This is a genomic window from Halorubrum laminariae, from assembly GCF_024494655.1.
Classification (GTDB): Archaea; Halobacteriota; Halobacteria; order Halobacteriales; family Haloferacaceae; genus Halorubrum; species Halorubrum laminariae.
Genome location: NZ_JANHDL010000005.1, coordinates 1 through 56452, shown reverse-complemented (window position 1 = coordinate 56452; position 56452 = coordinate 1). Strand labels below are relative to the sequence as shown.

General features: G+C 63.7%; 56 protein-coding genes, 2 tRNA genes and 3 pseudogenes (1 of these 61 cut by a window edge). 32 read left to right on the top strand and 29 right to left on the bottom strand.

Annotation, left to right across the window (positions count from 1 at the left end; genetic code table 11):
• Both NO887_RS10355 and NO887_RS10350 read right to left on the bottom strand, forming a co-directional pair.
• Positions 1 to 395 carry the 5' portion of a cytochrome c oxidase subunit II gene (locus NO887_RS10355; RefSeq protein ID WP_256418212.1) on the bottom strand. It extends 118 nt beyond the left edge of the window, so only the first 395 of its 513 coding nucleotides appear in the window; its start codon is at positions 393 to 395; its stop codon lies beyond the left edge, outside the window.
• Positions 396 to 402: 7 nt separating this feature from the next.
• Positions 403 to 576, bottom strand: a complete 174-nt coding sequence (locus NO887_RS10350) for a hypothetical protein (protein WP_256418211.1) — start codon at positions 574 to 576, stop codon at positions 403 to 405.
• Between the two features lie 98 nt (positions 577 to 674).
• Between NO887_RS10350 and NO887_RS10345 the strand changes: the two genes are divergently transcribed.
• On the top strand, positions 675 to 872 hold the full coding sequence (locus NO887_RS10345; RefSeq protein WP_256418210.1) for a DUF8131 family protein: 198 nt from the start codon (positions 675 to 677) through the stop codon (positions 870 to 872).
• A 151-nt stretch (positions 873 to 1023) separates the two neighbouring features.
• A complete protein-coding gene (locus NO887_RS10340) occupies positions 1024 to 3504 on the top strand; it encodes a heavy metal translocating P-type ATPase (RefSeq protein ID WP_256418209.1) in 2481 nt (826 codons plus the stop codon).
• Between the two features lie 81 nt (positions 3505 to 3585).
• On the opposite strand, the gene pdxS is transcribed toward NO887_RS10340, so the two are convergent.
• Positions 3586 to 4494: a pyridoxal 5'-phosphate synthase lyase subunit PdxS gene (gene pdxS, locus NO887_RS10335; protein ID WP_256418208.1), complete on the bottom strand. Its 909-nt coding sequence runs from the start codon at positions 4492 to 4494 to the stop codon at positions 3586 to 3588.
• A gap of 85 nt (positions 4495 to 4579) precedes the next feature.
• The gene (locus NO887_RS10330) at positions 4580 to 5131 is read right to left on the bottom strand and encodes a J domain-containing protein (RefSeq protein WP_256418207.1); all 552 of its coding nucleotides are present in this window, start codon (positions 5129 to 5131) and stop codon (positions 4580 to 4582) included.
• 116 nt (positions 5132 to 5247) lie between these two features.
• Between NO887_RS10330 and mutS the strand changes: the two genes are divergently transcribed.
• Together mutS and mutL are read left to right on the top strand one after the other, a co-directional pair.
• A complete protein-coding gene (gene mutS, locus NO887_RS10325) occupies positions 5248 to 8085 on the top strand; it encodes a DNA mismatch repair protein MutS (protein ID WP_256418206.1) in 2838 nt (945 codons plus the stop codon).
• A complete protein-coding gene (gene mutL, locus NO887_RS10320) occupies positions 8075 to 9847 on the top strand; it encodes a DNA mismatch repair endonuclease MutL (RefSeq protein WP_256418205.1) in 1773 nt (590 codons plus the stop codon). The genes mutS and mutL overlap by 11 nt, the downstream gene beginning before the upstream one ends.
• A gap of 10 nt (positions 9848 to 9857) precedes the next feature.
• Here mutL and NO887_RS10315 read toward each other — a convergent pair whose 3' ends face one another.
• Positions 9858 to 11465, bottom strand: a complete 1608-nt coding sequence (locus NO887_RS10315) for a PAS domain-containing protein (protein ID WP_379811735.1) — start codon at positions 11463 to 11465, stop codon at positions 9858 to 9860.
• Positions 11466 to 11689: 224 nt separating this feature from the next.
• Here NO887_RS10315 and NO887_RS10310 point away from each other — a divergent pair.
• The 10 genes from NO887_RS10310 to NO887_RS10265 all read left to right on the top strand — a co-directional run bounded on the left by NO887_RS10310 (position 11690) and on the right by NO887_RS10265 (position 19517).
• A tRNA-Arg gene (locus NO887_RS10310) sits at positions 11690 to 11762 on the top strand.
• Positions 11763 to 11935: 173 nt separating this feature from the next.
• Positions 11936 to 12115: a hypothetical protein gene (locus tag NO887_RS10305; protein ID WP_256418204.1), complete on the top strand. Its 180-nt coding sequence runs from the start codon at positions 11936 to 11938 to the stop codon at positions 12113 to 12115.
• 355 nt (positions 12116 to 12470) lie between these two features.
• A complete protein-coding gene (locus tag NO887_RS10300) occupies positions 12471 to 14381 on the top strand; it encodes a hypothetical protein (RefSeq protein ID WP_256418203.1) in 1911 nt (636 codons plus the stop codon).
• A gap of 101 nt (positions 14382 to 14482) precedes the next feature.
• A complete protein-coding gene (locus tag NO887_RS10295; RefSeq protein WP_256418202.1) occupies positions 14483 to 14830 on the top strand; it encodes a hypothetical protein in 348 nt (115 codons plus the stop codon).
• Positions 14830 to 15234 carry a DUF8023 family protein gene (locus NO887_RS10290; RefSeq protein WP_256418201.1) on the top strand — a complete coding sequence of 135 codons (405 nt, stop codon included), beginning with the start codon at positions 14830 to 14832 and terminating at the stop codon, positions 15232 to 15234. The genes NO887_RS10295 and NO887_RS10290 overlap by 1 nt, the downstream gene beginning before the upstream one ends.
• 144 nt (positions 15235 to 15378) lie before the next feature.
• Positions 15379 to 17055: an Env/VP5 family phage fusion protein gene (locus NO887_RS10285; RefSeq protein ID WP_256418200.1), complete on the top strand. Its 1677-nt coding sequence runs from the start codon at positions 15379 to 15381 to the stop codon at positions 17053 to 17055.
• Positions 17056 to 17059: 4 nt separating this feature from the next.
• Entirely contained in the window at positions 17060 to 17593 is a 534-nt protein-coding gene (locus tag NO887_RS10280; RefSeq protein WP_303652295.1) for a DUF8063 family protein, read from the top strand.
• On the top strand, positions 17590 to 18426 hold the full coding sequence (locus NO887_RS10275) for a DUF8125 domain-containing protein (protein WP_256418198.1): 837 nt from the start codon (positions 17590 to 17592) through the stop codon (positions 18424 to 18426). The genes NO887_RS10280 and NO887_RS10275 overlap by 4 nt, the downstream gene beginning before the upstream one ends.
• Positions 18419 to 18571, top strand: coding sequence for a hypothetical protein (locus NO887_RS10270; protein ID WP_256418197.1), 153 nt, complete (start codon positions 18419 to 18421; stop codon positions 18569 to 18571). Before NO887_RS10275 ends, NO887_RS10270 begins: the two co-directional genes overlap by 8 nt.
• Entirely contained in the window at positions 18558 to 19517 is a 960-nt protein-coding gene (locus NO887_RS10265) for a hypothetical protein (RefSeq protein ID WP_256418196.1), read from the top strand. Before NO887_RS10270 ends, NO887_RS10265 begins: the two co-directional genes overlap by 14 nt.
• Before the next feature lie 163 nt (positions 19518 to 19680).
• On the opposite strand, the gene NO887_RS10260 is transcribed toward NO887_RS10265, so the two are convergent.
• Together NO887_RS10260 and NO887_RS10255 are read right to left on the bottom strand one after the other, a co-directional pair.
• Positions 19681 to 20661: a hypothetical protein gene (locus tag NO887_RS10260; protein ID WP_256418195.1), complete on the bottom strand. Its 981-nt coding sequence runs from the start codon at positions 20659 to 20661 to the stop codon at positions 19681 to 19683.
• A 305-nt stretch (positions 20662 to 20966) separates the two neighbouring features.
• Positions 20967 to 21278 carry a hypothetical protein gene (locus tag NO887_RS10255; RefSeq protein WP_256418194.1) on the bottom strand — a complete coding sequence of 104 codons (312 nt, stop codon included), beginning with the start codon at positions 21276 to 21278 and terminating at the stop codon, positions 20967 to 20969.
• A 98-nt stretch (positions 21279 to 21376) separates the two neighbouring features.
• Between NO887_RS10255 and NO887_RS10250 the strand changes: the two genes are divergently transcribed.
• Positions 21377 to 21541: a hypothetical protein gene (locus NO887_RS10250; protein ID WP_256418193.1), complete on the top strand. Its 165-nt coding sequence runs from the start codon at positions 21377 to 21379 to the stop codon at positions 21539 to 21541.
• Positions 21538 to 22581: a tyrosine-type recombinase/integrase gene (locus NO887_RS10245; protein WP_256418192.1), complete on the top strand. Its 1044-nt coding sequence runs from the start codon at positions 21538 to 21540 to the stop codon at positions 22579 to 22581. The genes NO887_RS10250 and NO887_RS10245 overlap by 4 nt, the downstream gene beginning before the upstream one ends.
• A gap of 440 nt (positions 22582 to 23021) precedes the next feature.
• Here the strand turns inward: NO887_RS10245 and NO887_RS10240 are convergent, their stop codons facing one another.
• The gene (locus NO887_RS10240; protein ID WP_256418191.1) at positions 23022 to 23435 is read right to left on the bottom strand and encodes a hypothetical protein; all 414 of its coding nucleotides are present in this window, start codon (positions 23433 to 23435) and stop codon (positions 23022 to 23024) included.
• Positions 23436 to 23668: 233 nt separating this feature from the next.
• The gene (locus tag NO887_RS10235) at positions 23669 to 24007 is read right to left on the bottom strand and encodes a hypothetical protein (RefSeq protein ID WP_256418190.1); all 339 of its coding nucleotides are present in this window, start codon (positions 24005 to 24007) and stop codon (positions 23669 to 23671) included.
• 93 nt (positions 24008 to 24100) lie between these two features.
• Here NO887_RS10235 and NO887_RS10230 point away from each other — a divergent pair, with 93 nt between their 5' ends.
• Positions 24101 to 24415: a hypothetical protein gene (locus tag NO887_RS10230; protein ID WP_256418189.1), complete on the top strand. Its 315-nt coding sequence runs from the start codon at positions 24101 to 24103 to the stop codon at positions 24413 to 24415.
• 360 nt (positions 24416 to 24775) lie between these two features.
• Here the strand turns inward: NO887_RS10230 and NO887_RS10225 are convergent, their stop codons facing one another.
• The 9 genes and pseudogenes from NO887_RS10225 to NO887_RS18580 all read right to left on the bottom strand — a co-directional run.
• The gene (locus NO887_RS10225) at positions 24776 to 25057 is read right to left on the bottom strand and encodes a type II toxin-antitoxin system RelE family toxin (protein ID WP_256418188.1); all 282 of its coding nucleotides are present in this window, start codon (positions 25055 to 25057) and stop codon (positions 24776 to 24778) included.
• Positions 25054 to 25332: a ribbon-helix-helix domain-containing protein gene (locus tag NO887_RS10220; protein ID WP_256418187.1), complete on the bottom strand. Its 279-nt coding sequence runs from the start codon at positions 25330 to 25332 to the stop codon at positions 25054 to 25056. The genes NO887_RS10225 and NO887_RS10220 overlap by 4 nt, the downstream gene beginning before the upstream one ends.
• Before the next feature lie 42 nt (positions 25333 to 25374).
• Positions 25375 to 25749: pseudogene (locus NO887_RS18585) on the bottom strand (tyrosine-type recombinase/integrase); the annotation flags it as partial.
• A 45-nt stretch (positions 25750 to 25794) separates the two neighbouring features.
• Positions 25795 to 26144, bottom strand: a pseudogene (locus NO887_RS10215) (type II toxin-antitoxin system death-on-curing family toxin); the annotation flags it as partial.
• A 159-nt stretch (positions 26145 to 26303) separates the two neighbouring features.
• Positions 26304 to 27317, bottom strand: a complete 1014-nt coding sequence (locus tag NO887_RS10210) for an ABC transporter permease (RefSeq protein ID WP_256418186.1) — start codon at positions 27315 to 27317, stop codon at positions 26304 to 26306.
• Entirely contained in the window at positions 27314 to 28447 is a 1134-nt protein-coding gene (locus NO887_RS10205) for an ABC transporter permease (protein WP_256418185.1), read from the bottom strand. The genes NO887_RS10210 and NO887_RS10205 overlap by 4 nt, the downstream gene beginning before the upstream one ends.
• Positions 28444 to 30054 (bottom strand): ABC transporter ATP-binding protein, encoded by a 1611-nt coding sequence (locus NO887_RS10200; protein ID WP_256418184.1) that lies wholly within the window; start codon positions 30052 to 30054, stop codon positions 28444 to 28446. Before NO887_RS10200 ends, NO887_RS10205 begins: the two co-directional genes overlap by 4 nt.
• 47 nt (positions 30055 to 30101) lie before the next feature.
• Positions 30102 to 31217, bottom strand: coding sequence for a BMP family lipoprotein (locus tag NO887_RS10195; protein ID WP_256418183.1), 1116 nt, complete (start codon positions 31215 to 31217; stop codon positions 30102 to 30104).
• A gap of 99 nt (positions 31218 to 31316) precedes the next feature.
• Positions 31317 to 31493, bottom strand: a pseudogene (locus tag NO887_RS18580) (RNA-guided endonuclease TnpB family protein); the annotation flags it as partial.
• Positions 31494 to 31605: 112 nt separating this feature from the next.
• On the opposite strand from NO887_RS18580, the gene NO887_RS10185 reads away from it, so the two are divergent.
• Positions 31606 to 32052, top strand: a complete 447-nt coding sequence (locus NO887_RS10185; protein ID WP_256418384.1) for an FKBP-type peptidyl-prolyl cis-trans isomerase — start codon at positions 31606 to 31608, stop codon at positions 32050 to 32052.
• Positions 32053 to 32203: 151 nt separating this feature from the next.
• Here the strand turns inward: NO887_RS10185 and NO887_RS10180 are convergent, their stop codons facing one another.
• Together NO887_RS10180 and NO887_RS10175 are read right to left on the bottom strand one after the other, a co-directional pair.
• Positions 32204 to 33322, bottom strand: a complete 1119-nt coding sequence (locus NO887_RS10180; protein WP_256418182.1) for a Gfo/Idh/MocA family protein — start codon at positions 33320 to 33322, stop codon at positions 32204 to 32206.
• Between the two features lie 39 nt (positions 33323 to 33361).
• Complete coding sequence (locus NO887_RS10175; protein WP_256418181.1) at positions 33362 to 34330, bottom strand: sugar phosphate isomerase/epimerase family protein; 969 nt, start codon at positions 34328 to 34330, stop codon at positions 33362 to 33364.
• Between the two features lie 112 nt (positions 34331 to 34442).
• Between NO887_RS10175 and NO887_RS10170 the strand changes: the two genes are divergently transcribed.
• Complete coding sequence (locus NO887_RS10170; protein WP_256418180.1) at positions 34443 to 35138, top strand: DJ-1/PfpI family protein; 696 nt, start codon at positions 34443 to 34445, stop codon at positions 35136 to 35138.
• A 37-nt stretch (positions 35139 to 35175) separates the two neighbouring features.
• Here NO887_RS10170 and NO887_RS10165 read toward each other — a convergent pair whose 3' ends face one another.
• Positions 35176 to 35652 carry a universal stress protein gene (locus tag NO887_RS10165; RefSeq protein ID WP_256418179.1) on the bottom strand — a complete coding sequence of 159 codons (477 nt, stop codon included), beginning with the start codon at positions 35650 to 35652 and terminating at the stop codon, positions 35176 to 35178.
• 81 nt (positions 35653 to 35733) lie between these two features.
• Between NO887_RS10165 and NO887_RS10160 the strand changes: the two genes are divergently transcribed.
• From NO887_RS10160 to NO887_RS10145, 4 genes are all read left to right on the top strand, one after another.
• The gene (locus tag NO887_RS10160) at positions 35734 to 36243 is read left to right on the top strand and encodes an Lrp/AsnC family transcriptional regulator (RefSeq protein ID WP_256418178.1); all 510 of its coding nucleotides are present in this window, start codon (positions 35734 to 35736) and stop codon (positions 36241 to 36243) included.
• A gap of 324 nt (positions 36244 to 36567) precedes the next feature.
• Positions 36568 to 38052: a proton-conducting transporter transmembrane domain-containing protein gene (locus NO887_RS10155; RefSeq protein ID WP_256418383.1), complete on the top strand. Its 1485-nt coding sequence runs from the start codon at positions 36568 to 36570 to the stop codon at positions 38050 to 38052.
• Positions 38042 to 40495 (top strand): DUF2309 domain-containing protein, encoded by a 2454-nt coding sequence (locus tag NO887_RS10150; RefSeq protein WP_256418177.1) that lies wholly within the window; start codon positions 38042 to 38044, stop codon positions 40493 to 40495. The genes NO887_RS10155 and NO887_RS10150 overlap by 11 nt, the downstream gene beginning before the upstream one ends.
• Before the next feature lie 151 nt (positions 40496 to 40646).
• The gene (locus NO887_RS10145; RefSeq protein WP_256418176.1) at positions 40647 to 41033 is read left to right on the top strand and encodes a DUF7718 family protein; all 387 of its coding nucleotides are present in this window, start codon (positions 40647 to 40649) and stop codon (positions 41031 to 41033) included.
• 6 nt (positions 41034 to 41039) lie between these two features.
• Here the strand turns inward: NO887_RS10145 and NO887_RS10140 are convergent, their stop codons facing one another.
• Complete coding sequence (locus NO887_RS10140) at positions 41040 to 41174, bottom strand: hypothetical protein (RefSeq protein WP_256418175.1); 135 nt, start codon at positions 41172 to 41174, stop codon at positions 41040 to 41042.
• 208 nt (positions 41175 to 41382) lie between these two features.
• Positions 41383 to 41456, bottom strand: a tRNA-Tyr gene (locus NO887_RS10135).
• 174 nt (positions 41457 to 41630) lie between these two features.
• On the opposite strand from NO887_RS10135, the gene NO887_RS10130 reads away from it, so the two are divergent.
• On the top strand, positions 41631 to 42521 hold the full coding sequence (locus NO887_RS10130; protein WP_256418174.1) for a hypothetical protein: 891 nt from the start codon (positions 41631 to 41633) through the stop codon (positions 42519 to 42521).
• A gap of 39 nt (positions 42522 to 42560) precedes the next feature.
• Here the strand turns inward: NO887_RS10130 and NO887_RS10125 are convergent, their stop codons facing one another.
• Positions 42561 to 44372, bottom strand: a complete 1812-nt coding sequence (locus tag NO887_RS10125; RefSeq protein ID WP_256418173.1) for a S8 family serine peptidase — start codon at positions 44370 to 44372, stop codon at positions 42561 to 42563.
• A gap of 164 nt (positions 44373 to 44536) precedes the next feature.
• Here NO887_RS10125 and NO887_RS10120 point away from each other — a divergent pair, with 164 nt between their 5' ends.
• A complete protein-coding gene (locus NO887_RS10120; protein ID WP_256418172.1) occupies positions 44537 to 45121 on the top strand; it encodes an NAD(P)/FAD-dependent oxidoreductase in 585 nt (194 codons plus the stop codon).
• 22 nt (positions 45122 to 45143) lie between these two features.
• Here NO887_RS10120 and NO887_RS10115 read toward each other — a convergent pair whose 3' ends face one another.
• Positions 45144 to 46181, bottom strand: coding sequence for a succinylglutamate desuccinylase/aspartoacylase family protein (locus NO887_RS10115; RefSeq protein WP_256418171.1), 1038 nt, complete (start codon positions 46179 to 46181; stop codon positions 45144 to 45146).
• 107 nt (positions 46182 to 46288) lie between these two features.
• Between NO887_RS10115 and NO887_RS10110 the strand changes: the two genes are divergently transcribed.
• A complete protein-coding gene (locus tag NO887_RS10110) occupies positions 46289 to 47641 on the top strand; it encodes a putative ATP-dependent zinc protease (protein WP_256418170.1) in 1353 nt (450 codons plus the stop codon).
• A 46-nt stretch (positions 47642 to 47687) separates the two neighbouring features.
• On the opposite strand, the gene NO887_RS10105 is transcribed toward NO887_RS10110, so the two are convergent.
• Complete coding sequence (locus NO887_RS10105) at positions 47688 to 48122, bottom strand: Rieske (2Fe-2S) protein (protein WP_256418169.1); 435 nt, start codon at positions 48120 to 48122, stop codon at positions 47688 to 47690.
• Positions 48123 to 48219: 97 nt separating this feature from the next.
• Between NO887_RS10105 and NO887_RS10100 the strand changes: the two genes are divergently transcribed.
• Positions 48220 to 49224 (top strand): winged helix-turn-helix domain-containing protein, encoded by a 1005-nt coding sequence (locus NO887_RS10100; protein WP_256418168.1) that lies wholly within the window; start codon positions 48220 to 48222, stop codon positions 49222 to 49224.
• 25 nt (positions 49225 to 49249) lie between these two features.
• Here NO887_RS10100 and NO887_RS10095 read toward each other — a convergent pair whose 3' ends face one another.
• Positions 49250 to 49864, bottom strand: a complete 615-nt coding sequence (locus NO887_RS10095; protein WP_256418166.1) for a TetR/AcrR family transcriptional regulator — start codon at positions 49862 to 49864, stop codon at positions 49250 to 49252.
• A gap of 102 nt (positions 49865 to 49966) precedes the next feature.
• Here NO887_RS10095 and NO887_RS10090 point away from each other — a divergent pair, with 102 nt between their 5' ends.
• Together NO887_RS10090 and NO887_RS10085 are read left to right on the top strand one after the other, a co-directional pair.
• The gene (locus NO887_RS10090; RefSeq protein WP_256418165.1) at positions 49967 to 51322 is read left to right on the top strand and encodes an amidohydrolase family protein; all 1356 of its coding nucleotides are present in this window, start codon (positions 49967 to 49969) and stop codon (positions 51320 to 51322) included.
• A gap of 147 nt (positions 51323 to 51469) precedes the next feature.
• A complete protein-coding gene (locus tag NO887_RS10085; RefSeq protein WP_256418164.1) occupies positions 51470 to 52357 on the top strand; it encodes a fumarylacetoacetate hydrolase family protein in 888 nt (295 codons plus the stop codon).
• A 19-nt stretch (positions 52358 to 52376) separates the two neighbouring features.
• Here the strand turns inward: NO887_RS10085 and NO887_RS10080 are convergent, their stop codons facing one another.
• Positions 52377 to 53396 (bottom strand): TatD family hydrolase, encoded by a 1020-nt coding sequence (locus NO887_RS10080; protein ID WP_256418163.1) that lies wholly within the window; start codon positions 53394 to 53396, stop codon positions 52377 to 52379.
• Positions 53397 to 53478: 82 nt separating this feature from the next.
• On the opposite strand from NO887_RS10080, the gene NO887_RS10075 reads away from it, so the two are divergent.
• Positions 53479 to 54537, top strand: coding sequence for a WD40/YVTN/BNR-like repeat-containing protein (locus NO887_RS10075; protein WP_256418162.1), 1059 nt, complete (start codon positions 53479 to 53481; stop codon positions 54535 to 54537).
• On the top strand, positions 54538 to 54963 hold the full coding sequence (locus tag NO887_RS10070) for a DoxX family membrane protein (protein WP_256418160.1): 426 nt from the start codon (positions 54538 to 54540) through the stop codon (positions 54961 to 54963).
• A 66-nt stretch (positions 54964 to 55029) separates the two neighbouring features.
• Here NO887_RS10070 and NO887_RS10065 read toward each other — a convergent pair whose 3' ends face one another.
• On the bottom strand, positions 55030 to 55797 hold the full coding sequence (locus NO887_RS10065) for a pirin family protein (protein WP_256418159.1): 768 nt from the start codon (positions 55795 to 55797) through the stop codon (positions 55030 to 55032).
• 202 nt (positions 55798 to 55999) lie between these two features.
• On the opposite strand from NO887_RS10065, the gene sod reads away from it, so the two are divergent.
• The coding region (sod, locus tag NO887_RS10060) for a superoxide dismutase [Mn] (protein WP_256418158.1) at positions 56000 to 56452 on the top strand (453 nt) is incomplete at its 3' end.

The following is a 56452-nucleotide window of genomic DNA, read 5'->3' as shown; positions in this document are numbered from 1 at the left end:
TGCGGCTCGTCGGTCTCGACGGTGAGCGTCGAGATCTCGCCCGGAATCACCATCGTGTTGGCGTTGGTGCCGACGACCTCGAAGCCGTGGATCACATCTGCGGAGGTGACGTAGAACGTCACCGTGCTGTCGGCCGGAACGACGATGGGGTCGGGCTGGAAGCTGAACTGACGGGCAACAACGTACGCCGCGTACTCATTTTCACCGACCTGCTCGACGCCGGGGTCGGCGAACCGCTCGCTCTCGTCGAGGTTCTGTGCGTCGATCGGCTGCTCGCTGTCCGCCACCATCGCCACGCCCGGCCCGACCGCCCCGTACGTGACCGTGCCGATGAGAAACAGGATTAACAGGACGGAACACGCGAGCCAGAGCTTCTCGTACGCGTGAATATGCATACCGTGATCACCCCACGACGACGAGATCGCGTCCGAGGAACTCGATGTAGTAGATGTACACCCACGACAACACGAGGATCGCGAAGTAGATCCCGATGAGCGTGAGCGTGCCGATCGGATCGAACTCCGCGTCGTCACCGCCCACGTCGTCTGCGGCGTGTGCGGTCTCGTTTTGACCCATGGAGAGGGGTTACACGTACCCGGCCATATACGATCGACTCGTTCCCACGACGTGGGAACTTTGCCGTTACCTATGACGCAGGCCCCCCGCCTTCCCGTATGGACTTCTCGCTCCAACAGGCGCTGTTGCTGGTGTTGGGTGGACTCGTTCCCGCCGTGGTGTTCATCGCCGACCGCGCGGAATTCGTCGTGGCGATCACGCTCGTGAACGTGCTCCTCATCTGGGGAAGCCTTCGGGTCGCCACCGGGGGTAGCCTCGGTCCGTTCGGCGGAAGCGCGAGTACGGACGAGGCGTGACGCCCCGTAGAGGCGGGTAGCTCACGCGACATACGTAAACGGACACGCACACACGACACATAACGAACGTACCTGCGGACGAAACAACGAACGTACCTGCGGACGAAACCGCGGTCGCTCGGTCCAGCGATCTCCGAGAGCACGACACCGCATGACAAGTTGCACGCTCTGTGATCTGCCGACGGGAGCCGATCCCCACACCGCTCCCGATGTCGACGGCGAGTTCTGCTGTCGGGGGTGTCTCGCCGTCGCGCGTTCGCTCGACGACGCCGACGACCTCGACCTCGTCGAGGAGCGCCGCCCAGACGCGGAACCCGACGACGACTTCGACGGGGAGACGACGTTCCTCCACGTCGACGGGATGCACTGTGCCACCTGCGAGTCGTTCCTGGAGATGACGGCGGGCGAACAGCCGGGCGTCGCGGCCGCCGAGGCGAGCTACGCGACGGACACGATCCGGGTCGACTACGACCCAGACGCCGTGACCGCCGAGGAGCTTCCGGAGCGGCTGTCGGTCGCCGGCTACTCCGCGAGCGACCGGGCGGACCCGGACTCCGACAGCGACGGTGCCGCAGTCGTCCGGTTCCTCATCGGCGGCGGGTTCTTCGGGATGATGGCGATGGTGTGGTACGTCCTCTTTTTATACCCGACCTACTTCGGATTCGACCCACTCGTCGACATCGGCGGGGTCTCGGGCACCTACCTGTTCGCGCAGGTGTGGGTGTTTGCCTCCATCGTCCTGTTTTACACCGGATATCCAATACTCAGGGGCGCGTACGTCAGCCTCCGCGCGCGCCAGCCGAACATGGACCTGTTGGTGTCGCTTGCGGCGGTGAGTTCGTACGCGTACAGCACGCTCGCGATGTTTCTCGGTCGGACCGATCTCTACTTCGACGTGACGATCGCCGTCATTCTCGTCGTCACCGCGGGCACCCACTACGAGTCGCGGATCAAACGACGCGCGACGGGCGTCCTCAGCGAGTTGACGACCGCGAGGGACCGCGAGGTCCGGACCGAGGCCGGCGAGTCGGTCTCGGTGGATGCGGTCGATCCCGGCGACCGCCTGCTCGTTCGCCCCGGCGAGCGCGTGCCGCTCGACGGGACCGTCGTCGAGGGGACCGCCGCCGTCGACGAGGCGCTCGTCACGGGCGAGTCGCTGCCGGCGACGAAACGCGAGGGCGACGTCGTGCGCGGCGGGACGGTGGTGACGGACGCGCCGGTCGTCGTCGAGGTCGGCGACGACGCCACGAGCACGCTCGACACCCTCGTCCGCCTGTTGTGGGAGATCCAGAGCTCCCGCTCCGGGGTCCAGCGGCTTGTCGACAGGCTCGCGACCGTATTCGTCCCGCTCGTCGTCGTCGTCGCGGTTCTGGCGGCGGGGGCGACCGTCGCGCTCGGCGAATCGCCGACGAACGCCGCGCTCGTCGGACTCACGGTGCTCATCGTCTCGTGTCCGTGCGCGCTCGGCCTCGCGACGCCGCTCGCGGTCGCCGCGGGGATCCGCGACGCCGCGCGCCGCGGGATCGTGATCGTCTCCGACGCCGTCTTCGAGGACGCCGCGGATGTCGACACGGTCGTCCTCGATAAGACGGGGACGCTCACCGACGGCGAGATGCGGCTGCTCGATACGGTCACGCTCGACGATACCGACGCGGTGTCGGTCGATTCCGCCGCCGGCAACACGGCGGACGACACCGTCGCAGTCGATGCCGAGACCGTCCGCCGGCGCGCCGCCGCGGTAGAACGTGCCTCGTCGCACCCGATCGCGGAGGCGATAGTCGAGGGAGTGGCGGGGGACGGCGAGGCGGACGGATCGGACCGACCGGACGGGCGACCGGCGGTCGCAGACGGCGGGGCGGCGGCCGGGACCGACGACTCCGGTTCGGTGGCAGCGTCGGCCGCCACTGTCGAGGTGACCGATCGGGGGGTCTCGGGTCGCGTGGAGGGGTCAGATGTCGTCGTCGGGCATCGGTCGCTGTTCGCGGGCGAGTCGTGGCGCATCCCGGACGCGCTGGTGGCGGCCGGGACGGCCGCAGAGCGCGACGGCACCGTCCCGGTGTACGTCGGGTGGGACGGCGCGGTGCGGGGCGTCCTCGTCGTCGGCGACGAGGTCCGGGACGGATGGGAGGCGGTCGTCGACGACCTCGCGGCCGACGGTCGCCGCGTCGTCGTGCTCACCGGCGACGCCCCCGAGGCGGCCCGGCGGTTCGAGGCGCACGCGACCATCGACGAGGTGTTCACCGAGGTCCCGCCGGAGGGGAAAGCCGAGACAGTGCGGCGGCTCGCCGCGACGGAGCGCGTCGCAATGGTCGGCGACGGGAGCAACGACGCGCCGGCGCTCGCGGCCGCCGACGTCGGCGTCTCCATTGCGAGCGGGACCGACCTCGCGGCCGACGCCGCGGACGCCGTGCTGCTCGACGACCGTCTCTCGGCCGTTCCGGAGCTGTTCGCGGTCACACGCGGGACGAACCGACGGCTCAAACAGAATCTCGGCTGGGCGTTCTGTTACAACGCGGTCGCGATTCCGCTGGCCGTCGCGGGCGTTCTCAACCCCCTCCTCGCGGCGCTCGCGATGGCGACGAGCAGCGTTCTCGTGGTCACGAACTCCGCCCGCAGCGTAGTCTCGGAGTGAGTTGCCGTCGCGAGAGTCTAGGGCTGACGCCGCAAGAAGCCATCGCGCCGCCGATGGAGACGACGGCGACGACCGATCCAATCAGACGCCGCGTCCCTGCAGCTGCTCTTCCTCGGGGATGTCGGCGTTCGATTGCCCTTTCATCCCCTTGCCGATCCCGCTCGCGATGTCGGCGAGTTCGTCGGGGTCGTCCCAGTTGTTGACGGCTTCGACGATCGCGTTTCCCATCTCGACGGGGTCCTCCGCGCCGAAGATGCCGGAGCCGACGAAGATGCCGTCACAGCCGTGGTACATCATCAGCGCGGCGTCCGCCGGCGTCGCGATACCGCCTGCGGCGAAGTTGACGACGGGGAGGCGTCCGGCCTCAGCGGTCTCGTGGACTAGGTCGCGGGGCGCGCCGTGATCGCGGGCCCACGCCTCGCGCTCCTCGTAGTTCAGTCCGGTGAGCGTGCGGATCTGGTTTTTGATGGTGCGCTGATGGTGGACGGCTTGGTTCACATCGCCGGTGCCGGCCTCGCCCTTCGTCCGGATCATCGCCGCGCCCTCGCGGATTCGCCGGAGCGCTTCGGGGAGGCTGCGGGCACCGCAGACGAACGGGGACGCGAACTCCCGTTTGTCGATGTGGTACTCGTCGTCGGCGGGCGTGAGCACCTCCGACTCGTCGATCATGTCGACACCGAGCGACTCCAGGATCTCCGCCTCCTTGCGGTGGCCGATCCGCGACTTCCCCATCACCGGGATGGAGACCTCGTCGATGATCTCGGTGACGTTGCTGGGGTCGGGCATCCGGGCGACGCCGCCGCGCTTGCGAATGTCGGCGGGGACGGCCTCAAGCGCCATCACCGCGACCGCTCCGGCGTCCTCCGCTATCCGCGCCTGCTCGCGGGTGACGACGTCCATGATCACGCCGCCCTTCTGCATCTGCGCGAAGCCGCGCTTGACTAGGTCAGTCCCCCGCTTCAGATCCGCCAGATCCGTGGCCTCTGCCATGCCCTATCGGAGGGTCGCCGACCACTTAACGAGTGGCTTTCGGGCGTCAACGGTCCATACGCGGGCGGGCGGTAGCCGAGAAATCCTACTCTTTCAGCGCTTCATACGCCTCGTTCAGCTCCTTGAACGCCTCCTCGTTGCCGTCTTCTCCGTCCGGATGGAGCCGCTTCGCCCGCTCGCGGTAGGTCGACCGAACGGTCTCCTGATCCGCCGTCCGATCGAGCCCGAGCGTCTCGTAGGCCTCGCGTTCGGACATCTCACCCCGGGGCGCGCGGTCCCGCGGGTTGCTGCCGCTCGCACCCACCCCTCGCCGTGTTCCGGCGGCTTCGCGAGTGCGATCCGCCCCGAATCCCCCGTCGGTCGCGCCGCTCCGTCGGTGCGCCGCGCGCCGGTGTTCGGTGGCTCTGGCGCGCTGGCGAGCGCGCTCGCGCTCTCTCGGACCGACGCGGCCGGCCTCGCGGCGTACGCGGTCGCGGAGCCGGCCGCTCGCTTGGTACCAGAGGAAGTACGAGACGAGCCCGAACGGGAGAGAGACGGCCAGCAGGACGGGTGAGACGACGATCCCGGAGATGACCAGTAGGGCTGTCAGTCCGATGAACGTCGCGGCCATGCCGACCACGATCGAGCGGTTCTCCACACGTCCGATCGGAGGCGCACGCGTGTAAAACTCTCGGGGGAACGCACGACGCCGGGGGACCTAACGTCTCCGTCGCCTCCGCACGGTTTATGTCCGCGGGCGTCTCGGTTCGTGATATGCCAACGGCGGACCGAGAGACGGTGACGGGGCTCCCGCCGGGGATCGCCGCGGCCCGTGACGAACTGACGCCGATGCTCTCGCAGTACGCGGATCTGTGTGCCGCCCACGGGGACGCCCTCGTGTTGTTCCAAGTCGGCGACTTCTACGAGGCGTTCTGTGAGGCCGCCGAGACGGTCGCGCGGGTTTGTGAAGTGACGCTCACAGAGCGCTCCGACTCGACCGGCGACTACCCCATGGCCGGGATCCCGATCGACAACGCCGGCCCCTACCTCGAAACGCTGCTCGACGCCGGCTACCGCGTCGCGCTCGGCGACCAAGTGGAGGACGCGGAACAGGCCTCGGGACTCGTCGACCGCGCCGTCACCGAGGTGATAACGCCCGGCACCGTCGTCGAGGACGACCTCCTCGACGCGGGAACGACGAACTACGTCGCGGCGGTGGCGGGCGGCGACGGCCGCTCAGACGACAGAACGGCCGAAGACGCCGGATACGATGAATGGGCCGGCCCCGCCGGCTGCGACGCGTCGGTCGGTCTCGCCGCCGTCGATGTCTCGACCGGGGAGTGTCTCGTCACCGCCGGCGACCCCGAGACGGTCGCCGGGGAACTGGACCGGATCGCGCCGGCAGAGCTCATCGTCGGCCCGGACGCACCCGCGTTCGATCCCGCGGACGCCAACCGCGGCTGGACGACGCACGACCACGATCCCGGCGTCTTCGACCTCCGAGCCGCGACCGAGCGGCTGGAGCCGTACCTCCCGTCACCGGACCGACGCTTCGACGAGGACGCGGCGCTCCGCGCGGCGGGGGCAGTGCTCGCGTACGCCGAGTACACGCAGGGCGACGACGGACCACTCTCGTACGTCACCCGGATCCGACGGTACGACCCGCGAGACAGGCTCCGGCTCGACGCGGCCGCCCAGCGTAGCTTAGAGCTGTTCGAGAACCGCGGCCTCGGCGCGAGCGACACGCTGTTCGACGTGCTCGACCGGACGAACTGCGCGCTCGGTCGCCGGTGTCTGGAGCGCTGGCTCCGCCGACCGCTGGTCGACCCCGACGCGATCGCCGGCCGGCACGATGCGGTCGAGGAACTCGTAGACCGCACGCTGGTCCGCGAGGCGGTCGGCGACTCCCTCGCCGCAGCGTACGACCTCGAACGGCTCGTCGGTCGCGTTTCTCGGGGCCGCGCTGACGCCCGCGATCTCCGGTCGCTGCACGCGACGCTCGCAGTCGTCCCGGAGCTGAAGGCGGTGCTCTCGGGCGTCTCTGACGAGACGGACGCAACCACGGACGCCGGGGGTGCCGACACCGAGGATGCCGACGCGCTCCCTCAGTCCGACCACCTCCGCGACCTCCGCGGCCGGCTCGACGAGTTGGAGGAGATCAGAGCGCTGATCGACTCGGCGATCGCCGTCGATCCGCCACAGGAGATCACGGAGGGTGGCGTGATACGCGAGGGGTTCGACGCCGACCTCGACGACCTGCGGGCGACCGAACGCGAGGGGCGCGAGTGGATCGCGGACCTAGAGGCGCGCGAGCGCGAGCGGACCGGGATCGACTCGCTGTCGGTGGGCCACACGCAGGTCCACGGCTACTACATCGAGGTGACGGACGCCAACCGCGACCGAGTTCCGGACGACTACCGCCGGAGACAGACGCTCAAGAACAGCGAGCGGTACGTCACGCCGGAGTTGAAAGAGCGAGAGGACGCGATCGTCGGTGCCACGGAGCGGGCTGACGCCATGGAGTACGACCTGTTCGTCGACGTCCGCGAGCGCGTCGCCGACGAGACCGAGCGAATTCAGGCGCTCGCGGACGCGATCAGCGAGATCGACGCGCTCGCCTCGCTCGCGACCGTCGCCGTCGAGAGCGGGTACGTTCGCCCGGAGATCGTCGATGACCCCGACGCGGGGATCGAGATCGAGGGGGGACGGCATCCCGTCGTCGAGCGCTCCGAGGCGTCGTTTGTCCCGAACGACGCGACCCTCCCCCGAGGCTCCGTCACCCTGATCACCGGGCCAAACATGAGCGGGAAGTCCACGTACATGCGGTCCGTCGCGCTCGCGGTCGTGCTCGCACAGACCGGCTCGTTCGTCCCAGCGCAGGCGGCCGAGCTGCCCGTCTTCGACCGGCTGTTCACCCGCGTGGGTGCCTCCGACGACATCGCGGGGGGACAGTCGACGTTCATGCGCGAGATGAGCGAACTGACAGAGATTCTCCACGACGCCGGCCCCGACTCGCTCGTACTCTTGGACGAGGTGGGTCGCGGAACGGCCACGACCGACGGGCGCGCCATCGCCCGCGCCGCCGCCGAATTCGTCCACGACGAGCTTGGGGCGACGACGCTCTTCGCGACGCACTACCACGAACTCACCGACCTCGCGGACCGGCACGATCGCGTCCGCAATCTCCACTTCGCCGCCACCCGCGACGACGGTGACGTGACGTTCCTCCACCGGGTCGTTCCCGGCGTCTCCTCCTCGTCGTACGGCGTCGAAGTCGCCGAGCTCGCTGGCGTTCCCACGCCCGTCGTCGAGCGGGCCCGGTCGATCGTGGCGGGCGAGGGTCGGGGAGCTACTGACGACTCATCGAACACCGACGCCGACACACCGGACGCCGCCCTCGATGAGTTCATCGACGAGAACACCGAGAATGTCGGAACCGCCGGAGATATGTCCGGTGAATCGTCGGACCCCGGCGGTGAAGACACACGCGCCGCCGAGGATCCCCCTGATCTCATCGCCGACCTCCGCGATCTCGACATCGCGCGCATGACGCCGATAGAGGCGCTAAACACCTTACACGACCTCCAGTCACGGGCCGACGATGACGGGTGATAGCGTCGACGACGACTCGGACGCGTCGTCGGTCCGTCGGCTCGATCCCGCCACGGTCGACCGGATCGCGGCCGGCGAGGTCGTCACCCGACCGGCCCGCGTCGTCGCCGAACTGATCGACAACGCGCTCGACGCCGACGCCTCCCGCGTCGAGGTCGCGGTCGCGGGCGACGGGACCGACCGGATCCGCGTCGTAGACGACGGCCACGGCATGGGCCGCGAGGACGCACATCGGGCCGTCGAGCGGCACGCGACGAGCAAGTTGGCACCCGACGGCGACCCCGTCGGCGTCAACTCGCTCGGCTTCCGCGGCGAGGCGCTCGCGGCCATCACCGACGCCGCGCGGCTCGAACTCGTCACGAACGACGGCGGCGCGGTCGGTACCCGAGTCGTCCTCGACGGGACGGTCGCGGACGGAAGGGCGACGGACGAAATGGCGGACCGAAAAAAGATGCCCGAATCCGACCCGTGCCAGCCGACGGTCTCCGACGCCGGCCGCGCCCGCGGCACCACCGTCGTCGTCGAGGACCTGTTCACGACTCGGCCCGCGCGCCGCGAGTCGCTCGCGGGAGCGGCCGCCGAGTTCGCGCGGGTCTCTTCGCTCGTCGCGGACTACGCGCTCGCGAACCCCGGCGTCGCGTTCACGCTCGACCACGACGGGTCGCGGACGCTGTCGACGTCCGGCTCGGGGATCACGGACGCGCTATTGGGCGTGTACGACCGCGAGACTGCGAGCCGCTCGACCGAACTTGACGCGAGCGCTGCGGTCGATCCCAAACGTAGGGACGGACCCGACTCAATCGAGGTGACCGGCGTCCTCGTGTACCCCTCGATTACCCGCGCCTCGCGCGACCACGTCCGGATCTCGGTGAATGGACGACCGGTCCGCAACGACCGCCTCGCGGCCGCGGTCCGCGCCGGGTACGGGCGGCTCCTCCCGGACGGCAGAGAGCCCGTCGCCGCGGTCGATGTCTCGATTTCGGCGACCCGCGTGGATCCGAACGTCCACCCGGCGAAGCGAGAGGTGGGACTCCGCGACGCCGATGCGGTCGCCGACGCGATCGAGACGGCCGTCGCCGACGCCCTCACCGGTGCGGACCTCCGACGGAGAGAAGCGGTCGAAACCGGTCTCGACGCCGCGCTGGAGCCCGTCGGCGGCGAGGACGGAGAGCGTCCGGCGGCGTTCGCGGACGCGGAGCCGATCGGGACGTTCCGCGACCTCTACCTCCTCGTCGAATCCGGCGACGACCTGCTCGTCGTCGACGGCCACGCCGCCCACGAGCGGGTGAACTACGAGCGGCTCGCACGGGTGTTCGACGGCGACCCCGTCCCGACAGTGTCACTCGATCCGCCGGCGACCGTCTCGCTGTCGGCCGACGAGGCCGCGGCGGCGGCGGCGCACGCGGACGCCCTCGACGCGCTCGGATTCGAGACGGAACGGTTCGGCGGCGACACGGTCCGGCTCCGGTCCGTCCCCGCGCCGTTCGGACGGACACTCGACGGCGACGGGTTCCGCGAGGCGCTCGCCGGGCTCGATGCCGGGGAACGGCCGCGGGACGCTCGCGAGACGCTGCTCGCGGACCTCGCGTGTCATCCGTCCCTGAAACGCGGTGATATCGGTGACTTGGCTCCCGACGCACAACGAGCGCTCGTCGACCGGCTCGGTGAGTGTGACCGGCCGTACGCGTGCCCCCACGGTCGGCCGACGGTTCTCGCCGTCGACAAAGCGACGTTCGCTGCGGCGTTCGAGCGGGATCGGTGAACGAGTCCGTTCACCGATCGATCCACGGTTCGGTCCCGGCGGTCTTGGGCCCCGGTGCGCAGACCTCGAAGCACGCGCCGTCGATATCGCCTTCTGCGACCGTGCTGCTCTCGCCGCCGACGGCCTCGCGCTTGCTCTCGCCGACTCGTGCGATGTCGACCGCTTCCTCGCGAAGCGTGATCTCCCAGCCGTGTGACTCCACGATCTCCCTGACGATGTCGAGCCCGTACCCCGTTCCGTCCTCGCGGGTTGTCACGCCCGGCTCGAACACGCGGTCGCGGTGGTCCGGATCGACTCCCGGACCGTCGTCGGCGACGAGGAACCCCGTTCCGGTCGCGGTCACGACGACGGTGAGACTCGTCTGATCTGTCGTGTCATCGGTCTCTTCCGCAGTGCCGTGTTCGATGCAGTTTCGGAACAGGTTCTCGAACGCCTGCCGCAGACGGCCGCGGTCGCCTCTGACTCGCGCCTCAGCGTCGACGACGAGGGTGGCGTCGGGGCTCCCGGCAGTCCCCCACGCGTCGCGGACGACTCCGTCGAGCGTGAACTCCGTCGGCTCGTCGATCCCCGACCCTTGGCGCGCGAGCGTCAGTAGCTCGGAGACGAGCTGGTCGATCCGATCGACCGCGCGCTCGCCGCGGGCGAGCGGCGTCGTGTCGTCTCTGAGCCGTGCCATCTCCATCGACGCGCGTATCACGGACAGCGGGTTCCGCAGGTCGTGCGAGACGATGCTTGCGAACCGATCGAGCCGTTCGTTGCGGTCGGTGAGCCGCCGCTCTCGCGCCCTCCGTTCGCTCACGTCTCGCGAGTTGAGGAGGAGCCGTCCTCCGACGCTGTCGCCGGGCAGCGACCGCGTCTGTGACTCCAGCCAGACCCAGTCGCCGTCAGCGGTACGGTACCGGTACTCGAGCGTCGGGGTCGCGTCCGGTTCGGTGAGCGCGTGGTAGAACCGCTCCGTCACGCGTTCGCGGTCGTCTGGATGGACGTAGCCGAGCGGTGAGCGACCCACAGTTGACCCTTGCTCGTACCCGAGCACCTCCTCGATCGATGGACTCTCGTACCTGACTCGACCGTCCGCGTCGACGACGGTCACGAGGTCGGTGCCGTACTCCAGAAACCGTCGGAACCGCTCCGGAAATGTCTGATCGACGTCGACGCGACGCACGGTGACGACGCGCCCGCCGAACTCGGGTGCCAACTCCTCGTCGACGACCGACTCGACCCAGACGAATCCCCCGTTCGCGTGTCGGATGCGATGGGTGACGGTTCGATCGGTCGCGACCGCGGAGAGCCCGTCGGAGACGGCCGTACGGTCGTTCGGATGCACGTACGACAGCAGATCGTCGCCGGTCAGCGCCTCCCGCTCGACACCGATGACGTCCGGGACCGACGGCCCCGCGAACACCACCTCGCCGTCGACTGCGACCGCGGCGACGAACCTGTCCATCCTCGGCGCGTTCGGACCGCTCCCAACGGGTGTGGCGTCGTCGCTCGATCCCTCGCGGTCGGCAGCCGCCTTCTCAGAACGCTTCTCTCCCTTCCGAGACCCGTCGGTTCGGGGCCGTTCGGTACCACTGCGGAGCCCCGCTCGCGTTTCGTTGGTCGATCGGAAGGTCACGCTTGTCACGGACTACGATCGGTAACAGATAAATCCGCTCCCTCTGGGAATCGAATTTGATAATCTACGAGACAATCGGCAGACATCACCAAGATCCGTCGAATGTAGGGCTGATATTCGTCTGAAGCTCTCGGTACTCGATCGGTGGTTCGTGTGTCGTCTTCGTCACATCGGAGACACAGAGTCAGAAGCGTTAAACGCTCTCCAGCGATATTCGGCCGTGAGGGCGCGTAGCTCAGCGGACAGAGCACTTGGTTCCGGACCAAGATGCCGCGGGTTCAAATCCCGTCGCGCCCGTCTGAAATTAACTCGCGGCAGAGCAAAAGAAAACCAGCCGATAGGCTATTCTACGACGCCGAATCCCGCACTTTAGCGTCTGAGAAAAGTCGTTCAGAACCCGCGATAAGTTTCTCTTCAAAACCACCCCATCGCAGTCGGGCGGTTTCCTCCGCAAAACGGGGTGGTTTCTGGTGAGCCTCGGTTCAGAGTCGAACTCTCACTGTCACCTCACTGCCACTGGTCCGGGTGAGTTCTGGTGTCCGGTCTGCGGCCAGCGGTGTACGCAGAACTCGACGAGCGGGATCGAGTACGGTCACCGCCTCGACTGTGACCGTCGTCCATCCGAACTTGCGAATCCGCTCGAAGAGTGACGGGCACAGCTGCGCGCCGGTCCACCTCCCTACGGATTCGGCTCTGTCGCTCGTCGATACTCGAGGCGAGCCCTGACAATCTCTCCAAGCGGTCGACGACCTTGCGGTCCGTGAGGTCCGCCGGACGCGGACCGAACGGCGTCGACCGCGCACAGGCGACCTTCGGTCGCCAAACGAGTGGCGGTGCGGTCGTGGTGTCGCGCACACCGGGAGGTGAGCGATGAGTGCGCCGCGGGAAGCGGATGCGGCTGCGGCTTGGCTATCCAACGGGACTTACCCCGCGTCGAACGATACAGGCCCTAACTCTCCAGAACTCTCACTCCGACCTCCCGACCTCCCGACTGTCGAAGAGCGTGTGTCTGGAATCATCGAGCGATACGAAGATCGCGTCTTCGAGCCCGTTTCCACAGTCCACGGTCGGAAGCTTCGCGAAGAAGTTCTTGAAGAACCCGAAACCGTCCTCCGAACCGTCGATATCGGCGAAAACCAACAGAAGTCTGTCGAAGAAACAGTGTCCCGCGACTCACTCCCGCTGATTGCTGCCATCGAAGAAATGCTCGACTGGTACGAGGGATATCGGGACAAGTTCCTCCGGATGGCTCGCGGCTCCGAGATTCGGAACGACTATGAATCGTTCCTTATCGACATGGACAACAGCCTCACACCAAAGTATCAATCAACCCAATACGCACGTCTCAAGGCACTCAAGCGTCAATTCATGGGCGGCAAATATCCCTGCGGACGTACCTGTGAAGCCGAATACGCCGAACCGGTCACGGTACTGTTCGGTCTGACTGCTTCGTCGCTCGGTTCCGATGGGTCATTTCGTCCGATGGCAGACCACGATCGGGAGATTCGCGACGCGTGGTCCGGGTCGTCAAACTCGGTGAAGCGAACACTGCGCTACGTACTGGAAGACACACTCGGCCTATCGCCCGGCGAATACGCTTGGTGGTGGCAGTCTGAACCGCATCCCGGTCCACAGAAAGACGCAACCGGATACTCACACAGCCACCCGGTCGTCATCTTCGATGCAGCTGCGACCTCGACCCCGACGAGTGTCGCAATCGACCCAGAAACATACCGGCCGATCGTCGCGAAACACGTCTCCGAATGTGAGGGTGCCGGCTGGTCCGCTCACAACATCGAGATGGCCGTAACAGTCCGCGAAGACGACGACATTCAAGATTTCGCGGGCTACGTCTCCGAATACCTCGCTGTCGCCCCAGATGAAGATCTCCTCGAACGATCTGATGAATACCTCATGTGGGCGGCCTCGCAGTGGGCGACGACAACTCAGAAATACAGCCGATCGCGGTGGGCGACCGCCGCGTGCAAAGCCGACGCTTGCCAACAGCAGTATTTCGACCCTGAGACTGAGCAAACCGTTCCACATGGCGACTCTATTGTTCGTTCCTCGAAACCGGGACTTACCTACGAATGCGCGGAGTGTGGGTCACCTCACGGTATCGACCAGTCTGAATCCCTCGCTCAGTCACGGCTCTCCGAATCGACCACCGACCAGGAACAAACCGACGGCGGTGAGCAAGAACGGACGCTTGCAGAGCGATGGCCGTCGGCCCGCTCGGCCGGATCGCTCGGGTCGGAAACACGCGCTCGGCGATGTGATCACGACGAACCCGATACCTGCCCGCTGTGTGCGACTGAAACCGAAGCGCCAAATCATACGATATCGGGAGAGGTGCCGATACCGCAATCTGCGGAAGCTCCGCCTGCTGAGAGACATCGAGACGGGTTCGAGCGGGAACCTGAATGGGCACCGGATGCTGTCGTGCAACTCTCTACCGAGGAGGAAACGGAAATCGGCTCGCCCGGCGGTACGGCCTACGGCACGATCGTCGTCGAGGGCACTGGCTCGATAATGGATCGAACCGACCTCCCGTACCTCCCGCAGCCCGCTGTGCTTAGTGGTCCGGAACCGTGGGAGAATACATCGCTGTTCGACGAATTCGACGTTCGTTCCGGTCGGGTTCCACCGCCGGAGCTGATCGCCCGCGAATGGTCCGAAACCGTACAGGCTAACGGTCGGGTGACACCGAAACAGTGGTCTGACGACTGGTACACCACCCGATTTGAGAGGCAGTCGTCTCCGCCTGAATCGATGCTTTGTGAGCAAGAGCGAGTTGCCATCAAGGAGCTGGTCGAGTCGACCGGTGAAACCTCGCCGATCTCCATCGCCGGGCAGCTCATGCTTCCACCGTCCGCGCTCGACGAAATCCGCTCGACCGTCAAAAGTACTATATAAAAAGAATAAATGATGGCTTTGCTTGCTACTGATTCTGAGTTTTACTTTCACTGTGCACAGTTGTCCCATTTATCTACAAGTTTCGCACACTACCAATTGTAATGGCGAGCGAAATGCCAAGTGCGCCGGACGGATTCGTTGACGCCGCCGCGCCTACGTCGGATGGATCGGAAGCGATCGAACTCTCCCCCGGTGAAACCATGACCGGGCCTGTGCTCGACATCTCCGAGGGAGAAGGAGACTACGGCTCGTGGTTCCGGCTCACTATCAAGGACCAGGACCGCGGCGTCGAGGACTACTTCGCCAAAGACGAGGTGAAGACTGCGCTCAAGCAGGGGAATCTCGAACGCGGAGATACGGTCTGGATCGGTCGCGGAACCGAAGAAGTCGAGATGGACGACGGTGAGACGTACATCCCGACCTTCTGCAAGATTCCGGGTAACGACTGATGGCGTCATCCTACTCGAACTCGATGCAGTCGGTCGTCGCCGACTACACGCACCTGCGGACGATCCCCGCGCTCCTGTCGGTCGCGTTCGTCGCTGCTGGTCTCTACCAGTTCGGCGGTATCACCGACATCACGCTCGTCTGGCTCTCGAACTACACGCTCACGGCGCAACACGCGACCTACGTTTCGCTCGGTGCGTACGTGGTCGCATTCGCCAGCAGTGAGACGAAATCGTTCGAGCACTACGAGCAGTCGGAGCAGGTCGCTATCGCAGCTGGTCCGCTCCTGATTCTCGGCTACCAGTACGTGCCACAAGTCGCGGACATCGTGAACACGAGCAGCAACGTCGGCCCGATCGTCGCGTTCCTCGCGACGGTCGTGGCGTGGGGCGTCGCTGTTCGGTAATCACTCTCCGACTTCACCATTATGCCTACCAAAAATGACACAACCACTAGCGGTAACGCCTCTCCAAGCGCTCCTACTCGGGACGCTTTGGACTCTGACAGTGATGCTGTTCGGTCTGGCTCTCGTCTTGGCCGCCGGACCTTCGTGAAGGGACTCGGCGCGTCTGCTGTCGCCGCCGCTGGCCTCTCGTACGAGCACGGACCGGTTGGCAACACGCAAGCCGTCGCCCCGCTCGTCGCTGGCGCGCTCGCTGCTGGCGCGCTCGGCTTCGGCTGGTCGATGCGCGACTCCGAAATCATCGGTGCTGACGCACCTCCTGAGGGGCTGACGGCTGACGTGCTCAAACAGCAGATGTATGAGACTGCTCGCACCCGGAAATCGACGAACGCGAGCACTATCGTCGACAATGAAAACATTCTCGATGGCGTCGAACATATTGCCTACACGGAGGCAAAGATCGCCGCCATCGAGGAGCTAAACGCTGGCTCCACTGAGTCTGATGTTCTCTCCGCTGCGCAAAACGCTATTGATGCGTACTTTGCCACCGTTGAGGAAAACCTGCTCAAGTCGTGGAATGAATCCGTCCGGGAGGTTGACGGTATCGTTTCGAATGTCGAAAATCACCCGGACCTTTCACTTGATACCGATCCTCAAAAGCTTGACTACGTCGGATCGTCTCGGGACTTCGAGGGGTCTCCCATCTACCGGGAGATGGACCTAACGCTCTCTGATGGGTCCACGTTCACCCTTCTCCAAATTGACGACGCTACTGACATGAGTGACCACTACTCTCGGTTTGACCCTACGCAGAAAGACGATTCTCTCGCACAATGGGGTGCCAATTATGTCGCCGTGGTTGGTCCTTCTGAGTCGGTCACCTACATGAAGTTCTCTGATTGGAACTCCATCTACTCTACGCTCCAATCTAACTACGCTCTTGTCTCAGATAGCATCTCGACGTGGGTCACGTCCGTCTACGGTGACGTTCAGTCCGGCGAAATCGAAGTCTCCGAACTCGTCACACCTCGTGAACGCGCCTCCATGATGGCCGAAGAAGAAGGCACCTCACGGGCTATCGCCGACCTCGTCGCACTGAATCAGCCTGTCGACCTCGAACGCGAAGCCACGATCACGGTCGACAGCACCGGCGCGACCATGACTGGCTCGTTCGGACTTTCTGACTCGTCTGATGGTCCGCTCGAAGCCGGTACAACCTACAACCCGGCTAACTTCGCTGGTGATGTTTACTTCACCACGGACCTGAGTCTCGTCGAGGGCGACTGGTCCGCTATCGAAACCGCCGTCGACGGCGGAACCATCACTATCACCTCGGAACCGTACGAGACCACCGCGATCGAGGTGACGACCACGGCTGAGGAAACCGTCTCGGTCCCGGCTGCTGACTGGACGGACAACGGCGACGGCACATGGTCGCACGACGCGTCGGGCGACCTCGAAACGCCTATCACGGAAGTCGACTCGGCGCGCTTCCACGCGACTGCGACCGAAACGCAGTACGAAACGCTCGGCCTCGAAAGCTCGTTCACCGTCGACGAACTCGTCAACACCGAAACCGGCGAGTCTGCTGACTCGACCTCCTTCACCTCGTCCGAGCCGCAGGACGATTCGAACTATATCACACAGGAGGAGTGGGACGACCTCGAACAGCAGAATCAAGAGCTGATCGAGAAGTACGAGAACAGCCAAAACAACGGCGGTGGCGGCCTCGACCTCTCCGGCCTCGACATGTTCGGGCTTCCGGGGGAGATCGTCGCGCTCGTCGTTGCTGGTGCCGCCGCACTGTTCGCTTCCTCGAACTAATCCCATGAACTCACGTTTTTTACTTATCGCAGTCGTCGCAGTGGCAACCCTCTCGGGCGGTGTCGCCGCCCAAGACGCCACGAACACGACCGCTGAAACCCCGAACGCAACCGCACAGACTGACGCCTGTACCCAACACATCTCACCGACACTGTCGCTCTGCTCTGCCGAGTACGACGGCAGTGCCGCCGTGCTCGTGCTCGACTCCAAAACCCGTGACCGCATCACTGTCACTGAAGCCGTCGCGCTTTCGGAACCGCGCGAACTCAACAGGCAGTCGTACGTCGTCGACGGACGCACGACAATCCGCTTCGGCGTCCAACCGGCGAGCGGTGCGGCGGGCGTCACGATCGACGACGGAACCACACTGTACGGGATTCCGCTCGAAGCCTCCTCGCCGATCATCGCCGGTCCCTTCACCGCCTCGGATGCACAAGCTGCTGGCCTCGGTGGGGGACTCGGCGTCGCGCTCGTGACCCTGTACATCGTCGCGAAAGTCGTCTACGGACGAGACCAAAAATCAGAGCGAATAGCATGACGCAACACCCACAAACCAAACCTGAACTACCCGCCCATCGTCGATACATCGAGGCGGCCAAGAGCCGCCTGCCTGAGATAATCGCTGGCTCCTCGCTGCTCGCTGCTGGCGCGATGGTCGTCGGCTTCGACCTCGAAGTCCCGCGCTTCTGGTACATCGTCGGTGTCGCCGCTGTCGCCGTCTCGCCCATCGGATTCATGGTCGGACAAAAAGTCACCTCGTGGCTCTACAATCCGTCGTGGATCTACTTGATGGACCTCGACGCCACCGTGCTCGACGGCGCGATCTACCGACTCCCGCCCGATGAGTTCCGCGAGATGGACATTCTCGACGGCGAGGATTTCAAAAATCCGAGCTACGACCTGACGCAACTGTCGCCGAACCTCTATGTCGGCAAACAGGTCGACCTCGAAGACAATACTGTCGTCGGGACGTGGCGCGGCACCCTCGACGACCGCGAGCTAACCCGTGCGCTTCGTGCGGTCCACGAGTGTCGCGGCCAGCTCCAAGACGACGCCCAGCGCGGCTTCATCCTCGAAGCCTCCGCGTTCACGGTTGTCCGCCGGGCCACCCGCAACACGGTGGAGCGTGTGATCGAGCTGTTCGAAGACGGGTCGCTTCCCGATTCGGGTGATGGTATCGGTCGCGCTATCGACCAGGAACTCGAAGCCTTCGGCCTCGACGATGCGACCGACGACGATCTCTCCGACCTCGTGGACGACGAAGACCTCGACGACCTCGACCACAAGTCGGGTTTCGACTTCGGAGAAGCAGAATCGTCGACCAAACAGAACGGTCACGCAGAGAAAACGGAGGTGTCCGTCGATGGGTGACTCCGACCCGCTCGGTGAAGGGCTGTTCTACGTTATGGCCGTCGGACTCGTCGGGTTCGGTTCGTACGGCTTCGACAAGGACGTGATCATGCTCTCGTTCATCATCTTAACGCTGCTCGGGGTGTTGTATCTTGACCGACGTTGACGAAGGAATGCTGACCGCGGCGAAGCTCGCTGAACAGCTCTCGGGAAACCTCGATACGGACCGCGACCTCGCCTCGGGCGCGGGTGCGCTCGCTCCCGACGACGTGGCTGCCTCGGTCTTCCTCGACGATATCGAGCCGGACGTAGAGGGCAAACCCGAGCTGCTGTCGCTCGTCGACCGGACCCAACAGTCCCGGCAGGCATCCGAGGCGATCCGCTCGGGGAACTCGATGCTGCTCTCGCATCTGGTCGGTATCACCGAGCAGGACCTCGACGCCTCGTCACTGCGGCTCCCGCTGCGGCTCGACGAGCTGATGACAAACAACGACGCGACCGCGTTCATCGGCGGTGCCGGAAACCCGAACACGGGAAAGACGAACTTGATGGCTCTGCTCGTGGAACTCCGTTCGGCGACCGTCGACGATCTCCTCGTACTCTCGAACTCGCGGACGTGGGACCGCACGGATATCGTGGTCACGAGCGCGCACGACCTCGCAGTCACCTGCATCGAGCATCGCGACCGGCCGAAGTTCGTGTTTATCGACGAGGGCTCGACCCACTTCGATGCTCGAACACAGAGCTATGAGGTCGCGGCACAGTTCTCTCCGCTCGCGAAGCGGATGGCGAAGGTGAACGTCGACGTGTTCGGAACCGTGTTCCACACGGGCAAGGACTGTCACCCGGAGCTGAAACGGCTGTTCACGACTGCGTTCTTCAAACACTCCAAGAAAGATGTCGACTTCTTCGGCAACTGGCCCGCGGACGCTGACAAACCGACCGATCAGCTGTTCGGTGGGACCGTCGAGAACTTGGAACCCGCGGCCGTGGAACCGGACCCAAACGATGCTGCGCCGTGGGACTGGAACCTCGAACCGGATCTGTTTGCGCTCGATCTCGACTGGCCCGAGCTGCTAGACGTACTCCGCGATCGTGGTCCCGCCGAGTGACGTTGCTGCTGGTAGGCTGCGTTCGATACTCTGGTTAGGCTGGTCAACTGGTCCAGCACGCAACCTCACTCGGTCGGCCCCTCCCACCGACCCGCCCCTCTTTGAGGGTTTCATCAACTGAGGTTCAAACGCGCGACCCCTCCTTGTGGGGGGTCGCGCGTTCCTAGAGGAAGGCTCTCACTACTTCGAACATATTTGAACCAGCAGTAGTGACTTGAGATAAGATCAATTCATACCAGACGTAGCAAACAAATAAGCTAATTAACAAATAAAACGACATGAACGTGAAAAAGAATGGAGTGGGTGAATTGCGGAGATTGATTGCTCTAATACCCGATGAAACACACATGTATAGAAATTTTAGAGTACTATTGGAAAAATCAATAGGATTAGAAAGTATATATTCAACAGAAACATAACAACTTCGGACATATTTATTCATACCACATATTTTATATACTACATAATGTGTATGTGCATATGAAATTATTAATACAGATACAAAGGCTATCACCGGTAAACCAGGGACTAACACCGAGAGATAATGAATGAGTACCAATATGAATATATTCCCACCACTAATTGAGATTATTCCAAGAAAAATAGCCATAGATAGAATAAAAGCAAATATAAATAGACGATAACTATCTGATTGCGTCTGTCTAAGTTCATTCAGTATGTAGTTGTTAGTATTAATTGCATCCTCTAGTGAGTCGGTTTTCCCCGTGTTTTTTATAATTCTGATCTTCTCTTTGTCACTCTGGAATATTGGAGACAGATCTCTAGGCCAGAGTAAGGCTGCTAAATTAGAATAGGCTGTAAGCAAAGCCACCGCAATTGTTAACAGTAGGACTGTCCCCGAAACAATTGACAGAAGAATAGTAAGTGCTACTAGATCGTCTCCAGCACCGAATGGTCGGTCAAATCGACTAACTTCCAACCATGCTCGATCGGGGAGATATACAGTTACAACCCCTACTCCGGTTATTAATACTGAAACAAATCCGATAGTTACGTTCAACAGTCTAGTTGCAGTACGCTGGATATGTTGGTATAGTTTTATTTGATTCGTAAGAACTGTATTAGCCGACTTTTCGGACAAGGTATCCGTTCTATCTTTTTTCTGATCATCTTCTGTACTCATAATTAATATGCACTATTTTTTGTCCACTTTTGTAAATGTCTGGCATCAAGATCTCCTCGCAAGTAAGCTAGTCCCCAACGGGTTATCTCATACATTTCCTTGTCATCCATTATTGGAATGACAAGCTCTCGCTCTATCAAGCGTCTACAACGCTGTTCAATATATTCTGCATCAGTGTCGAGTTGTTGGAACTCTGATCTAGCCGCCATTGTAGAAGGTGACGCCCACGATTCTTCGGAGAGATGTTCAAGAATACGTTCATCAACTGGGTACATCCACCGTCCCATCCGGCGCATTTTCATAATTTAGGCCTCGTCTAAGGTCTCACCTGCATCTCCACCGCTCGATACCTCTGCATTCCCATTCTCTGCCGCGTTGTACTCTCCCTCTAGATACGCCAGCCCCTCGTCGGTCACTTTGTAAATTCCGTTTCCGACTGCGAGGAGCAGTCCGTGTTTCGCGAGTTTTTGGCATCGCTGTCCGACGTACTGTGAGCTGTAGGGGACTCGTGGATGCTCCGCGATCTCGCTCGGAGACATGAACTCCTCATCCGACTCCGCGAATAACTCCAGTATTCGCTCGTCGAGGAGTACCATCCACTTTCCCGACTTTCTCATACACGCTATCTTGTCCGCAGTTTTATATAGGCGAAGATGAGAAACGTTCGATACGGGGGCAAACTATATTTTGTTGTGTTCTGAATAGATTCGTAGACATGGAAACAACTCTATCAAAGTGCTCTGAGTGCGGAGCCTCAATCGATCCACTTCCCGACGACGGATTCACCCGATACGCGCGGCTGGTCGCGGCCTACCTCGACCACTTCGCCGAGGAGCACCCGGACCACGATCTCCTCGACGCCCCGGAGGTCCACCTGTGAGCGACGAGGACCTCCAGCCGATTTCCCCGGCCGAGGCGCGCGACCTCCACCTCGAAGCTCTCCAAGACGAGGCGGCCGACTGGACGTACCAGTCTCACGAGAGTCACCTTCGCGCGTTCATCGAATGGTGCGAGGAGAAGGGAGAAATCGAGAATATGAACGACCTGTCTGGTCGCGACATCTTCCAGTTCCGTCGCTGGCGACGAGAAGGCGGCTACTCGCAGGGGAGAGTCGACGAGATTGCTCCGCGGACTCTTGCCTCCGCGCTCACAGTGGTCCGAGTGTTCATCAAGTTCTGCGGGCAGATCGAGGCGGTCCCCGTTGACTTCTACGAACGGGTGGATCTCCCGTCGCTCACGAAGGATGACCAGGTGAGCGATTCGACGATTCAACCCGAACGCGTCCCTGAGATTCTGAAATATCTCGCCAAGTACGAGTACGCATCTCGCGACCACGCGATATGGGCACTCGTTTGGCACACGGGCGTCCGCCTCGGTGGTCTCCGTGCGCTCGACCTCGGTGACCTGTACGTCGACGTGGACAAGCCACGGATCGAGCTGGTCCACCGGCCGGGGAAGGATACACCGCTCAAAAATCAGATGGACGGAGAGCGGACGAACCGAATCAGCAACCGAGTCGCTGAGATTCTTCAAGACTACATCGACGGTCCCCGCATCGAGAATACCGACGACCACTGTCGCAGTCCCCTGTTCACTACACGCGAGGGGCGGATATCACACAGTGCAGTTCGGAACACGTTCTATCGGTGGACTCGCCCGTGCGCTATCGGTATCAGCTGTCCGCACGGTGAGGACCCAGAGACGTGCGAGTTCACGGACTACACGAAGATGAGCGGGTGCCCATCTGCTCGCTCGCCCCATGACGTTCGGAAGGCGCGGGTCACCCGCTATAGGAACGATAACGTTCCTCGTGCGATCGTCTCGGACCGATTGAATTCCTCCGAGGATGTCCTCGATCTCCACTACGATCGGGCCTCGGACCTCGAAAAAGCAGAGCGACGGTGGGAGTTCCTCGAATGATTACAACCATGTCACGAAACACAAACCGATTCGACGCAAGATGGGTTACCGGAGACCCGTCGCGCCCGTGTTCTCACGTCGCTTCGCTCGTTCGAACACGGGCGCGACTGACCCCCGCTCGTTCGCTCCGCTCACTCGCGGGGATCCCGTCGCGCCCGTATCGTTCTGATCGCATGACTGCGCCGGGGTAGACGCCGTAATAATGCGAGGCGCGTGCTTTCGTTCGATAGCTGGCCGTCCACTGGTGCATCGGTGGGGTTCGCGTACATCCAAACTGGCACAGGGAGAGAAAATCAATCGCCGATTGACTCATTCCTCTTGCGTGATCGGAGGGAATACCCGAATTCCATCAAGATTCGACTATTGAATAGAGGGTGGCTCTGTTGTAGTTCTCTTTTCAGAGATAAGACTATATCAAATAGCCGATCACTGAATACTGCCTATCTAGCATCGTCGTCTTCGTCAACCCATGCTCCGATGAGTGTCTCCTCACCCTCCTGCCGCCACAGGATTTCCACAACGTTCGTTTCCCACAAGAGTTGGAGCCGTATTTCATCGCCATCAATCGTGTCGCTTGGCTCCATCTCATCATCTAACTCAGACCATGCGATGGTGTCTGTCTCTCGGGACTCCCAGTCAACAACAACCTCGCGGAAGTACACATCACCCGCTTGCAGGCTCTCTTGGCCACCCGTATGCTGAACATCTAATCTATTAGCCACATGGTCAGCACCCTGAAACTCAAAAGAAAAACAGGCGGCCTCGTCGCATCTCGTTATCCCATAGTAACCAAGAGCCCCGAATCCGACCGTTGCCGCACCGCCCAAGAGAATGACTCGCCGCTTCAAGGACATACCTGAAACCACATAGTAGTGATAATAGGCTTTTTGACTATTTGTCCTTGTTCCGGTAATTCACTTGAGTTGGGCGTCGTTGGTAATTGCACCACCTGTATTGAGCGATTCGTGAGCACCCTGTCCGGACCAGAACCCAGTTCAGATATATCTCTTTCTGAGGATTTCAACAAAGCCGCTTTGTTGGATCAACAGATTCTCGAAGTACTTGGCGTGCTCCTCGCGGGCAGTCGCTATTCGCCGACGCTGTTGAGCGCACTGTTCAGCTCGAAGAGCTCGCGGACAACATCGCTGTCCGCGACTCGGTACCGACGCGGTGACGTGTTCGGAACTTCCTCGATCAGTTCAACCTCACACAAGAGGTCGGTATAGTTCCCGACGGTCTGACGCGTTACGCCGGCGTGTTCTGCGAGCTCGGTTTTGTTGAACTCGCGGTTCGGCGGCAGATCAAGCAACGCATCTACGAGAATCGGAATCGCGTCGTGTTGCGTGAGGTAGAACCACCCGCTCGGGTGCTCCTTCCGGAGCTGCTTCTTCGCTCCGCGGTCATCCGCCTGCTCCATACTGCTCATACAGAGAGACACCGCCTGAGTGTGTATAAGTGTTCCCACTACTGTTAACGGTCATTAACAGCATTTATGTACAAGTGGATTCACTCCCGCGATATGGAGAAGCCGTCGGTGAAATGTGCCCTCTTGGCGACGATGATAGCGAAGCACAAGTGGGGAACACCGATCAGCGAGGATGCCCTTCTCAATCTCTCGGCGATCGACGGCGACTACCCGACTGCGCGTGACGTCTACGCGGACCTTCGACGCGAACCCTACATCACCCACCGCGGAAACCGTGGTATCGAACTCAACAAGAGCCGCTTCGACGAGCTCGCTGATGTCCTGTACCACGAGTGTGGCTGGGAAGCGTGGGAGATCGACAGTCGCCTGAAACACTACGAGGGTATCGACGAGCACGATTGGAAGTGAGCCCCCGATGCTGAACGATTGGACGACTGCGATCTGTGAGTGATTTCCTTATATTTTACTGAATGAACATCTCCAGATAATCACTTAGATCTCAAGCGATTGAATGTTTCTCAGGAAGACGCCAATAGTGAATAGGAGATGTTCACCTGAACGAAGCAAGGCGTCGTTTGCTGAAGCCAAAAACAGAGTTTCAGACGTTTAACGTCGGTTTTGCGCCAAAGAACTTTAGCAGTCGATGGAACAGTCGAAAAACCGGGCAAAAGGCTCGTTGAACTCGATGACTGCTGGAGTATTATTGATAGATTATACCCGGTATTCATTGGATCTAATACTTTTCTCAGTACAGATGGCGTACGGATTTCAATCGTCGCCTCTGTACGCGTTTCCACCCCGCTTTCTGATCGTGACCACGTAGAGAATTTGTTGTTCGCGATCGGCACGGCATCCGAGGCGGAACTGTCCAACCCGAAGCTTCTGATGTGGCGCTCCCGCGAGCGGTTCGAGGTGGTCTGTCGGCTCCCGCCATTGATCGGTAACGACTTCCTCAAGCTTCGAGATGATCCGGTCGCGAGCGTATTCGTCGAGTGTGTCGAGTTGTCTTTTCGACCGATCGGTGAGCTTCCAGTCCCACCCCTCGCTCATCGCTCACTCGTATCTTCACGTCCGTACCCCGCTTTGATCTCCTCGCTGGAGTGTGTCCGGCCTTCCTGAATGTCGACCTCACTCGCAGCGATAGCCTTGAGATCCGCACGGTTGAACTCGGGATGTTTCACCGCGTCACGGAGTACGTCGCGAACGAACTCGCTACGGCTGTTGTACCCCAACTCTTCCCACGTCGCGTCGACGTCGGAGAGAAACGTCTCCGTTATTCGGATGTTGACCGTCGTTTTTTCCGGCGGTGAACTGGCTTCGGACATGCTACTGTGTTGAAATTGTGTAGCAATAACCGTTACGACAAATCAGATATTGTCGAGATACCCCCGTCGCTGTTCCATCCTTTCGCGCTGACTCCGCCGGTCGTAGTGTTCGTCGAGAACACCTGCAGTCACGTTTGCGCGATCACTGACAACCTCTTTCGGAACATCACTGTTCAGGTGGTGAGTGATACCACCACGCCGAAGGGCGTGTGGACTGACGCTCGAGGGACAGTCGAAGGCGGCGGTATACTCCATCGCCTCACAACTCTCTGGATCACGGTCATGTGGTCACTCTCCAGTGGAAACACAGAGCCTTGTGTACCTGTAGCAATCTCTCCGGAGCGTCGACCAATGTGCACGCCCGTCTACTGTCGATACGAGTGGTTGCCTGCCAAACTCGTCGGTGATGTCGTTTCTGTTCCCTCTTCGGTGGCCATGCCTGCAAGAACGCGTCGAACGCCGTTAATCGTTCGCGTCCGACGAATCGCCTGTCAACTCCGATAGCCCGTACCGGACGAGTTCGTCTCGCCACGCTTTGATCTCATCAGCCAGATCGAGTGCTTCGGTGTGGGATCGGAGATAGTCGTTGTGTCCTCCTCATCGACAGCCGCTTCGTCGGTGCCGAACGCTTTCAGTATCGTCCTCACTTCGCTGTCGCACTCGAACCGATACCCGTTGAGGAAGTAGAAGACAACTGTCACGTTGAGCGCGGTGCGTTTGTTTGCATCGACGAAGGGGTGATTGGCAACAAGAAGTCGGAGAAGGTGATAGGCCTTCTCGTGGATGGTTTCCGGCGATGAATCGAAGTTCCCCTCGATGTCCGTGACCCACGCAACCGTTCGGGGCCACTAGGCCGATGAGCGTGTGGGAGTGTCCGACCAATCCACGGGAAGTCTCAGAGTTGTACGGAAATCTTCGATTTCCGTGATGCCGAGACGCTCCGCGTCTCGAACCACTTGACTCCGAGCGGTTCACTCTTCGGTCTCGTACGGCTCCCCGACCATCGACGGGACCCGCGTTTTCCCCCACGCCGTGAGTACTACGAGTACTGCGGCATACGGGAGTAGATTGACGAGGCGGGCAGGAACTTCAATCCCGACAGTCTGGAACTGGACGTTCAACATGTCAAGCGCGCCGAACAGCAGTGCCGCCGCCGCCGCGCCGATCGGATGGTAGTTACCGAACAGGTACGCGACAATCGCGATCCATCCGCGACCGTCGACCATCGTCTGTCCGGTCCCGACGAAGTTGCCGGCGTGCGCGAGCAGCACGGCACCGCCGAGCCCCGCCATCGCGCCGGAGAATATCACCGTCGCGTAGCGGACGCGGTTGACATCAACGCCGGCGGTGTCGAGCGCCTCTGGGTTCTCGCCGGCCGCTTGGACCCAGTAGCCATACCGTGTCCGGTAGAGGACCACCCAGCCGGCCCCGACGAGGAGCGCCGCGAGGAACACCAACGGTGACTGGCCGAGTGCAAGGGTGTCGACGCTTGTGAGTCCGGGGCTCGACCGACTTCCCCAGACCAGCGCCGCAGTGAACGGTGCGAACCCGAGGCCGACGAACCACACCGCCAGCCCGGCCACGATTTGGTCCGCCTTGAACCGAATCAAAAGGACCGCAAAGAGAACCGACAGGGCTGCCGCGACCAGCATCGAGACGGCGATTGCGATCCAGACGTGTCCCTGCGTCGGCGAGGTACCGCCGAGCGCGAACATCGTGCCGGCCGCGGTGAACGCGCCGACGATCATGAACCCCTCAAGCCCGATGTTGAACACCCCGCTCTTCTCGGCGTAGAGCCCGCCGAGGGCCGCGAGCGCGATCGGCGTCGCCATCTCCAGCGACCGGGTGACGAAACCCGGTGTGAGGATCCGGTCGATCCCGCCGTCAGCCGGCGCGCTCACGAGCACGCCGGCGAACACCGCTACCAGTAGTCCGAGGCCACCGAGGCGCAGGCGAGAGACTCGCGTCCCGTCGAGGAGGCTCATTTGCCCTCACCCCCTAGCCCCGTGCGAGCGGCGATCATCCGGAATAGTTCCGGCGCGGCGACGAAGAGGACGACGAGCCCAACGATACCGTCGATCAGTTGGACGGGAACGTCGCTGTTGATCTGCACGTGCGAGCCCGCCGACTCGAGTCCGCCGAACAACAGCCCCGCAGGGAGAACACCGAGCGGGTTGTTGGCAGCCAGCAGGCTCACGGCGATCGCGTCGAACCCGTAGTTGCCGATGCCGGATGGGTCGGTGTAGTACCCCTGAATCATGATCACGAACAACGCCCCGGTTAGTCCAGCAATCATGCCAGACAGTGTCATCGTCGCGATGATCATCCGCTTTGCATCGACGCCGGAGTACGTCGCAGCAGTGTTCTGGTACCCGCTCGTTACCATGTCGTAGCCGAATCGGGTTCGGGCCATCAGCACGGCGACGAGTGCGACGACGGCGACCATGACGACAAGTCCGACTATCGACAGATTCGGATCGTCGAACACCACCCGCGGTAGCCCAACGCTCTCCGGGAGCCGTCGCGTCCGCGTCGCCGTCGCCTCGGGGTCGCCAAAGGGCCCCGCGACAAGCCATCCGACGAACCCGGTGGCGATGAAGTTCAACATGATCGTCGTAATGATCTCGTTGGCGTCGCCGTACGCCTTCATGACGCCGGGGAGCGCTCCGTACAGCCCGCCGGCGACGACGCCCGCGAGGCTCCCAGCGAGCATCAGCACCACCCCACCGAGAGCTCCGGTGGGGATAAAATTCGCCAGCCAGATGATCGCGACGACGGTCGTGAATCCGCCGACGACGAACTGCCCTTGTACGCCAATGTTGAACACACCGGCGCGAAACGCAACCGCGACAGCGACGCCGGTGAGAACGAACAATGTCGTACCCCGGAGCGTGCGAGCGATCGCCCGCTCGCTTCCGAACGCCCCCGCGAGCAACTGCCCGGCGAATCGAACCGGATCGTAGCCGGCGACTGCCGCGATCGCGAGCCCGATGAGCAGCGCCGTGGCGGTCGACGCGATCCCGATGCCGACCCGTTCGAGGACACTTGCCCGGAGCAGGCGATTGGCGGCTGCCTCCAGCGCGGCACGTGCGCGACCAGAGTCCGCGCCGCTCACGCCGCGACACCCCCGTCAATGTCGTCGCCCCCGTCGCGGTCACTCTCGTCCTCGCCGTCGACGGAACCACCAGCCTCACTGACATCCAGCGATTGGCCAGCCATCAGGAGCCCGAGGTCGGATTCGCTGACCGCGTCCGGATCCACAATATCAATGAACTCTCCTTCATACATCACGGCGATCCGGTCGGCGAGCTTTTGGATCTCCTCCAGTTTGGAGGAGACGACGAGAATGCCGATACCGTTGTCCCGAAGCGACATCAGCTGATCGTGAATAAACTCGATCGATCCGATATCGACCCCGCGCGTGGGGTGGGAGGCGACAAGTACGTCGGGTTCGTGGCCAATCTCTCGGCCGACGATGAACTTCTGTTGGTTCCCGCCTGACAGTGACTGTGCCTCGGCGTCCGGGTTCGGCGGTTGAACGTCGTACTCCTCGATGATACTCTCGGCGTGGTCATCGACCGCGTCCCAGTTGATGATGCCCTCGGTGGCGTACGGCACGACCGTCTGGTTTCCGAGGAGGGCGTTCCGGCGAAGGCTATATTCTTGGACGAGTCCCTCGGTCTGTCTGTCTTCGGGCACGTACGCGATCCCGTCCTCGATGCGGGCGCGCCGACTACGGTTGGTGATATCGGTCCCACGTAGGCTGACAGTCCCGGAGTCAGGAGGACGGAGTCCGGTGATTCCCTCGACGAGTTCGGTTTGACCGTTCCCCTGTACGCCGGCGATACCGACGATCTCGCCCTTGCGGAGCGTGAGATCGACCTCCGAAACCTGCTCGCGGCCACGGTCCCCGGTCACACGAAGCCCATCAGCTTCGAGGACGGGAGCACCCGGCTCTCCCTCTCGATCGAGACGATCGAAGAGTACTTCTCGGCCGACCATCATCCGTGCCAAGTCTTGTTCTGTCGTGGTTGCAGCCGAAACAGTTCCAACTGCTGCACCGTCTCTAAGGACCGTAATATCGTCAGCGATCTCGAGGGCTTCATCGAGCTTGTGCGAGATGAAAATCAGCGATCGACCGTCATCGCGAAGGTCGTTCATCACCGCCATCAGACTGTCGACCTCTTGGGGCGTGAGGACCGCTGTTGGCTCGTCGAGGATCAGTATCTCGGCACCGCGATAGAGGCTCTTGACGATCTCGACGCGCTGTTGGGTCCCCAGATCGAGGTCCTCCACTGGTGTGTCAAGGTACTCGTCGACATCGAATCCATACCGCGAGCAGATCGCTTCGATATCGGCCTTGGCGTCGTCCTTATCAACCAGTCCGTTCGCGGTCGGCTCGTGTCCGAGGACGATGTTCTGGAGCACCGTCATCGGCTTGACCAACTGGAAGTGCTGGTGGATCATCCCAATGCCAGCGTCCATCGCATCCCGTGGGGATTCGAACATCTGATCCTCGCCATCGATTTGGATCGTCCCTTCGTCTTGGTTGTAGAGCCCGTACAGGACGCTCATCAGCGTGGTCTTACCAGAGCCATTCTCGCCGAGAAGCGCGTGGATGGAGCCGGGTTCCAGCGTGAAGTCGACACCGTCGTTCGCGACGACATCGCCAAATCGCTTGGTTATCCCGTTGAGACGGACCGCAGGTGCGTTTCGCGTCATCGTGTTCTCATGGTGGGTAGTATAAATACAACGGAGCGCGGGGGCGCTCAGCAGCTGGTCGGACCGCAGGTCAGGTCAATCTCGTCGTTCTCGAAGCCGGTCTTTGCCTCCTCGATGCGCTGACCGAGCGTGTCGGGGAGCTCGCCCTCGAACGCCTGCCCGACGATGAAGTCGATGCTTCCCTGCTCGATACTGAGGTTCTGCTCGCCGACGTACTCGGAGAAGTTCCCCTCGACGACTGCGCCGGAAACAGTGTATGTAGCCTCGTTGAGCGCCTTCACGGCCGATCCGAGGATCACGTCTTGGTACTGCTCTTCGGCCACCGACTGGTCGACGTCGACGCCAAGCGCGAAGCGCCCGTTGTCTTGGGCCGCCGAGAAGACGCCGCCGCCGGCCGCCGACGCCGCGTGCCAAACGATGTCGGCACCGTCGTCGATTTGTGATTCGGCCACATCGTTAGTCGCCCCGGTGTCTGAGAAGCTCCCCCCGTAGCCGGTGAGTACCTCAATTTCGTCATCAACCCACTCGACGCCCTCAATATACGACTGCTCGAAGGCGTTGATGAGCGGGATGTCCTCGCCGCCGACGAACCCGACCGTCATCCCGTCAGGATCAGTCGAACTTCCCTCGTACTCAAAGTCCTGCTGGGTCATCACACCCGCCGCGACGCCGGCGAGGAACGACATCTCGTTGTTCATCTCGATCCAGCCGGAGACGTTGTCGGCCCCCTCGATGACGTTGTTGATGAGCATCCAGTTCTGGTCTGGATACTCACTTGCATTCGTCGACAGTGGGTCGGTGTGGTTGTCGCCCACGCAGACGATAAGGTCGTAGTCGCTCTCAGCCGTGTCGGCCTGTATTGACTCGTACTGGGCCTCTTCGGTCGCCTCGACGGTTGTGTACGTCAGGTCGTAGTCGTTCGACGCCTCTTCGAGCCCTTGCACCGCGTTGTCGTTGAAGGCGTTGTCGTCGAAGCCGGCCGGGCTAGAAATAATAGCCACCTCGGTTCCGGTTCCTCCGTCGCTGCCGTCTCCTCCATCGCCGCCGTTCCCACCGAGACAGCCGGCGAGCGCGGTTCCCGTTGCGAGCGCGCTCCCCGATGCGAGCACTGTTCGCCTGTTGAGCGTCGCCGCCCCATCGCTCGATTTTTGGCCATTTGTCATGGATGTGTCTGGTGGTTTGTAATCATCCATTATAAATACAGGTGCCACAGAATTTCGCTTCCGAGTTAATTTTTACTAGGTGAGTTACCCTACCCTACTCTACTCGCTCACGGCTGATACCGTTCGCTCCTTGAGGGAAGGGCTTCCTGATTCAACGACGCGCTTTGCAGACACACGCGTGTCCACAGGGAGCGCAGTCTCCACAGGCGTTGACGAGAGCAGAACTCTCGTCCGCACATCAGAATCGCCTTGCGATTCTGGGGACGTTGATTCGGAGTATCACTCTGAACGATCAAATATCTGACTCGGCAGCGACAGATCTCTCGATACAACAGACTTTCCGTGTGGCGCTTCTCGTGTTCGTATGGCGATAGCTACTGGCGATTCTGTGACGCTTGAGTACACGGGACGACTTGATGATGACACAGTGTTCGACACCTCACGGCAATCCGTCGCCGAGGAGACGGGCCTCGCCGAGGCTCAGCCTGACCGCGAGTACGCGCCGCTGACGGTCGAAATTGGTGATGAACAGATTATCGAAGGGATGGAAGAGGGGCTGATCGGCTTAGAGGCCGGGGAGACAGAGACCCTGACGATCCCGCCGGAGAAGGCCCACGGCGAGCCCAGCGACGACCAGATTCAGGAGTTCGAAACTGAGGAGCTCAAAGAGATGCTCGGTGGTCAGACACCGGAGGAAGGTGCCTATCTCGAAGCCCAGAACGGCGGCCAAGGCGAAGTCGTCCATGTCGACGAAGAGGTCGTCCGGGTGGACTTCAACCCGCGTCTCGCCGGCGAAACGCTGACCTTCGACATCGAAATTATCGACATCAACTGAGATCGAACGGCGGCGGTGTCAGCGACCGGTGATAGCGGCACCGATGGGAATACTATCCATTTATTTGACATATCTCCCGCGTTGAAGGGCGAGGATTCCCACGGCACCGCGCCGCTGGGTTGGGATATTGTGGTTCATAGGGCGGAGTAGCTCACACGGTCACCCACTGGCCAAGGTCGTCACTGCGCTGGATAGCATCGAGAATTTGCTGTACCCGAACGCCGTCTTCAAAACTCGGTGCAAATTCACTATCACCAGCGATAGCCGAAAGGAATTCGTAGTTTTCATGGACGAAAGTGTGTTCCCATCCAAGAACGTGACCAGGTGGCCACCAGTGATCGAGGTAGGGATCGTCCTCATCAGTAACAAGGACTGTTTCGTACCCTCGGCTGTCGCTTCGTAGGACCTCGAGTTCGTTCAGTCGCTCCAGTGAGAAACGTAGACCCCCCTTTGATCCCTGTATTTCTACGGTGTGGTCATTCTTGTGGCCCGTTCCAAAGCGCGTCGCCTCGAAGGTACCCATTGCGCCGTTTTCAAACTCGATCTGGGCGCTATAGGCGTCGTCGACAGTTACGGATCGCATCTCCTCTCCGTCGGTAGTTGGCCGTTCATTCACGAATGTCTGGAGATGGCCCGACACTCGTTCCATCGGTCCGGTGGCTTGGCCGACGACAAAACGAGCAAGATCGAGTGTGTGCGCACCCAAATCGCCGAGAGCGCCGCTACCCGCCAACTCCGTATCATTTCGCCACGACCACGGTACATCAGGATCTACAAGCCAGTCTTGCAGATACCGTCCTCGGACATGGTGAATCTCGCCGAGTTTCCCCTCGTCGACAAGTTTCTTCGCGTACTGAATAGCCGGGACAAACCGGTAGTTGAACGCGCACCCGGCGGTGACGTCCGCGTCATCGGCCGCCTGTGCCATTTCTTCGGCCTCGTTGAGCGTCGGTGCGAGAGGTTTCTCACAGAACACTGGAGTACCTGCCTCCAAGGCCGCAACCGAGGGTTCGTGGTGGAGATGGTTCGGGCCGAGGTTGTAGAAGACATCGACGTCATCAACCACGTCCTGCCAGTCTGTCGCGGTGCGGTCGAAGTCGAATCGATCAGCTGCATCGGCCAATGCCTCTTCATTTCGACCGACGATTACGTCGCGGTTCACGTCTGGTGCATTCGGGAAGAACATGGGTAGACGCGCCAGTGCATTCGAATGCGCTTTTCCCATGAAACGATAGCCGAGGATACCGACATTGAGGGGTTCTGTTGTCATTATGTTGTTGTGAGTGGTGTCCGTGTTTGGTGTTTTGTTCTATTCGGCCCAGTAGGCGTCACCGGGTTGGGTTTCAAAAACAGCACGAGAGAGGACATCGATGGCCTTTTCCAAGCCCTCCCGGGGGCTAGTGAGTGAGTCTTCGTGTTCGATCGAGAGGGCACCGTCGTAGCCAATCATGCGTAACGTGGAGACGACATCCTTCCAGTGATTCCCGTCGTGACCGTACCCGATAGAACGGAACAGCCACGCTCGGTTGGGTTCGTCGGTGTATCTGGTTGTATCGAGAACACCCTTTTCGCGGGTGTTAGAGTCGTAGACCTTGGTGTCTTTTGCGTGGACGTGATGGATGGCATCTACCTCGCCAAGGAGGCGAATAGCCTCGGTGACATCTATCCCCTGCCAGTAGAGGTGGGAGGGATCGAAGTTGGTCCCAATATGATCGTTAGTTGCCTCACGGAGACGAAGCATACTGTGTGGTTCATAAACGAGCATATTGGGATGCATTTCGATGGCAACATCAACGTCGTGGGCCGCCGCATGGTCGGCAAGGTCAGTCCAGTACTCTATTGCCACGCCCCACTGATACTCGTGAGCGTCGGCATGTTCGCTGGGCCAAGGTGCGGTGATCCAGTTTGGTACCTCGTCTTCCGGACCGCCGGCAGGCAGGCCCGAGAAACAAGTGACCGTGTTCACGTCAAGTTGAGCTGCGAGTTCGATAGCCTCGCGAAGTTCCGTGTCAGCCTCGCTGGCGCGTTCCTCGTCAGGGTGAAGTGGGTTATTATGTGTCGCCAGCGCGCTCACGGTCGTGTCGTACTCAGCGAGTAGCTCGCGCAGTTCAGCCTGTTTCTCGTCGTTGTTGAGATAGGTGATTCGGGTAAGATGATCTTCGCCTGGATAGCCACCACAGCCGAGTTCGATCGTATTGACGCCGAGGTTGTCGAGGTAATCAAGCACGTCTGGTAGCGGTTGATCACCAAGGGGAACTGTTAGAACGCCAATTTCCATACAAATATTCCTAATAGATGTAGTAATAAAGGTGATGAATGAGTCAAGGAATTGAGAAGTATCAGCGTGTCGACGGGACAACACACATGTCGGTTCCCGTCTCACGAGCGGTATGAACGTCGACGTGTTAGTGTACGATGGCTTCGACGAACTCGACGGGATTGCCCCCTACGAGGTGTTTGACCACGCGTTCGCGGGTGCGTTGGATGACGTACCACCAAACGAGGAGCGTGACGACTCACACGAACGGGATGAGGATTCACGCGATGCGACCACGATCGATTCGGGCCGCGTCCGGTACGTAACGCTCGACGAACACGAGACGGTGACCGCGAGCCACGGGACTCGAATCGGTGTCGACGGCGCGCTTCCGGAGCCGACCGCCGCGACTGCGCCCGACCTGCTCGCCGTTCCCGGCGGCGGGTGGCGAGCGCGTGACGAGGAGGCGAGCGCGTGGGCCGAAGCACAGCGGGGCGACATACCCGACGTGCTCGCACGGTACCACGACGCGGGCGTCACGATCGCGTCGGTCTGCACCGGATCGATGCTGCTGGCCGAGGCGGGCGTCACCGACGGGCGGCGGGCGGTCACCCACGCCTCCGCACTCGACGAACTCCGCGAGTCCGGCGCGCGCGTCGTCGACGCACGCGTCGTCGACGACGGTGACCTGATCACCGCGGGAGGGATCACCGCCGGCATCGACCTCGCGCTGTACCTCGTCGAACGGGAACTCGGAGCGTCGATCGCACAACGCGTCGCGACCGTGATGGAGTACGAACGGCGAGACGGCATCGCCGGACGGGAGTGACAACCGAAGTCAGCGGCGTTGCGACGGTCGGGCGCGGTCAGTCGTCCCCGTCGTCGGGGAGGGGTGGGGCGTCGCCGGGGCTCTTGCCCGCCTCGCTGCTCGTCGTGTCGCCGTCGGCGTCGACGGTGATGACGGTGCAGTCGAGTTCGCTGCGGAGGAACGAGTCGATGTCCGGGTCGGAGAGCAGTTTCTGGACCATGCGCCGCCAGCGCCCCGCCTGCTTCGAGCCGATGACGACGACATCTGCACCCTCGGCGACGATCTCTTCGAGGATGGTCTCCTCGACGAGGAAGCCGCGGCGGACGACGTACCGCGCCCGATCTAGCCGGCCGAGGCGCTCTTCGACCGCGCGCTTGAGGTCGCTGCGAGAGACGCCCCCGGAGTTCTGATAGAGGTCAACGTGGAGAATCGTGAGGTCGGCGTCGCTTTCCTCGGCGACGCTGACGGCCTCGCGCAGCGTCGCCTCCGAGTGGGACGACGGGGGGTATCGAACCGGGACCACGACGAGGGTCATAGGGGAATCGTTGCACACCGGGGATAAATACGCTGTCGGTGACATCAAAAGGTAAAGTGGCTCTGTCTCGGAGAGACGGGTATGGCCGACGAAGAGATCGACGACGTGGACAAGGCGATCTTGTACGCGCTCCAGGAAGACGCGCGGAACATGTCATCTGGCGACATCGCAGAGCGGACCGATACCTCGGACAGCACCGTCCGCAAGCGCATTCAACGTCTCGAATCCGACGGCGTGATCAAGGGATACAGCGCGAGCGTCGACTATCAGAAGTCGGGGTATCCGCTCCGAATGCTGCTCTACTGTACCGCGCCGATCACCGAACGCGGCGACATTATCGACGACGTTCTGGAGATCGACGGCGTGGTCTCGGTTCAAGAGTTAGTCACCGGCGAACAGAACCTCCTCGTGACTGCCGTCGGCGAGACGGACAGCGACATCACGCCCGTCGCTCAGGCGCTCCTCGACATGGAACTCACCGTCGCCGACGAAGTGCTCGTGCGGACGCACGAGACGACACCGTTCGGGAAGTTCGACTCCGAGAACGACGCTCAAAACGACGCCGAAAACAACGCCGAAGACCCGTCCTAGCCGGGCATTGCTCCGGGAAGTCCGACGACTGATGTCTTCCCAGTCGACCAGTGTCTCCCCAGACGACCGGTGTCTCCGCCGCCAATCGACATCTCTTCTCACGAGCAATGTTCTCTCCCGACACGGCGGCAGAACCCACACTACTCCGGCACGGTTGACTACCGATCCAAAAGACCATAATGTTCTTTAATGAGATAAATTCGAACAGTTTGTGAATACAAACAGATTTAATACGTATTCTGTTCTTGAGAGTAGATGGACGCGACCGAAAGCGGATCTCGAACCCGACTCGAACGTCGGGGTGGTCGCACGATGGACAGCACGATGTCAGGACACAGTTCGAAACCGACGGTCGGAGCGCTTCCGGACACGACGGTCGAGTCACCGTTTGTGCCCGCCGTACTAACGTGGCTCGTGTGGTCGCTTTTCGCCGCGAGCGTCGCCGTCCTCGTCGCCCGGGTTCGAATCGACGGCGCGTGGGAGATCCCCGGCGTGATCGCCGTCGACGGGCTGACCGTCCTGCTGTGGGTGGTCGTCACCTTCTTCAGCGGCATCGTTCACAGCTACTCGCGCCGCTACATGGCCGGCAGCACTCACGAGACGAGGTTTTTCTGCAACGTTTTCGGCTTCACGGCGGCCGTGATGGGTCTCGTGGCCGCCGACCACATCGCACTCTTCGCCCTCCTGTGGCTCGCGATGGGGCTCGTGATGGCGAACCTCATCGGCACCGTCGACGGCTGGAGACAGGCGCGGGCCGCCGCGCGGGTCGCCCGGCGGTACTTCCTCGCGAGCAGCGCGCTCCTCGGTGTCGCGCTAACGGCGCTGTGGTGGACGACCGGCGCAACGTCAATCTCTGGTATCGTCGCTGCCGCTGACGGTCTGGGCGGCCCGGTGTGGCTCGTCGGCGTCGCCGCGCTCGTGCTCGCGGCGATGATCCAATCCGCGCTGGTCCCGTTCCACGGCTGGCTGCTCTCCTCGATGACCGCTCCGACCCCCGCCTCGGCGCTGATGCACGCCGGGTTCGTCAACGCGGGCGGGATCCTGTTGACTCGGTTCGCGCCGGTCGTGACCGTCGACGCCACGCTCATGCTCGCCATCGTGGTCGTCGGCGCGACGAGCGCCCTGCTCGGGAAACTGCTCAAGACCGTCCAAGCGGACAGCAAGACCGAGTTGGGCTGCTCGACGGTCGGTCAGATGGGCTTTATGATCATGCAGGCCGGCCTCGGTTTCTTCGGGGCCGCCGTCACGCACCTCGTCCTGCACGGATTCTACAAGGCGTATCACTTCCTCAGCGCGGGCGGACAGGTCGAACACACCGCTCCGGCTGAGGAGGGCACCGGCGCTCCGAGCCTCGCGGGCACCGCGATCGTCCTCGCGACCGGCGTCGCCGGCGGCGTGCTGTTCGCGGCCCTCACCGGGAAGGGAACGAGCCTCGACAGCGGGCTCCTGCTCGTGTTGTTCGTCGCGCTCACGACGCTGCACGCGGCCCACAGCGCCGTCACGCAGACGGACCTCTCGAAACGCGCCCGCTACGGCGCGGTCCCGCTCGTGTTCATTCCGGCCATCACCGTCTACGCGCTCGTCTACGAGGCGATATCGGCCGTCCTGTCCGGGCTTCCGGTCGTCGCGGCCCCGACGCAACTGAGCGCCGTCCACGCGCTCGTCGCCGTCGTCTTCCTCGTCGTCTACGTCGCGATAGAACTGGGCGTCCACGAGCGGAGTCAGCGCCTCTACGTCACGCTGGTGAACGCGAGTCAACCCGCGTCCGGTACCGTACTGACTGCCACGGAGGAATACAATGAGTACTGAACACGCGATCGAAGACCGCATCGACAAGGCAGCAGCCACCGTCGGCTCCGTGTGGCCGATCCACTCGTTCGTGACGGCCAACCCGCTCTCGGGCTTCGAGGATATGCCGTTCGACGAGGCCGTCACGCAGGCGTCGGCCCTCTTCGGCGGCCGTGGCTATCCAAGCCCCGAGACGTTCCGGGCGGCCCTCGACCACGGGCAGATCGATCCGGACGCGCTCCGCTCGGAGCTGAACGAGCGCGGCTACGACGCCGACCCTGACGCCCTCTTAGAACAGATGGACACCGGCGAGCCGGAGCCACCGGACACCGACGCGGAGCGGGTCGATCGCGTGTTGACGAAGTGGCTGTCGGCGTTCCTCGACGAGGGGCAGGCGCAGTGGCCGATGCCGAACCGCGAGGACGGGTTCTACAGCGCCTTTCGCTCGGTGGTCGCAGTCGACGGCCGGGTTCCGGACGATGAGACGATCACGGACCTCCCGGCGTCGCCGATGGAGACGATCGAGTCCGTGCTCGAACCGCACCCGGAGAGCCAGCTGGTCCCCATCTTCGAGGAGCAGTTCGCCGCGCTCCCCGGATGGACCGGCCTCATCAAACAGCGCGCTGACGACGACGGGGCGTGGCAGTCCGCACACCCGATCACGCTCGAAGGCTACCTCGCGGCCCGGTTCGCGCTGCTTTCCGCCTTCGATGTCGATATCGACCCGTCGATCGGCTCCGACGACGCCGAGACTCGGCCGGGCGACGCGATCGCCGAGGCGTTCCTGAGCGCGTGGGAGGCGAGCTACCGCGGTGACCTCGTCGACCGCGTCGCCGCCGAGAGCCGGGCCCGTGCTGAGATCGAGGGCCGCAACGAGACCCAGACCCACGGGACTGAGTCGCGCGACGAGAGCGAGTCGGCCGATCGCCCCGACGCGCAGCTCGTCTTCTGTATCGATACGCGCTCGGAGGTCATTCGCCGTCACATCGAGGCGACCGGTGACTACGAGACGCACGGGTACGCGGGCTTCTTCGGCGTTCCCGTGGAGTATCAGGAGTACGGATCCGACGTGTCGGTCGCCGCCTGTCCGCCCATTCTGGACCCGAAGCACCGCGTCTCCGAGGTCCCGACTGACGGCGACGCGCGGGCGACCCACGACCGCTTTTCGGGCTTCCGGGAGGCGGCGGGCGAGGTGATAGAGACGCTGAAGACGAACCCCGCCACCGCATTCGGCTTCGTCGAGAGCGCCGGAAGCGGCTACGGGCTCGCGCTCGCGGCTCGCACGCTCGTCCCCGACCGCGTCCGCGACCTCGTCGGAGTCGCGGACGACGCGACGCCGGACAGCCACGAGTTCTGCGAGCAGCGCGTCCACCACCAGCACACCGACGACGCCGACCTCCCCGTGGGACTGACTCGCGAGGAAAGAGCGGAGTACGCCGCGACCGCCTTCGAGCTGATGGGATGGGAGGAGTTCGGTCGCCTCGTCGTCTTCACGGGGCACGCGAGCGAGACGGCGAACAACCCGTACGGTTCGAGCTTGGACTGCGGTGCCTGCGCCGGCAACCCCGGCGGGCCGAACGCCCGGATCCTCGCGACGATCTGTAACGACGACGCCGTCAGGGCCGACCTGCGCGACCGCGGGATCGACGTTCCCGACGACACCGTCTTCGTCGCCGGCGAGCACAACACGACGACCGACGAGATCGAGCTGTTCGACGAGCCCGTCCCCGAGAGCCACGAGGCGGATCTCGACCGGCTGCGCGCGGACCTCTCGACCGCGCAGGAGACCGCGACGGCCGAGCGCGCCGAGTCGGTGGGGGCAGACGGCTCAGAGGGCGTCGCCGAGATGGAACGTCGCGCCGCCGACTGGGCGGAGACGCGTCCCGAGTGGGGGCTGGCCGGCAACGCCGGATTCGTCGTCGGCCCGCGCGAACTGACGAGCGACCTCGACCTCGACGGGCGCGCTTTCCTCCACTCGTACGACTACTCGACCGATCCCGACGGCGACGCGCTCGAAGCGATCCTCACGGGTCCGCTGGTCGTCACCCAGTGGATCAACGCCCAGTACTACTTCTCGACGGTCGACAACGCAGTCTACGGTAGCGGGTCGAAGGTGACCCAGAATCCGGTCGGCAACGTCGGCGTGTATCAGGGCAACGGCGGCGACCTGATGACCGGCCTCCCCCAGCAGTCGCTGATGGCTGCCGACGACACGCCCTACCACCAGCCGCTCCGCCTCTCGACGGTTATCCACGCGCCGGTCGATCGCGTCACCGACGCGCTCGCCGACCACGAGGAGGTGAGCGAACTGCTGGACAACGACTGGCTCTCGCTGACCGTCGTCGACCCGACGCGGGACCACCGCGCGTTCCACTACGAGGAGGAACTGGAGTGGACACCGGCATCCGAAGCGGTTGATGCGGAGGCGACAACGCCGACCGCTCCCGCCGTCGCGGACGATTAGGTCCGCTCTGGGGGCGTCGCGTGCTCGCTCGCGTCATCGAGAGCGACCAGCGGGCCGATGAGCGAAGCCCGCGCCGGTCACTGAGTGATTTGCCCGTTCCGCAGAATAGGGCGTTTTTTAGCGTCTGCCTACTCTCTGACTAATCAGAACCGTGGGAAACGTACCCGATTTCGACGATCCAGATATCGATTACAGGTCTCCGCTTCAGTACGGAGTCACCCGTATCCGGGTAGAGATCGGGACGCTAGGCGGAAACGTTCGATGGTTCGTAGTGCAACTTGAGAAGAACACCGGAAACAGAGTCGGATTCGAGCAGGACTGGGGACAGGTGGCCCGGTTCGACCATCATCCGGAAGCCGAATGGGGACACGATATTCGCGAAGAAGGTCTCCACATCGATCTCTACAGAGGCGATCAGAAGGTAGATGTACGGCGGAATTTTCCAGACGTGCCGCTCAACAGAGCGCCAGCGTACTGCGAGAAGTACCTAGATCAGATGGAAGAGGAAATACTGCGGTCCTTCGGTCCGGACAAGTAACTACTCTCACTCGTCTTCTGGAACCGACTCCAGATCATCGAAATCGGGGATTTCGTACCCTTCAGCGGAGAACTTTTCGCGAGGCTCGCCCGTCGCCTCAGCTAGTTCTTCGTCCGCGTTTGGGGATTTATGAGTGGGCATCGTACGATCGTATTACGATCCGACTGTAATAAGTTGTGGGGTCACAGCCCACAACGCGGGCCTGATAAGTGGATATTGAGATGCGAACCCATCATCTGGAATGCCGAGAACGCCGCGTGAGCGGCGAGTTCTGCTCGCTTCGATCTGCTCTCGGGGACGGGGAGGGAAAGTCGATCTACAGTCGACTCTGAATCGGCTGGAAAGGAAGTCCGCCCTCCCCGAATTGAACGGGGGACAAGTCGATCTACAGTCGACTGCTCTACCAGGCTGAGCTAAGGGCGGTCACTGAATTATAGCCGCCGGATCCAACTTAAGGGTTCTCTTTCGCCACCGGTGTGAGCAGTCGTACCGCGACCCGATCCGGCGACGGAACGGTCGTCGCCGGTACCGCCGTCGCCGCCAGAACGGTTCACGGTTGCGCGCGGTTTTTAAGTCGCTTGCAGCGGGAACGGGCGTATGGCCGACGGCGACGACAGACAGGCGACGTTCGGGTCGGACGGGAGCTTGGAAACCGACACGACGCCGGACGCGACTGGCGAGAACGACTTCGGCGAGCCGAAGGAACCGAACGAGACGGACGGCGGGTACAACCGCTACGCCGTCTCTAGCCTCCTCCAGAAGGCCGTGCGGCGCTCCGACGAGGAGGTCGCCGCGTGGGCCGCGTGGGAGCTCGCGCGCTCCGGCTACGCGTGGAACCTCTGGGACCGCCTGACGCTGTACGTCGTCGAGGACCTCCGCGCCGGCAGCGATGTCGCGCTCACGATCCAGCGTTACGAGGAACTCGCCACGGAGCGGTGGGAGCCGGCCGAGTGGAAGGGCCGACTCTGTGCGATCCACGCGGCGCTCGCAGCCGCCCGCGCCCAGTCGACCCGCGAGGGACCGAACGCCGACGAGTACTTCCGGGCCGTCGCCGAGCGCCGTGCCGAGGCCCGCGAGCGAGGAGAGGAGCCCGCCCACGACTTCCCCGTCGGCGACCTCGAACCGGGCGGCGAGTTCGACGCGATCTTCGACGGCCACACCGGCGAGGGGTCGCGGCTCGGCCGGAGCACCGAGTTCTTCAAGACCCACGGCGCTCGCGTCGGGCCGGAGGGCGAAGGCGAGCACAGCGCCCGGTGGCAGCGGCTCGCCATGCTGCTCGACGAGGACCACGACTACACCGAGGCCGACCTCGACCGCGCCGTCGAGCCGGTCGACCCCGACGATCCGTGGGGCGAGCCCGAGACCGCCGAAGACGCGATCGATCCGGAACGGCGTGCAGACGAAACTGACGGCACGGACGACGGAGGTGACGGGGGCGACGCCGCCGACGGCGACGCCCGCGGCTCGCTCTCCGACTTCTCCGAGTGAACCCGATTCGACGAGGTCGCCCGGCGGTCGCGGACGCGATTACCGGACCCGCGCGGCGGCGAGCGCGACCGTCGCGAGCGCGACGATCGCGGCGACGGGCCCGAATCCGGACGTCCAGTTGTCGCTCGCGGAGTCGTCGCCCGCAGGGACGCTGTCTGGGGGTGTAGAGTCAGTCCCGCCGTCCGTCGGGGTCGGCTCCGGCGGAGCGGCCGCGACCGCCGCGCCAACCGCGGCCGGGGCGTTGACGACGCCGTACCCATACCGATCGTCTGGAACGGTCATGTTTGTCGGATCCGTCACGTCGGTCGCATCCGCCGCGGCGGTCGCGGCCGCCGGATGAACCGCGGTCTCGACGATCGCGGCCTGAACAGTCGCATCGTCGGCCCGCCCGTCGGTCGCGGCGACCGCGAGCGCCGCGATACCGGCGACGTGCGGGGCCGCCATGCTGGTCCCCTGTCGTCGGACGTAGGTGGCGGTCGTGTTCGCATCGGCGCTGACGACGCCGACACCCGGAGCCGTCACGTCCGGGACGACGTACATCGCGGGCCAGTCGTCCGGATACGTCTCGAACGCTACGGCCGTGTCGATCGACTGCCCGCTGGAGAACGGCGGAACCTCGCCGGCGTTGTCGACCGCGCCGACCGCGAGCGCGTCGTAGACGTTGCCGGGGCTGGTCGAGGTGTTTTCGCCCTCGTTTCCGGCGGCGACGACGACGACCGCGCCGGCGGCACGGGCGTTTCGCACCGGACCGACGAACTCGCGGAACGCGCCCGGCGACCCGAGGCTCAACTGGAGCACGTCGGCGTCGCTCGTCGTCGTCGCGTACTCCATCGCCGCGATCACGCCCGCGAACGTTGCCGTCTCGTTCTCGGCGAACACGTCGATCGCGTGGAGGTCCGCCCCCGGAGCGACGCCGATGTGCGTCCCGGATGCGTTCCCGCCCGCGACCGTCCCGGCGACGTGGGTCCCGTGGCCGTCCCGGTCCGACGCGTCCGCGAGGTCGTCGCTCACGAGCGTTCCGTGCTGATCGAACGCCGCCCACCCGTCGAGGTCGATGTCCCGGTGTCTAGGGTCGGCTCCAGTGTCGATGACGGCCACCGTCGCACCCTCGCCGCGGGTCCCGAACCGCTCCCACGCGGTCGGCGCGCCGATCTGTCGGAGCCCCGCCGTGGAGCGGCCGCTTGGGTCCGCTTCGATCTGGGCGGACGGTGTGGCTGACGGCGAATCTGTGGTCGTCGAGGGTCCGTGAGACATCGCGACCGATCCCCGCGCCGACGCCGCGCTGTCGAGCGGTTCGATCGCGACGTTCTCGTGGACTGCAGTGACGTTCGCGACCGACAGCAGCGCGTCCGACGACACCGCGTCGGCGTCGACTGTCACGACCACCGCGTTCGCAAGCCAGAGTTCGCGTTCGACCGTGACGCCCTCGCGTGCGGCGGCGAACTCGTCGAAGGCGTCCTGTTCTGCGGCCGCGTGCTCGCGGAGGTCGGTGATCACCGCGTCCCGCTGGTCGTCGGACGCGCCGCCGGGATCGGACCCGCGGTCTTCGGGGTCCTCGATCGGTGTGAACCGGACCACGACCTCGACGGTGCCGTTCGCGTCGTCGAGCGGTGTCGTCTCGTTCGCGTCGTCGGAGACGGTTCCGATGGTCGTGTCGACGGAATCTGCGGTGTCGACAGCGGCGGTATCCGCGGCGGCGGTATCCGCGGCGGCGGCTCCCGAGGACGCGATCGCGACGAGCATCGCGCCGGCGAAGAGCGCGGCGACGACAGCGAGGAGAAACGCGACAGGAGCGGTGCGCGGGCGACCGGGGGATTGGTCTGTCGGGTTCGCGGACCTCCGGTCGCTCATAGCCGACGTGCCGGGAGGGGCGGACAAATACCTTCGGCTCTCGCCGCCGCGCCGCCGCGCCGCCGCGACGTAGGTGTCCACGTCGACGATCGATGCGTCAGCAGTCCACCCCGTGGGTGGCCGCTTTCGCCACTTCTTACTGACGGGGTGACGATACGTCACCCATGACAGACGTCGCAATCGTCGGCGGTGGACCGGCAGGGCTCAGCGCGGGACTGTTCGCGGGCAAGAACGGCCTCGACGCGGTCCTGTTCGACACCGACGGCACGTGGATGCACAAGGCGCACCTGTTCAACTACCTCGGGGTCGGCTCCGTCGGCGGAAGCGAGTTCATGGCGACCGCGCGGCAGCAGGTCGACGACTTCGGCGTCGACCGCCACCAGGGAGAGAAGGTCACCGGCGTCGCGGAGTCGGGCGACGGCTTCGCCGTGACCACCGAGGACGGGGAGTACGAGGCCGACTACGTCGTGCTCGCGACCGGCGCGAACCGCGACCTCGCGGAGTCGCTCGGCTGCGAGTTCGACGGCGACCTCGTCGACGTGGGCGTCTCGATGGAGACGAGCGTCGACGGCGCGTACGCGACCGGCGCGATGGTCCGCGCGGAGGAGTGGCAGGCGGTCATCTCCGCGGGCGACGGCGCGGCCGCCGCGCTCAACATCCTCTCGGCCGAGAAGGGTGAGCACTACCACGACTTCGACGTGCCCGACACCGCGAGTTCGGTGTTCGGCGGCCTCATCGACGACGCGTAGCGATCGATCGCGCGCCGCTGTTTCAATCCGCCGAGTCCGGCTGTCCGACTGGCTTCGGTGCGTCGCCGGCCTCGATCGCGCGCCGCGTGGACTCGTCGAGTTCGACGAGGTGACAGAGGGGGTTCCCGGGGTAGACGACCGGGTTTTCGAGGAGGCCGATGAGGAGTCCGGTGAACGGCGCTTCGACGCCGACGGCGTCCTCCTTGAACGGATTGGTGATCGTCGCGATCCGCTCGCCCTCGCGGACGAGCGACCCGCTCTCGAAGTGGGTGTCGACGATACCGCCGGAGTCGGCTCGCAGCCACGTCTTCTCTCCCGCGCCGGCGACGATGGTCCGCCAGCCGGGCCAGCGAACCGTGTCGGCGTCGAGCAGTTCGTACTCGGCGAAGACCGATCGGACGCCCGCGAGGGCGTCGTCGATCAGGCCGCGCTGGAACCGGTGAGCCTCGCCCATCTCGATCGTGATCGTCGGCGTACCGTCGGTGGTCGCCTCGCCGCGGAGCGTACCGCTCGGACCGTCGCTGTCGATGATCACGTTCGAGCCGAACGCCATCGCGAGGCGGTGGACGCCGTCGTCGGTCATGTCGCCGCGGACGTGGAGCATGTTCGTCCGACCGCGGGTGGAGGTGTGGAAGTCGAGGCCAAAATCGCAGGGGGCGATGAAGTTCTCGTAGATCTGGTGGGCCATGCGCTTCGAGCTCGTCGATCCGGCCTTCCCGGGGAACGAGCGGTTTAGGTCGCGATCGTACACCGGGAGGTAGCGCTGCTGGGCGATGAATCCGGGAACGTTGAGCACGGGGAGGCAAACGAGCGTCCCCGCGAGCGTCGAGAGGTCCCACTCGTGGGCGACCTCGCGGACGACCTCGATGCCGTTGAGTTCGTCACCGTGGGCCGCCGCCGTGAGGAACACGGTGGGACCGTTGCGCTCGCCGTTGACGATCGTCACGGGAATTCTGACCGGGTCGCCGAGGTACGTCTCGCTGATGCCGTAGCGGATGTTCTGCGTTTCCCCGGGCGGGACCGCGCCGCCGTTGTACGTGAACACCCGGTCGTCGCTCATACCAGAGCGGAGCGCGGGGCGGGGTATATATATGGCGACAGAGTGTCTAACGGAGCCGGTGCGCAGCGATCGGCGCGCCTTTTAGGTCGGCACGCACAGGCACACGCATGAGTTCGGATTCGGTACGGGTGGGAGTGCTGTCGCTGCACAACAGCAAGGAGACGAAAGCGATCTGCAACGCGGTCGAAGATCTGGGCCACGAGCCGGTGTGGCTCCGCGAGGAGAACGCCGCGATAAGCATCGAGGACGGCGACGTCTCGGTCGAGCCCGCCGTCGATGTCATCGCGAACCGCCTGCTCCTGTCGAACACGGACCAGCCCGCGGAGCTTCTGGGTCTCGCGACGACCTTCGAGCGGATCCGCCCGATGCTCAACGAGCCGGACGCCGTGCTCGCCGCGATCCACAAGTTCGCTACGGCCGCGACGCTCGCCGACTGGAACATCCGCGTACCGGACGCCCTGCTCGCGCTCTCGAACGATCGACTCAATCAGGACCGCGAGCGCTTCGGCGACGTGGGTGTGTACAAGACCGCGATCGGCACCCACGGCGGCGGCACGTGGAAGGTCGACCTCACGGAGCGCGTGAACCCGAAGGTCGGAAACCGACAGGCGTTCCTCCAGAAGCTCATCGACCGTGACGACGAGCAGCACCGCGACCTGCGCGTGTACATCGTCGGCGACGAGATCGTCGGATCCATGTACCGCTACGCGCCGGAGGGCGACTGGCGGACCAACGTTGCGCTCGGCGGTGCGGTCGAGGATGCGACCGACGACATGCCGGATGAAGCCGCAGAGACGGCTCTCTACGCGGCCGAGGTGATGGATCTGGACTACGCCGGCGTCGACCTCGTCGAGGGATACGACGGCTGGTACGTGCTGGAGGTGAACCCTACGGCCGGGTTCAAAGGGCTCTACGAGGCGACGGGCACGAGCCCCGCCCCGCACATCGCGAAGCTCGCGATCGAGACGGTTGGCGGTGAGGTCGACGACGACGCGGTCGAGCGCGTCTCGCGGACGCTCGACGACTCGCGGCCCTCCTGTGCGCCGATACCGAAGCCGACCACCACGGAGCAGCCCGACATAGGCTACATCGAGGAGGTCGTCGTCACGGGCACCTCCGGCTCCACGCAGGCGCTCGCGAAGTCGGACACGGGCGCGACCCGTACGAGCATCGACACGCAGCTCGCCGCCGAGATCGGCGCGGGCCCCATAAAGAGCATGACGCGCGTGAAATCGGGGAGCATGAAGGGCGGAAAGGCCCGTCCGGTCGTCGACCTCGTCATCGGTATCGGCGGGAACCAACACACCGTCACCGCGAGCGTCGAGGACCGCGGGCACATGGAGTATCCCCTACTCTTGGGCCGCGACATCCTCAGCGACTACCGCGTCGACGTGCGGCGGCGCGCGGACGCCGACGAGACCGAACGCGCCGAAGACGGCGAGATACTCGAAGAGGAGTGACGGAGCGAATTCCGCCGCGTGAACGAACGGACCCGTGAGCGTCGTGTCAAAAACCGATGTGAGAAGTCGATCCCGGTCCGTCATCTCCGTCGGCCGGCCCGTCGTCCCCATCGGCCGGCCCGTCGCGGACGTAGTCGTAGTCGTCGTCGGTAAGGTACACGCCGCCGTCGTCGACGCCGACCGCGACGGCCGGGAGACTCGTTCCCGCGGCCTCGCCGTTATCGCAGTCGCCGGTGCAGGCGTCGAACATCGAGCCGTGCTTCGGACAGACGATCTCGCCGTCGCGCATCGCCGCGCCGTCGCCCCGGTCGAGCCGCTGGGTCTCGTGCGGACAGACGTTCACCCACGCGCGCACGCCGGGTTCGTCCGCACAGCGCACGAGTATCACCTCGGTCTCGTTCGTGACCGCGTCCTCGGCGGTGAACAGGTACGATCCGCGCTCGGGCACCGCCGCGAGGTCGACGATCTTCGTGCCGGTCATCGAGGGAACTGACGGCCGCCCACTGCAAAAACGTATGCGTGGACGCCCTCGCGGCCGGCTCCGATAGATTTTACCGGGCAGTAAACGATTGTTGGGTATGAGTCACTTCGATCGGGCGACCCGCACCGGTCCGCGGGCGACCGACGCCGGCTCCGAGTCGGGACGGGAGTCCGGTCACGGACCGGAACCCGACCGGGGCGGAGAGAGCGGGCGCGACCTCGCGGTCGACCGCCGGACCGAGTCGCGGCTGCCGCCCGCGGAGGCGTTCGCCGCGCTCGGCAACGACACCCGCGTGGAGATTCTGGAGGCGCTACTGGAGCTGGGTGCCGACGACGCGCCGGTCAGCTTCAGCGCCCTCTTCGAGCGGGTCGATCTGTCGGACAGCGCCAACTTCAGCTATCATCTCGATCAGCTCACCGGGCACTTCGTGCGGCGCGGCGATGAGGGGTACGAGTTCCGCCACCCCGGTCGGAAGGTCGTGAGCGCGATTTTCACGGGGACGCTCACGGAGCGGGCACAGCTCGGCTTCTTCCCGGTCGACGGGGCGTGTTACGACTGCGAGGGCGACCTCCACGGCTGGTACGTCGACGACACGCTCACGATCGGCTGTGCCGACTGCGGGACGATCCACGTGAGCTACCCGTTCCCCTCCGGCGGCCTCGACGACCGGTCGGCCGCGGACCTCCCCGAGGCGTTCCACCACTACGTCAGACACCACTACTGTCTCGCCGCCGACGGCGTCTGTCCCGAGTGCACCGGTTCAGTCGAGACGACGGTCGTGGCCGACCCCGACGAGTCCGACCTCGACGTGGCCGTCGAGCACGTCTGCACGCGGTGTCGGTACCGGCTGCGCTCCACGGTCGGGCTCACGCTGCTCGACCACGCCGAGACGCTCGTGTTCCACGCGAACCGCGGCGTCGACCTGAACACCGAGCCGTTCTGGGCGTTCGACTGGTGCGTGAGCGACGCGCGAACGACGGTCGTCTCCGGGGCGGACGAGCCGCTCCGCGTGCGCCTCGAACTCCCCTGTGACGGCGACGAACTCCGCGTCGTCGTCGACGAGACGGGCGCTGTCGTCGAGACGACGCTGGTCGAGTGTTGACGGGTGAGCGCGTGTCAGCAGTGATTCACTCGTCGGGGTACAGCGAGTTCAGGATGAACTCGTCGATGGCGGCGCGGGCCTCGTCGGGGGCGTCCTCGTGGCCGAGCGCCATCCGACGGCCGCGGGCTGCGTGGATCACGTCGGTGATGAGTTGGCCCATCCGCTCGGCGTTGACGGGGGCGAAGATCCCCTGTTCGATGCCCGCTTCGACGACATCGACGATGCTCCCGCGGATGCGGTCGTAGTGCTCGTTGAAGATCTCGCGGTGTTCACCGTCGTTTTGCGCGTGGGTGTACAGCTCGTGATACACCTTCATTCGATCCCAGTGGGAGAATTCCTCGAACTCGGGACCGAACAGGCACTGGTCGATCCGCGCGTCCAGTTCCGTCCGAGGGTCCGCGCCCGCGTCGACCTCGACGCTCCCCTCGTACTGGTCGATGACGTATTCGAGAAACGACGACAGCAGGTCGTACTTCCCGTCGAAGTGGTAGTGGATCACCTGTCGCGTGAGGTCCATCTCCTCGCCGATGTCGCGCATCCGGAGGTCCGTGTACCCGTGCTTGCTCAGCGCACGGAACGTGGCCTCCATGATCACCTCCTCGGTGTCCTTCGCGGAGACCGTGCCGGGAGCGTCGCTCATACCTGACCTGTGCGGGTGCGAGGTATAATACGGTTGCTCTGCGCGAGCCGACTTTACCATGCGGTAAATTTTTACCCTCTTGGGCGAACGATACACTCGCGCATGACACGAACAATCATCCAGAACGGGACGATCCTCTCGCTCGATCCCGACGTGGGGGACGTAGCGGGCGGCGACGTGCTGATCGACGACGGCGAGATCGTCGAGGTCGGCCGCGGGCTCTCGACCGAGAACGCCGAGGTCATCGACGCGTCGGACCACATCGTCCTCCCCGGCTTCGTCGACTCGCACATCCACCTCGCACAGACGCAGGTCAGGGGCATCGCCGGGGACTGGTCGCTCATGGGCGAGTACTTCGACCACATGCTCGGCAACATCACCGGGCTCTATCAGCCGGAGGACATGTATCTGGGCGGCCTCTTCGGCGCGTTCGAAAAACTCCACACCGGGACGACCACGGCGCTGGACTGGTCGTACCCCAACACGCTCGAACACGGCGAGCGGGCTGTCGACGCGCTGAAGGACGCGGGACTGCGCGCGGTGTACACCTACGGCCCGCCGGGCGACGACTCGGCGAAGTGGTGGTACGAGAGCGACGTCGGCCTTCCCGAGGAGAACATCCGGACGCTCTACGACGAACAGATCCGCGACGACGACCTGATCAGCTTGGCGCTCGGGCTCCGAGGGCCGGATTTCTGTACCGACGAGACAGCTCGCAGCGACCTAGAGCTGGCGCGAGATCTGGACGCGCTCTCGACGATCCACATGGGTGCCGCGCTGTGGCCCTCCTCAGAGTACGGCGGCGACTACCAGGGGTTCGGAGCCATCGAGGACATGCTCGGTCCAGACGTCAACGTCGCCCACGGGAACCACTTCTCCCAAGAGGACATCGACCACGCCGTCGACCAGGGCGTCTCCTTCTCGTCGACGCCGGAAGTCGAGATGCAGATGGGGCACGGCATCCCCGTCACCGGCAAGGTGATGGAGGCCGGCGGCCGCCCGACGTGGGGCGTCGACGTCTGCTCGAACATCAGCGGCGACATGGCCTCGCAGATGCGGATCGGCATGCAGGTCCAGCGGATGTTCGACAATCAGGCGGTCTTGGAAGGCGACGAGGAGGTCACCGAGATGAGTATCTCCGCGCGCGACACCCTCGAAATGGCGACCATCGAGGGCGCGAAGGCGCTCGGTCTGGACGACGAGATCGGGACGCTCACGCCCGGCAAACGCGCAGATATCGTCATGATCGACGCGAGCGACTTCCTGACGGCCCCGTCGCACTCGCCGGTCCAGACGGTCGTGTTCCAGTCCGACCCCTCGCACATCGACACCGTCCTCGTCGACGGCGAGGTCGTGAAACGCGACGGCGAGTTGACGAACCCGAAGCTCCGCGAGGAGTTCGACCGATTCGTCGCGTCCGGCCACCGGCTGCTCGACGAGGCGGGACTCGACCTGTAACTCTGAACGTCCGATTGCGTTCGCCACCATCGCCTCCCACACACGACCACTATCTCACGACGACCTACAGACGACCGCTGCAGACGACCACGACTTCACGACGACTCACAGACAACCACAACTTCACGACCATACTACACAGACCACATGCAACTCGGACAATATCACACGACGGACGCGGACGAACCGTGGTGCGGCGTCGCGACCGACGACGACTCGATCGTCAGCCTCCCAGAGGCGGGCGCGGCCGCCGGAATTCACCTGCCGGCCGAAACGACCGACCTCCTCGCTGAGTGGAACTGGCGACGGAAGGTCGAACTGACGGTCGAGTACGCGACAGAGACGGGGACGGGCGTCTACGACCCCGACACCGTCGAGCGCGCGGCCCCGGTGACGAACCCACAGAAGGTCGTCTGTGTCGGGCTCAACTACCGCGACCACGCCGAGGAGGGCGACAATCCGATCCCGGACGAACCGGTCCTCTTCTCGAAGTTCCCGACGACGGTGACCGGGCCGGAAGACACCGTCTCGTGGGATCCGGATCTCACCGAGAAGGTCGACTACGAGGCCGAACTCGTCGCGGTGATCGGAAAGGAGGCGCGACGCGTCGAGCCGGAGAACGCGTTAGATTACGTCGCCGGCTTCACCGTCGGCAACGACGTGTCCGCGCGCGACCTCCAGCACGGCGACGGGCAGTGGGTCCGCGGAAAGAGCCTCGACTCGTTCGCGCCGATCGGCCCGGAGATCGTCACGACCGACGAGATAGCCGATCCCCACGATCTGGCGATCAGCGCGGACGTAAACGGCGAGCGACTCCAGGAGTCGTCCACGTCGAACCTCATATTCGGGATCGACGAGCTCGTCTCCTTCTGCAGTCAGGCGTTCACGCTCACGCCGGGCGATCTGCTGTTCACCGGCACGCCGCCGGGCGTGGGCGTCTACCGCGAGCCGCCGGTGCTGCTCGGCGACGGCGACACCGTCACCGTGACCGTCGAGGGAGTCGGCGAGCTGACGACCGACTTCGCGTTCGACTGACCGCGCGCGCCGCTCCTCGCTACTCCTCGAACCCGAAGACCGCTCGCGGGTTCTCCACCACGACCCGCCGGATGTCGTCGATGTCGATCCCGTAGCGGTACAGCTCGAATATCGCCCGCTTGAGCGCGAACGGGTCGGTGCGGAGGACGTTCGCGCAGTCGGTGTCGATCATGATCCGGTCGGAGCCGTACTCGTCGATGGCGTCCGCGACGTCGGCGGCGTCGACGCCGACCAGCCACGAGTGGCCGATGGTGTAGCTCAGGTAGCAGTCGGTCTCCTCCATCAGGTACGCCGTGTTGTTGCGGTCGGCGTGCGAGGCGACGACGCGCTCCTCGTCGAGGCCGGCGTCGCGGGCCGCTGCGACATCGATCTTCACCGATTCGAGCGCCGGATTCTCGCCGTCGAGGACAGGGTCGGCTCCGAGTCCGGCGTTCTTCTCGTATCCGGGCGTGACACCGAGCCCGTCGCGGTACGGCCGCTTCGCGTCCGCCGACGTGTTCGGCGTGTGGAGGATCACCGGGAGGTCGTGGTCGTCGGCGAGTTCCATCTGCGCCTGCACGACCGCCCGCTGCTCGTCGACGCTCCACCCGCTGACGTGCTGTGACGGGACCACGCCGGTCTCGCCCACCGCGATCACCTCCTCAAGCGCGCAGTAGTCGTCCATCGCGTCGAGCAGTTCGTCGGGGTTCTCGATGCGGACACCGGTGTGGACGCCGAGCCCGAGCTTGGCCTCGAAGAAGTGGTTGCGCTCGATCACGGTCCGGCGGTTGATCGCGTCGTCCCACAGGAACCGGATATCGTCGGCCTCGACGGGCTTGTACGGGGTCCAGTGGTAGCCCGAGGCGACCATCAGCATCGAGCGGCAGCCCGCGAGCGCGTATCGCTCACGGTCGTCCCACGAGAGCGTGTGCGCGTGGTTGTGAATGTCGATCCACGGGAGCGTGAGTAGCTCCCGTGGGAGGTCCACGAGATCGGTGTCAGTTCGGTCGTCGAGGTAGGCAGCGTCGGTCGGTCGCTTCGTCGCGTGCGGCGTCGGCATGAGTCACCCCTCGTCCCCCGGCCACTTAGCGTTTTACAGCTTGGTAAAAGTTTTAGTACGCGTCCGTCCCACGTACGCGTGTATGACACTGTTGATCGGGACAGACGACGGACTGTACCGGGTCGGGGACGTGCCGTTCGAGCGGGGCGACGCCGAGCGGGTGCTCGACTGCGAGGTCGTGACGGCGGTCAAAACGTGGGATCACACCGAGGGCGTGTTCGTCGCGTCGGCGACCGGGGCGTACCGCTCGGTCGACGGCGGCGAGACGTGGGAGGACCTCGACGTGCCCCTCGGCGACCGCTTCTGGCACGCCGGCAAAAGCGAGGTGTGGTCGATCCTCGCCACCGCCGACGGCGCGCTCTACGCCGGAACGAACGACCCGTACGTCTTCCGATCCGTCGACGACGGCGAGACGTGGACGGAGCTGAAGGGGTTCCGCGACCTCCCCTCGCGCGGACACTGGGAGTCGCCGATCGACCCGCACTACGCGCGCTTGCGGGACCTCGAAGTCGTCCCCGGCCGTCCCGAGCGACTGATCGCCGGCGTCGAGGCCGGCGGAATCCACCTGAGCGACGACGCCGGGCAGACGTGGACCGATCGACGCGACACGATCGTCGACGACGTGCATCAGATCCTCGCGATCTCCGAGGACGTGTGGCTCGCGACGACCGGCTATCTCGACCACGATCTGGAGAACTTGGGACTCGGCCACGCGGTCGGTGAAGGCGGGCTCTGGCGGACGACGGACGCCGGCGACTCGTGGACTCGACTCGATACCGGCAACGACTTCTCGTACATTCGGCGGGTGTTCGTCCACGACGGGCGCGTCTTCTTCTGCGGCGGCGAGGAGGCCCCGCCGGCGTGGGTGAACGACGACCACGAGGTCGCGCTGTTCGAGTCGACGAACTTCGGCCGCGACTTCGAACGCGTCCCGTTCCCCGGCGAACCCCACGAGATCATCGAGACGTGGGCGGTCCACGACGGAGACGTGATCTGCGGGTCGGGCCTGTTCGACGTGCCCGATCAACGCGACGACGTCGAGGGGCGGATCATGCGACGCGTCGCCGACGGTGCCGACGGCGCGAGCTACGAGACGGCCGGGCGCATCGACGCGAACGTCAGCCGTATCGAGGTGGTCTGAATGGGCGACGGCGCGGGGTCGGAACCGGACAGCGAGGCCCCCTCGCTGCTCGGCCGCTCGCTGTACGGCGGCGTGCTCGCGTACATGGCCGTCGACGGCTTCAAGAGCAACGACAAGCGCGTCGAGATAGCCGAAGAGAAGGGCGTCCCGATGCCGGAGGTCGCCGTGCCGTTCGTCACCGGAATGTTATTCGTCGCCAACCTCGGGATCGTCCTCTGGAAGCTGCCGCGGGCGGCCGCGGGCGCGATCGCCGTCTTCTTCCTCGGGACGACGCCCGCCATCCACGACTTCTGGAACATGGAGGGGCAAGAGCGCCACGGCAACAAGATCAACTTCCTGAAGAACCTCGCGCTGCTCGGCGGCGCGCTCGTGTTCCTCGACGCGGCCGACCGCGACGCGAAAGACCGGTCAGACGGCGACGACTGATCGACACAGATTGACGGCCGCCGCGAGCGCGACGCCACCGGCGATCGGAGCCCGACTCGCGGTCGATTACAGCACGTACGGGCCGCGCAGCCGGATCGGTTCGTCGTGTGGCCGGCCGGCCACGGCGACGACGCGGAGCGTGGCGGAATCGTCGCCGGCTTCGACCCGCACGTCGCGCGCTTCGGTGACGGGGAGCACGTCGCCCTCGCCGAAGGCGTCGCCGTCGACCGTCCCGCTCCCGCCGACGCCGTAGAGGAACCCAGACCAGCCGTCCGGGACCGACCACGTCCACGCGCCGTCGACGCGGGCGTCGCGGTACGTCATCGGCGTTCGGAGGTCGATCGGGGAGCCCTCGCCGACGACGGTGGTCACCGTCGCGCCGTCGACCGTCTCCGTGGGGAGGTCGGCGGCGCTCGCGTCGACGTAGTCCGCCTCCGTCTCCTTCTCGCTTCGCGGGAGGTTCACCCAGAGCTGGAGGCCGCTGCAGAACTCGCCGTCGGCGGGGAACTCGGAGTGGCGGATGCCGCCCCCGGCCGTGATCCGCATGGCCTCGCCCTCGCGAGCGGTGTGTTCGACGCCGAGCGAGTCGGCGTGATCCATCCCGCCTTCCAGCATGTACGAGACGATCTCAAACCCGCGGTGTTCGTGCATCGGGAACCCCGCGTCGGGGTCGATGTGGAACCGCTCGAACAGCACGAACGGGTCGAGGCTACTCGGGTACGCCTCGGACGGGAACGCCCGAGTCGAGTTCACGCCGGTCCCGTGTTGTACCGGTTGGCCGGCGACCGGCCCGTCGCTCGCGGACCGCTCGTCGGACGCCGCGTCAGATGTCATAGTTCATCTGAGGAGTCTGTGACTGATAAGTTCCGTGGAGCCGGTAGACGAAAAACACCGTAATTCGAATATATTTCCTCAATATACTGCTTTGTACCCCACAAGCGCTGTCTGAACGCACTCTCTGATTAGTCTGTTTTCTTACTAAAATCTGCTACAGAGAACATTCATATCGGCCGGAAGCATATGATGTGATGTCAACATGAGCTACGAACTCGATCCGTTACCGTACGAGTACGACGCGTTGGAGCCGCACATTTCCGAGCAGGTGCTAGAATGGCATCACGACACCCATCACCAGGGGTACGTAAACGGGTGGAACGCGGCCGAGGAGACGCTCGAAGAAAACCGCGAGGCGGGCGATTTCTCGTCGTCCGCGGGCGCGATTCGGAACGTGACGCACAACTCGTCGGGCCACATTCTGCACGACCTGTTCTGGCAGAACATGAGTCCCGAGGGCGGCGACGAACCCTCGGGCGCGCTGGCCGACCGCATCGCCGAGGACTTCGGCTCGTACGAGGCGTGGAAAGGCGAGTTTGAGGCCGCGGCCTCCGGCGCGAGCGGCTGGGCGCTGCTCGTGTACGACACGTTCTCGAACCAACTGCGCAACGTCGTGGTGGACAAACACGACCAGGGCGCGATCTGGGGCGGCCAC

Bases quoted from the DNA above. Each gene is read 5' to 3' on its own strand.
- NO887_RS10345 (WP_256418210.1), top strand. From the start codon at position 675: ATGGACTTCTCGCTCCAACAGGCGCTGTTGCTGGTGTTGGGTGGACTC.
- NO887_RS10130 (WP_256418174.1), top strand. From the start codon at position 41,631: ATGGCCGACGGCGACGACAGACAGGCGACGTTCGGGTCGGACGGGAGC.
- NO887_RS10250 (WP_256418193.1), top strand. From the start codon at position 21,377: ATGGAAACAACTCTATCAAAGTGCTCTGAGTGCGGAGCCTCAATCGAT.
- NO887_RS10290 (WP_256418201.1), top strand. From the start codon at position 14,830: ATGGCGTCATCCTACTCGAACTCGATGCAGTCGGTCGTCGCCGACTAC.
- NO887_RS10065 (WP_256418159.1), bottom strand. From the start codon at position 55,797: ATGACATCTGACGCGGCGTCCGACGAGCGGTCCGCGAGCGACGGGCCG.
- NO887_RS10260 (WP_256418195.1), bottom strand. From the start codon at position 20,661: ATGAGTACAGAAGATGATCAGAAAAAAGATAGAACGGATACCTTGTCC.
- NO887_RS10090 (WP_256418165.1), top strand. From the start codon at position 49,967: ATGACACGAACAATCATCCAGAACGGGACGATCCTCTCGCTCGATCCC.
- NO887_RS10075 (WP_256418162.1), top strand. From the start codon at position 53,479: ATGACACTGTTGATCGGGACAGACGACGGACTGTACCGGGTCGGGGAC.
- NO887_RS10255 (WP_256418194.1), bottom strand. From the start codon at position 21,278: ATGAGAAAGTCGGGAAAGTGGATGGTACTCCTCGACGAGCGAATACTG.
- NO887_RS10150 (WP_256418177.1), top strand. From the start codon at position 38,042: ATGAGTACTGAACACGCGATCGAAGACCGCATCGACAAGGCAGCAGCC.
- NO887_RS10350 (WP_256418211.1), bottom strand. From the start codon at position 576: ATGGGTCAAAACGAGACCGCACACGCCGCAGACGACGTGGGCGGTGAC.
- NO887_RS10095 (WP_256418166.1), bottom strand. From the start codon at position 49,864: ATGAGCGACGCTCCCGGCACGGTCTCCGCGAAGGACACCGAGGAGGTG.
- pdxS (WP_256418208.1), bottom strand. From the start codon at position 4,494: ATGGCAGAGGCCACGGATCTGGCGGATCTGAAGCGGGGGACTGACCTA.
- NO887_RS10220 (WP_256418187.1), bottom strand. From the start codon at position 25,332: ATGTCCGAAGCCAGTTCACCGCCGGAAAAAACGACGGTCAACATCCGA.
- NO887_RS10070 (WP_256418160.1), top strand. From the start codon at position 54,538: ATGGGCGACGGCGCGGGGTCGGAACCGGACAGCGAGGCCCCCTCGCTG.
- NO887_RS10120 (WP_256418172.1), top strand. From the start codon at position 44,537: ATGACAGACGTCGCAATCGTCGGCGGTGGACCGGCAGGGCTCAGCGCG.
- NO887_RS10275 (WP_256418198.1), top strand. From the start codon at position 17,590: ATGACGCAACACCCACAAACCAAACCTGAACTACCCGCCCATCGTCGA.
- NO887_RS10240 (WP_256418191.1), bottom strand. From the start codon at position 23,435: ATGTCCTTGAAGCGGCGAGTCATTCTCTTGGGCGGTGCGGCAACGGTC.
- NO887_RS10105 (WP_256418169.1), bottom strand. From the start codon at position 48,122: ATGACCGGCACGAAGATCGTCGACCTCGCGGCGGTGCCCGAGCGCGGA.
- NO887_RS10155 (WP_256418383.1), top strand. From the start codon at position 36,568: ATGTCAGGACACAGTTCGAAACCGACGGTCGGAGCGCTTCCGGACACG.
- NO887_RS10235 (WP_256418190.1), bottom strand. From the start codon at position 24,007: ATGAGCAGTATGGAGCAGGCGGATGACCGCGGAGCGAAGAAGCAGCTC.
- NO887_RS10295 (WP_256418202.1), top strand. From the start codon at position 14,483: ATGGCGAGCGAAATGCCAAGTGCGCCGGACGGATTCGTTGACGCCGCC.
- NO887_RS10195 (WP_256418183.1), bottom strand. From the start codon at position 31,217: ATGACAAATGGCCAAAAATCGAGCGATGGGGCGGCGACGCTCAACAGG.
- NO887_RS10175 (WP_256418181.1), bottom strand. From the start codon at position 34,330: ATGGAAATTGGCGTTCTAACAGTTCCCCTTGGTGATCAACCGCTACCA.
- mutS (WP_256418206.1), top strand. From the start codon at position 5,248: ATGCCAACGGCGGACCGAGAGACGGTGACGGGGCTCCCGCCGGGGATC.
- NO887_RS10210 (WP_256418186.1), bottom strand. From the start codon at position 27,317: ATGAGCCTCCTCGACGGGACGCGAGTCTCTCGCCTGCGCCTCGGTGGC.
- NO887_RS10140 (WP_256418175.1), bottom strand. From the start codon at position 41,174: ATGCCCACTCATAAATCCCCAAACGCGGACGAAGAACTAGCTGAGGCG.
- NO887_RS10115 (WP_256418171.1), bottom strand. From the start codon at position 46,181: ATGAGCGACGACCGGGTGTTCACGTACAACGGCGGCGCGGTCCCGCCC.
- NO887_RS10085 (WP_256418164.1), top strand. From the start codon at position 51,470: ATGCAACTCGGACAATATCACACGACGGACGCGGACGAACCGTGGTGC.
- mutL (WP_256418205.1), top strand. From the start codon at position 8,075: ATGACGGGTGATAGCGTCGACGACGACTCGGACGCGTCGTCGGTCCGT.
- NO887_RS10340 (WP_256418209.1), top strand. From the start codon at position 1,024: ATGACAAGTTGCACGCTCTGTGATCTGCCGACGGGAGCCGATCCCCAC.
- NO887_RS10270 (WP_256418197.1), top strand. From the start codon at position 18,419: ATGGGTGACTCCGACCCGCTCGGTGAAGGGCTGTTCTACGTTATGGCC.
- NO887_RS10100 (WP_256418168.1), top strand. From the start codon at position 48,220: ATGAGTCACTTCGATCGGGCGACCCGCACCGGTCCGCGGGCGACCGAC.
- NO887_RS10165 (WP_256418179.1), bottom strand. From the start codon at position 35,652: ATGACCCTCGTCGTGGTCCCGGTTCGATACCCCCCGTCGTCCCACTCG.
- NO887_RS10080 (WP_256418163.1), bottom strand. From the start codon at position 53,396: ATGCCGACGCCGCACGCGACGAAGCGACCGACCGACGCTGCCTACCTC.
- NO887_RS10160 (WP_256418178.1), top strand. From the start codon at position 35,734: ATGGCCGACGAAGAGATCGACGACGTGGACAAGGCGATCTTGTACGCG.
- NO887_RS10110 (WP_256418170.1), top strand. From the start codon at position 46,289: ATGAGTTCGGATTCGGTACGGGTGGGAGTGCTGTCGCTGCACAACAGC.
- NO887_RS10280 (WP_303652295.1), top strand. From the start codon at position 17,060: ATGAACTCACGTTTTTTACTTATCGCAGTCGTCGCAGTGGCAACCCTC.
- NO887_RS10125 (WP_256418173.1), bottom strand. From the start codon at position 44,372: ATGAGCGACCGGAGGTCCGCGAACCCGACAGACCAATCCCCCGGTCGC.
- NO887_RS10230 (WP_256418189.1), top strand. From the start codon at position 24,101: ATGGAGAAGCCGTCGGTGAAATGTGCCCTCTTGGCGACGATGATAGCG.
- NO887_RS10180 (WP_256418182.1), bottom strand. From the start codon at position 33,322: ATGACAACAGAACCCCTCAATGTCGGTATCCTCGGCTATCGTTTCATG.
- NO887_RS10170 (WP_256418180.1), top strand. From the start codon at position 34,443: ATGAACGTCGACGTGTTAGTGTACGATGGCTTCGACGAACTCGACGGG.
- NO887_RS10200 (WP_256418184.1), bottom strand. From the start codon at position 30,054: ATGACGCGAAACGCACCTGCGGTCCGTCTCAACGGGATAACCAAGCGA.
- NO887_RS10225 (WP_256418188.1), bottom strand. From the start codon at position 25,057: ATGAGCGAGGGGTGGGACTGGAAGCTCACCGATCGGTCGAAAAGACAA.